General features: G+C 38.7%; 46 protein-coding genes, 1 pseudogene and 1 riboswitch (2 of these 48 cut by a window edge). Of the genes and pseudogenes, 36 read left to right on the top strand and 11 right to left on the bottom strand.

Translation table 11 applies throughout. The annotated features are described in order from the left end of the window. A protein-coding gene (locus tag BAOM_RS21985; RefSeq protein WP_127762125.1) for an accessory Sec system S-layer assembly protein crosses the window boundary here: on the top strand, positions 1–299 show its 3' portion. The gene continues 592 nt to the left of window position 1, outside the view; the window shows 299 of its 891 coding nt (coding positions 593–891); its start codon lies off the left edge, out of view; it ends in the stop codon at positions 297–299. 70 nt (positions 300–369) lie between these two features. Here the strand turns inward: BAOM_RS21985 and BAOM_RS21980 are convergent, their stop codons facing one another. After that, the gene (locus BAOM_RS21980) at positions 370–777 is read right to left on the bottom strand and encodes a hypothetical protein (protein WP_127762124.1); all 408 of its coding nucleotides are present in this window, start codon (positions 775–777) and stop codon (positions 370–372) included. 324 nt (positions 778–1,101) lie between these two features. Here BAOM_RS21980 and BAOM_RS21975 point away from each other — a divergent pair, with 324 nt between their 5' ends. Together BAOM_RS21975 and BAOM_RS21970 are read left to right on the top strand one after the other, a co-directional pair. Further along, positions 1,102–1,392, top strand: a complete 291-nt coding sequence (locus BAOM_RS21975) for a helix-turn-helix domain-containing protein (RefSeq protein ID WP_127759245.1) — start codon at positions 1,102–1,104, stop codon at positions 1,390–1,392. 8 nt (positions 1,393–1,400) lie between these two features. Then, complete coding sequence (locus BAOM_RS21970; RefSeq protein ID WP_127759246.1) at positions 1,401–2,279, top strand: IS3 family transposase; 879 nt, start codon at positions 1,401–1,403, stop codon at positions 2,277–2,279. Positions 2,280–2,313: 34 nt separating this feature from the next. Here BAOM_RS21970 and BAOM_RS21965 read toward each other — a convergent pair whose 3' ends face one another. The 4 genes from BAOM_RS21965 to BAOM_RS21950 all read right to left on the bottom strand — a co-directional run bounded on the left by BAOM_RS21965 (position 2,314) and on the right by BAOM_RS21950 (position 7,819). After that, entirely contained in the window at positions 2,314–3,246 is a 933-nt protein-coding gene (locus BAOM_RS21965) for an LCP family glycopolymer transferase (protein WP_127762123.1), read from the bottom strand. Positions 3,247–3,338: 92 nt separating this feature from the next. After that, a complete protein-coding gene (locus BAOM_RS21960) occupies positions 3,339–5,096 on the bottom strand; it encodes a M14 family zinc carboxypeptidase (protein ID WP_127762122.1) in 1,758 nt (585 codons plus the stop codon). Between the two features lie 71 nt (positions 5,097–5,167). After that, positions 5,168–6,025 (bottom strand): C40 family peptidase, encoded by an 858-nt coding sequence (locus tag BAOM_RS21955; RefSeq protein WP_127762121.1) that lies wholly within the window; start codon positions 6,023–6,025, stop codon positions 5,168–5,170. 336 nt (positions 6,026–6,361) lie between these two features. Further along, entirely contained in the window at positions 6,362–7,819 is a 1,458-nt protein-coding gene (locus tag BAOM_RS21950) for a S8 family serine peptidase (RefSeq protein ID WP_164853309.1), read from the bottom strand. 197 nt (positions 7,820–8,016) lie between these two features. On the opposite strand from BAOM_RS21950, the gene BAOM_RS21945 reads away from it, so the two are divergent. After that, positions 8,017–10,242: a PA14 domain-containing protein gene (locus BAOM_RS21945; protein ID WP_127762119.1), complete on the top strand. Its 2,226-nt coding sequence runs from the start codon at positions 8,017–8,019 to the stop codon at positions 10,240–10,242. 21 nt (positions 10,243–10,263) lie between these two features. Here the strand turns inward: BAOM_RS21945 and BAOM_RS21940 are convergent, their stop codons facing one another. The 3 genes from BAOM_RS21940 to BAOM_RS21930 all read right to left on the bottom strand — a co-directional run bounded on the left by BAOM_RS21940 (position 10,264) and on the right by BAOM_RS21930 (position 13,800). Beyond that, positions 10,264–11,454 carry a CDP-glycerol glycerophosphotransferase family protein gene (locus tag BAOM_RS21940; RefSeq protein WP_127762118.1) on the bottom strand — a complete coding sequence of 397 codons (1,191 nt, stop codon included), beginning with the start codon at positions 11,452–11,454 and terminating at the stop codon, positions 10,264–10,266. Beyond that, entirely contained in the window at positions 11,454–11,846 is a 393-nt protein-coding gene (tagD, locus tag BAOM_RS21935; protein WP_127762117.1) for a glycerol-3-phosphate cytidylyltransferase, read from the bottom strand. Before tagD ends, BAOM_RS21940 begins: the two co-directional genes overlap by 1 nt. A gap of 292 nt (positions 11,847–12,138) precedes the next feature. Continuing rightward, on the bottom strand, positions 12,139–13,800 hold the full coding sequence (locus tag BAOM_RS21930; RefSeq protein WP_127762116.1) for a glucosaminidase domain-containing protein: 1,662 nt from the start codon (positions 13,798–13,800) through the stop codon (positions 12,139–12,141). 371 nt (positions 13,801–14,171) lie between these two features. Here BAOM_RS21930 and BAOM_RS21925 point away from each other — a divergent pair, with 371 nt between their 5' ends. The 6 genes and pseudogenes from BAOM_RS21925 (at position 14,172) to BAOM_RS21900 (ending at position 22,720) form a co-directional block, all read left to right on the top strand. Next, on the top strand, positions 14,172–17,501 hold the full coding sequence (locus BAOM_RS21925; protein WP_127762115.1) for a CDP-glycerol glycerophosphotransferase family protein: 3,330 nt from the start codon (positions 14,172–14,174) through the stop codon (positions 17,499–17,501). A 117-nt stretch (positions 17,502–17,618) separates the two neighbouring features. After that, positions 17,619–18,797: pseudogene (locus BAOM_RS21920) on the top strand (CDP-glycerol glycerophosphotransferase family protein); the annotation flags it as partial. 7 nt (positions 18,798–18,804) lie between these two features. After that, entirely contained in the window at positions 18,805–19,614 is an 810-nt protein-coding gene (locus BAOM_RS21915) for an ABC transporter permease (RefSeq protein WP_127762113.1), read from the top strand. Between the two features lie 16 nt (positions 19,615–19,630). Further along, positions 19,631–20,428, top strand: coding sequence for a teichoic acids export ABC transporter ATP-binding subunit TagH (gene tagH / locus BAOM_RS21910; protein ID WP_127762112.1), 798 nt, complete (start codon positions 19,631–19,633; stop codon positions 20,426–20,428). Positions 20,429–20,753: 325 nt separating this feature from the next. After that, positions 20,754–21,482 carry a WecB/TagA/CpsF family glycosyltransferase gene (locus BAOM_RS21905; RefSeq protein ID WP_127762111.1) on the top strand — a complete coding sequence of 243 codons (729 nt, stop codon included), beginning with the start codon at positions 20,754–20,756 and terminating at the stop codon, positions 21,480–21,482. A gap of 182 nt (positions 21,483–21,664) precedes the next feature. After that, positions 21,665–22,720 (top strand): glycosyltransferase family 4 protein, encoded by a 1,056-nt coding sequence (locus BAOM_RS21900; protein ID WP_127762110.1) that lies wholly within the window; start codon positions 21,665–21,667, stop codon positions 22,718–22,720. A 177-nt stretch (positions 22,721–22,897) separates the two neighbouring features. Here BAOM_RS21900 and BAOM_RS21895 read toward each other — a convergent pair whose 3' ends face one another. Together BAOM_RS21895 and BAOM_RS21890 are read right to left on the bottom strand one after the other, a co-directional pair. Then, a complete protein-coding gene (locus BAOM_RS21895; RefSeq protein ID WP_127762109.1) occupies positions 22,898–23,917 on the bottom strand; it encodes an LCP family protein in 1,020 nt (339 codons plus the stop codon). 168 nt (positions 23,918–24,085) lie between these two features. Continuing rightward, positions 24,086–24,727, bottom strand: a complete 642-nt coding sequence (locus tag BAOM_RS21890; RefSeq protein ID WP_127762108.1) for a YigZ family protein — start codon at positions 24,725–24,727, stop codon at positions 24,086–24,088. Positions 24,728–25,093: 366 nt separating this feature from the next. Here BAOM_RS21890 and BAOM_RS21885 point away from each other — a divergent pair, with 366 nt between their 5' ends. The 3 genes from BAOM_RS21885 to BAOM_RS21875 all read left to right on the top strand — a co-directional run bounded on the left by BAOM_RS21885 (position 25,094) and on the right by BAOM_RS21875 (position 27,942). Then, a complete protein-coding gene (locus BAOM_RS21885; RefSeq protein ID WP_127762107.1) occupies positions 25,094–26,236 on the top strand; it encodes a sensor histidine kinase in 1,143 nt (380 codons plus the stop codon). Between the two features lie 50 nt (positions 26,237–26,286). Continuing rightward, positions 26,287–26,970 carry a response regulator gene (locus tag BAOM_RS21880; protein WP_127762106.1) on the top strand — a complete coding sequence of 228 codons (684 nt, stop codon included), beginning with the start codon at positions 26,287–26,289 and terminating at the stop codon, positions 26,968–26,970. A gap of 129 nt (positions 26,971–27,099) precedes the next feature. Continuing rightward, on the top strand, positions 27,100–27,942 hold the full coding sequence (locus BAOM_RS21875; protein ID WP_127762105.1) for a DegV family protein: 843 nt from the start codon (positions 27,100–27,102) through the stop codon (positions 27,940–27,942). 108 nt (positions 27,943–28,050) lie between these two features. Here the strand turns inward: BAOM_RS21875 and BAOM_RS21870 are convergent, their stop codons facing one another. Further along, positions 28,051–29,040: a nuclease-related domain-containing protein gene (locus BAOM_RS21870; protein WP_127762104.1), complete on the bottom strand. Its 990-nt coding sequence runs from the start codon at positions 29,038–29,040 to the stop codon at positions 28,051–28,053. A 111-nt stretch (positions 29,041–29,151) separates the two neighbouring features. Here BAOM_RS21870 and BAOM_RS21865 point away from each other — a divergent pair, with 111 nt between their 5' ends. The 23 genes from BAOM_RS21865 to BAOM_RS21760 form a co-directional block, all read left to right on the top strand. After that, the gene (locus BAOM_RS21865; RefSeq protein WP_127762103.1) at positions 29,152–30,546 is read left to right on the top strand and encodes an ATP-dependent helicase ComFA; all 1,395 of its coding nucleotides are present in this window, start codon (positions 29,152–29,154) and stop codon (positions 30,544–30,546) included. 34 nt (positions 30,547–30,580) lie between these two features. After that, positions 30,581–31,231, top strand: a complete 651-nt coding sequence (locus BAOM_RS21860) for a ComF family protein (RefSeq protein ID WP_257467482.1) — start codon at positions 30,581–30,583, stop codon at positions 31,229–31,231. A gap of 99 nt (positions 31,232–31,330) precedes the next feature. Continuing rightward, entirely contained in the window at positions 31,331–31,741 is a 411-nt protein-coding gene (locus BAOM_RS21855) for a TIGR03826 family flagellar region protein (protein WP_373995351.1), read from the top strand. A 360-nt stretch (positions 31,742–32,101) separates the two neighbouring features. Beyond that, positions 32,102–32,365, top strand: a complete 264-nt coding sequence (gene flgM, locus BAOM_RS21850; protein ID WP_127762100.1) for a flagellar biosynthesis anti-sigma factor FlgM — start codon at positions 32,102–32,104, stop codon at positions 32,363–32,365. A gap of 76 nt (positions 32,366–32,441) precedes the next feature. Then, positions 32,442–32,912 (top strand): flagellar protein FlgN, encoded by a 471-nt coding sequence (locus BAOM_RS21845; protein WP_164853308.1) that lies wholly within the window; start codon positions 32,442–32,444, stop codon positions 32,910–32,912. 24 nt (positions 32,913–32,936) lie between these two features. Beyond that, positions 32,937–34,490, top strand: coding sequence for a flagellar hook-associated protein FlgK (flgK, locus tag BAOM_RS21840; protein ID WP_127762098.1), 1,554 nt, complete (start codon positions 32,937–32,939; stop codon positions 34,488–34,490). 18 nt (positions 34,491–34,508) lie between these two features. Further along, on the top strand, positions 34,509–35,390 hold the full coding sequence (flgL, locus tag BAOM_RS21835; protein ID WP_127762097.1) for a flagellar hook-associated protein FlgL: 882 nt from the start codon (positions 34,509–34,511) through the stop codon (positions 35,388–35,390). Between the two features lie 45 nt (positions 35,391–35,435). Beyond that, positions 35,436–35,987, top strand: coding sequence for a DUF6470 family protein (locus tag BAOM_RS21830; protein ID WP_127762096.1), 552 nt, complete (start codon positions 35,436–35,438; stop codon positions 35,985–35,987). A 16-nt stretch (positions 35,988–36,003) separates the two neighbouring features. Further along, positions 36,004–36,447, top strand: coding sequence for a flagellar assembly protein FliW (fliW, locus tag BAOM_RS21825; RefSeq protein ID WP_127762095.1), 444 nt, complete (start codon positions 36,004–36,006; stop codon positions 36,445–36,447). Further along, positions 36,447–36,677, top strand: coding sequence for a carbon storage regulator CsrA (gene csrA, locus BAOM_RS21820; RefSeq protein ID WP_127762094.1), 231 nt, complete (start codon positions 36,447–36,449; stop codon positions 36,675–36,677). The genes fliW and csrA overlap by 1 nt, the downstream gene beginning before the upstream one ends. A gap of 142 nt (positions 36,678–36,819) precedes the next feature. Then, entirely contained in the window at positions 36,820–37,989 is a 1,170-nt protein-coding gene (locus BAOM_RS21815) for a flagellin N-terminal helical domain-containing protein (protein WP_127762093.1), read from the top strand. Positions 37,990–38,110: 121 nt separating this feature from the next. Then, a riboswitch (cyclic di-GMP riboswitch) is annotated at positions 38,111–38,200 on the top strand. Between the two features lie 55 nt (positions 38,201–38,255). Further along, positions 38,256–41,474 (top strand): OmpL47-type beta-barrel domain-containing protein, encoded by a 3,219-nt coding sequence (locus BAOM_RS21810; RefSeq protein WP_127762092.1) that lies wholly within the window; start codon positions 38,256–38,258, stop codon positions 41,472–41,474. Positions 41,475–41,698: 224 nt separating this feature from the next. Continuing rightward, positions 41,699–45,418, top strand: coding sequence for an Ig-like domain-containing protein (locus BAOM_RS21805; protein WP_127762091.1), 3,720 nt, complete (start codon positions 41,699–41,701; stop codon positions 45,416–45,418). Positions 45,419–46,004: 586 nt separating this feature from the next. Continuing rightward, positions 46,005–46,121, top strand: a complete 117-nt coding sequence (locus BAOM_RS21800) for a putative motility protein (protein ID WP_257467481.1) — start codon at positions 46,005–46,007, stop codon at positions 46,119–46,121. A gap of 77 nt (positions 46,122–46,198) precedes the next feature. After that, the gene (locus tag BAOM_RS24770; RefSeq protein ID WP_218973847.1) at positions 46,199–46,345 is read left to right on the top strand and encodes a plasmid pRiA4b ORF-3 family protein; all 147 of its coding nucleotides are present in this window, start codon (positions 46,199–46,201) and stop codon (positions 46,343–46,345) included. A gap of 34 nt (positions 46,346–46,379) precedes the next feature. Continuing rightward, a complete protein-coding gene (locus BAOM_RS21795) occupies positions 46,380–46,859 on the top strand; it encodes a plasmid pRiA4b ORF-3 family protein (RefSeq protein WP_257467480.1) in 480 nt (159 codons plus the stop codon). A 189-nt stretch (positions 46,860–47,048) separates the two neighbouring features. Then, the gene (locus BAOM_RS21790) at positions 47,049–52,367 is read left to right on the top strand and encodes a hypothetical protein (protein ID WP_127762090.1); all 5,319 of its coding nucleotides are present in this window, start codon (positions 47,049–47,051) and stop codon (positions 52,365–52,367) included. Next, positions 52,364–52,663 carry an EscU/YscU/HrcU family type III secretion system export apparatus switch protein gene (locus BAOM_RS21785; protein WP_127762089.1) on the top strand — a complete coding sequence of 100 codons (300 nt, stop codon included), beginning with the start codon at positions 52,364–52,366 and terminating at the stop codon, positions 52,661–52,663. Before BAOM_RS21790 ends, BAOM_RS21785 begins: the two co-directional genes overlap by 4 nt. Positions 52,664–52,722: 59 nt before the next feature. Then, positions 52,723–53,145 (top strand): flagellar export chaperone FliS, encoded by a 423-nt coding sequence (gene fliS, locus BAOM_RS21780; protein WP_127762088.1) that lies wholly within the window; start codon positions 52,723–52,725, stop codon positions 53,143–53,145. Positions 53,146–53,167: 22 nt separating this feature from the next. Beyond that, positions 53,168–55,390, top strand: coding sequence for a flagellin N-terminal helical domain-containing protein (locus tag BAOM_RS25405; protein ID WP_127762087.1), 2,223 nt, complete (start codon positions 53,168–53,170; stop codon positions 55,388–55,390). 70 nt (positions 55,391–55,460) lie between these two features. Continuing rightward, complete coding sequence (locus BAOM_RS21770; RefSeq protein WP_127762086.1) at positions 55,461–55,898, top strand: YaaR family protein; 438 nt, start codon at positions 55,461–55,463, stop codon at positions 55,896–55,898. A gap of 88 nt (positions 55,899–55,986) precedes the next feature. Beyond that, entirely contained in the window at positions 55,987–56,340 is a 354-nt protein-coding gene (gene flaG, locus BAOM_RS21765) for a flagellar protein FlaG (RefSeq protein ID WP_373995350.1), read from the top strand. A 12-nt stretch (positions 56,341–56,352) separates the two neighbouring features. Then, on the top strand, positions 56,353–57,671 hold the 5' portion of the coding sequence (locus BAOM_RS21760; protein ID WP_127762084.1) for a flagellar hook-associated protein 2. It continues 226 nt past the right edge of the window; 1,319 of the gene's 1,545 nt are visible here — the first part of the coding sequence; it begins with the start codon at positions 56,353–56,355; its stop codon lies off the right edge, out of view.

Raw genomic sequence — 57,671 nt, 5'->3', positions numbered from 1 at the left:
AGTTGAAGGAAGACGAGGTTAATTTTATGGGGCTGGAAGCTGTGTTGAAGGAAGATGCTAGCTTCGCTGTTACTGTGTTCATTCGTAATGGAAGTTCGAAGGCTATTAGCATTGAACAGCTGCCATTAATTGTGGAAGATGCAGATGGCGATCAAGTTTGTCAAGGCGGCTTTGCGCTTAATGACTTTGCCGTACAGCCGAATACGACAAAGCCATGGACGTTTATTTTCCCTGAGCCGCTTGTTCAAAAGAAAAATCCGAATTTATCAAGCTGGAAAGTCTACGTACCGAATGCTTGATAAGCTCAAATCTAAAGACTCCTCATCGATGGATGAGGAGTCTTTTTATCATTAATTTTAAATGGAGGAATTAAGAAAAATCGGGCCAGTTTGTTTGAACTTGATCTCCAGTAATCTTTTCGAGCGTACGATATGTAAAGGGGATAAGTTCAGTTTCTGATTTATCTGTAAATGGTTGAGCTAGTTCATAAGGAATTAACTCAAACTGTTCCTCTTCTTCAGAGATAAAATAAACACCAACAACTTGGCCGTTATTTGTCATATCTAAAGTTACAAAGGCAGGATAATACGTTTCGTCCTTAGCTTTAAGAACAGCCTTTGCTGTAATCAAATTGTTTTCTTCCTCTTCAACAGCAGGATTGCTGATTTTCTCTAATGCTTTTATAGCCCATCCTTGCTTTTTATAACCTCCGATAATTTTAGGAGGGTTCTCCTTTAATTTCTCTAAAAGGTCATTCATTTGTTCCTGAGTAGTCATGTATACCGTATTCCCTCCAATAAAATTAAGTGTTCGAGCGGCGTTAGTTGATGAATTATTATTTATTATACACGCTATATTTTAGATAATACACTTTCTTTCGCTCTATTTCCTTTGCTCTATTTATATAATACACTTTCCTTCATTTACAGGTAAAACAGCACATGAATTTTTGCCAGAACTTAATAATTGTAACATTGTTGTTATTAATCAAACGATTGATTAAAAGGGAAAAAGCGCAATCATTGAATTGGTATGCTCCCCTTATAGTAGACACGTTTTAAAAAGCGCATTAATCTGTCTATTATTAAGGGGGTATTTTTTATGGAGAAAAAAGCAGAGACTTATGATATATCATTCAAGAAAAAAGCAGTGGATTTATTTCATCAAAAGAAGAATTATGCAGCCGTTTCCAGAGAATTAAACACTCATCGAAAAAACATACAACGATGGGTTAAACAGTTTAGTGAAGATGGGATGGTTGGTCTTAGAGAAAAACGTGGCAGAAAAAGTGGGTCTAGTAGAGTCTCTTCATCTACCTTTGAAAATACCCAACAGAAAATAAAGCGATTAGAAGCTGAGAATGAACTATTAAAAAAGCTTTTAAAGATGTGAAAGGAGGAATGAATCTAAAACCTAGTATTCTATTTCCAATCATTAATGATTTATCTAAACAAGCTCACTCTATACAGCTACTTTGTCATCTAGCTAAAGTATCAAGAAGTGGATACTACAAGTGGATAAAGCGTAAAGCATTACCTTCGGAAAAGCAGATAGAGGATGAGAAGCTAAAGCAGAAAATAATAGAATGTCATCAGAAATATAAGGGCATCTATGGCTATAGAAGAATACAAATTTGGTTAAAGAGGACCTATGATATTCATATTAATCACAAAAAAGTTCAACGGTTACTAAGTGAGCTAGGTATTAAAGCAATTATCAGGAAGAAACGAATTTATTACGGTAAGAAAGAACCTTATCTTATCTCGAATAATTATTTAAATAGATCCTTTTACGCTTCTCGCCCTAATGAAAAGTGGGTAACGGATATTACGTACCTCATTTTCAATGGACAGAAACTATACTTGTCTGCCATCAAAGACCTATATAATAACGAAGTTGTTGCGTACCAAATTAGTAGACGTAATGATTATAAACTAGTCTTGGATACTCTTAAAAAAGCCATAAAAGGAAGGAATGTAAAGGGACTCCTTCTCCATAGTGATCAAGGATACCAATACACTTCCCATAACTATAATCAGCTACTCACAAGAAATAAAATGAAAGCTAGTATGTCTAGAAAGGGCAACTGTTGGGATAACGCTAGTATGGAAAATTTCTTTAGTCATTTAAAAACAGAATGTTTTAACCTGCATACTTTTAAAACTTCACAAGAGGTTAGAAGGGCTATTAAAGACTACATTCACTTTTATAACCACGAAAGGTTTCAAACCAAGCTAAACAACCTGACTCCTATCGAATATAGAAGTCAGGCTTCTTAACTGCGCTTATTTTTTTATGTCTACTTGACAGGGGTCAGATCAGAATATCAAGATGCGCTTTTAATTGATTTTGTACCCTTAATCGTTCTTCTTCTGGAACAATTAAGTACCAGATTCCATTAATTCGTTGTCCATTTCCTTCAATAGTCGACTGGTTAATGGATCCTAGAGCTTTTTTGTAATGATTTTGGATGCTCATCATTTCATCGAAGGTTAAATTCGTTTCCACATTTTTACCGAGAGCTTTAAAAATGCCGCGATAGTTTGTTAATGATGATAAGCTGGCTCCTTTCTCGACAATCGCTTCAATCACTTGGCGTTGGCGCATTTGGCGGCCAAAATCACCTCGTGGGTCTTCTTTACGAATTCTTGAATACACGAGTGCTTCTTTTCCGTTTAACGTAATCGTACCTTTTGGAAAACTGTAGCCGCCATGAGAAAGGTTCATATCATTTTTAACCGTAATTCCGCCGACTGCTTCGACAATATCCTGAAAGCCTTCCATATTCATCTTGATATAATAATCAATCGGGACATCTAGAAAAGCTTCAACCGTCTTAATGGCCATTGGAATACCGCCGTATGCATAAGCATGATTCATTTTATCGGTTGTCCCATGTCCTACAATCTCTGTTCGTATATCACGGGGAAGGCTAAGCATTTCCATTGATTGCTTTTTTGGATTGACTGTAACAACAATCATTGTATCCGAGCGTCCAACATCATTTGCTCGTTCATCCACACCTAATATGAGCACAGAAAAAGGATCTTTATTTTTGAATTTAATATCTTCTAGTCGTTTTTCACTTTTATGTTCGGTTCCTTGCATACTGTTGACGGCCCCTTTTAGTGATTGGTAAACCATCGCACCATATACAGCGCCGCCAATTAGGAACAGAAGTAATAGAATGCCGAAAAATTTCAGCCATTTATTTTTTCTCTTCTTCTTTTTACGTTCTTGTCTCATTGCAACACCTCCTAATTTGTTACTATGAAAAGGGATGATTTAAGGAAAAAGCGAAGGGAGTTCTACCTTCGCTTTTTTTATTATTAGCTTTGTTAAGCCGCTATTTCATCTTCATTCGTTTCTTGCGGTTCAGTCGTTTCTGCAGGCGGCTCTTCAACTGGGAGAGCTTGTTCAATCTCAGACTGCCACTGCTCTAAGAAGGCTTCTGCTTGTTTAAACCTTTCTTTTGCTGCAGCTTGTTGATTCAGCTGCTCAAGCTTCACTAACTGTTCCTTAACGGCTTCATATTCTTTATTATCTGCTTGTTTATCAATTGTAGTCAGTAAAGTATAGCGGGCCATTAAGTTTGTAATAGCTGGTAAGTCTTTTTCTACAGGTGCGATATATTTCTTTTGAGCGAGTGTACGTACTTTTTTACTATACATATTCGAAATCTTTGTTTCTGTCGTATTTGTTGCCTTTTCCCATGTTATAAACAAACTGTTTGTCTTTGTATTAAGAGTTCCTTTTGTAAGAGCACTGATCAGCTCTTCATGGGTATCTGCTAGGCTTTCACCAGCCTTCACTGCTGTTTGATAAGTCAGATAGCGATCGCGATATAGTTTAGTTATTCGTAAAGATGCATTCGCTGATGTTTGGTAAGCTTTAGGCAGTTTAGCAATGGCTTTTTCTTGCTTCGTAATTTCTTGCTTTGTTTTATTATAAAGGGTTGTCTGTGCATTTGTAATGCGCAAATCACTTGTTTTGTTTACAGAAGTGAAATAATACGCTGAAAGTTTCTTTGCTGTTTTGTTAAAGGTTTGAATGTCTGTTGTTAGAGCTTTGCTTTTGGCAAGCTGTTCTGTGTTATATAGTTTGGCTCCTTCTTGGGCAGTATATAAACCAATAGCTGCGTTTTCTTGCCAAATCTTTTTAAAGTACTTAATTGGTACATGTGTTTCTCCTGCATATGGTGCTACTTCAATTGTGTAAGCAGGCTTCTTTTCGGCAGTGGAGAACCAGTCACTAAACCCGCCGCCGCCTGTATAGCTAGAAGGGGAGATTAAGCGATAACCTGTCATACTGCTGATTTTTCGAGCATGTGTACGATCTCTTGTATAACGGCTGCCTGTTTGACCGTATTTCCAGAAAAGGATTTGCCCGCTTGAATGATAGGAAATGGCCATTTCCGGGTCCGTATCTTTAACGAAATCGAGGACAACCTTTGTTTCTTTTGCTGATTCGGGGCTTTTGCCTTTGTAATTTTTGAATTTTGGTACAGAGCCGCCGCTGATATATTTCCAGCGAGCATCATATTGTCGGTTTAAGTCAATGCCTTTTCCGTTTGCTTTCCAACGCTGAAAGTTTTTGCTTCCGTCATTCATTTTAATCAACTTAGCATGATCTTGCTTAGGGAAGTATGTAAGCCCTGTTTGTTGCAACGTTACGCCATCTGGATTAACCATTGGGATAAACCAGATCGTTGTACTGTTTAAAATTTTCTTGGCATCATACCCATTTATTTTGCTTCCTTCTTCATAAGCATAGGCATATTTATCAATCATGTTCATATTAACAGTTGTTGTAATCCATTCACGAGCGTGATGGGAGCCGTTGATGAAGACAGTCGCATCTCCTTTTCCAAGAGCGACAGCATAAATATTCCGTCCATATTCAGAGGTCCCAATCACTTTGGCCTCTACTAAATCGGGATAGGCTTGTTCTAATTTTTTTATATCTTTGACCATTTTAGAATACGTATACGTTTGATTTGGATTGACAATGTACGATTGTGCGGAAGCAATTTCTGAGAACAGAAAAGATATTCCGAAACAAATCAATACGGATAGGAGTAGCTTTAATTTGTTCATACGAGTCACCTTTTGAATAGAATATTGAGTTATTTCATAAAAAAAACGAGCTTGGTAATAAGCTCGGTGGTTTAAAAGTCTAATTTTTTATAGCCTATTAATCTACTTTTATAGTAAGAGCTGTTGACAGAGCTAATCATGACACCTTTGCTTGAGCTTGCATGAATAAATTGATTATCGCCTAAATAAATGCCAAGGTGGTTAACGACCGATCTGTTTGAGCCTGTAGCGAAAAAGACTAAGTCGCCTCGCTGTGGTGAGGATACTTTTTTGCCAAGAGCGTAATAAGTAGAAGAAGAATGTCTAGAAATGCTATATCCGGCTTGTTTAAATGCATAATAAACAAAACCGCTGCAATCAAAGCCTGCAGGAGTTGAACCAGCCCATGAATAAGGTGTACCGATTACCTTTTTGGCTTCTGCGATGACTTTGTCGATGTTTGGACCATTTTCTTTCTCATATGTATTAGCTGATGGCTTTGTTTCTTCTGGTAAGTCGATAATGGTTTCCGTTGATGAGCTGGATACAATTAATGTGTCCCCGACTTTAATGACATTAGAAGACAATTTATTTAGTTGTTTCAACTCACCTAATGTTAAATTATGTTTGTTTGCAATCTTGGTTAATGTATCGCCAGCTACTACTTTGTAAGTAGTCGTTTTTTCATTTTTGATAGAAACAGTTGCTTTTGCTGCTGTCGTTTCTTTTTTTGCTTTAGAAGCAGATGTCACTAATTTTTGGTTCGCATAGATTGTATTAGACTTTAAGTTATTTAATTCTTTTAACTTGTTAACAGTCAAATTATACTTTTTGGCGATTTTTGTAAGTGTGTCGCCTTTTTTGACAGTATAAGTACTGGCTGAAGCAGATGAAACAAATAGACCTGATAGCAGAGCTGCTGCTGAAAAAGCGACAATACTTTTTTTCACGAACGTTTACCTCCCATGAATCTCTCATATATCTTTGTTCCTATTCTATCAAACAAAAGAGTGGGAATTATATTACAGTTATATTACAAAGTGGTTTAATAGGTATATATAACTGATTTTATTGAAAAAAATATTACAAATTTCTAAAAAAAACTTCCCATGAATATGGAAAGTTTTTAGAGTAAAGTATTTTTTTGGTTGGTAATTAGTTTAATGGTCATGGTTACTTTTTTGTTTATTTGAGTCGGTTACTGTCGTGTTTACGGTATATATGCCATTTTGTACTTGTATATTGTTTGAATTTGTCTCATTTTAGATAAATTTGTGATTACTTGTTTACGTATTTCGAACGGTGACATAAGCGACTCTGTAAACGGAATGTTTTCCGTTGCTCATTTTAGCTGTGACTTTTATTTGACCAGATGGTGCAAAGGAGCCGCTATCTGTTTTTCCATCCCATCTCCTTGTGTACGTGCCGCCTGTCCAGGCTTTATTTGTAGCTAGTCTTCGAATAACCTGACCCTTTGAATTTTTAATATATAAAGAGATTTTTGTTCCTTTTTTAGCGCTAAAGGATATAGGTAGATTATTTGTTCCATTGAAAGCAATCGTACGACTAGATAGTTTAAGCTTTGACATCGGTAGTGCAGGTGTTTGTTTTAAGGCTGCATAGGCATTGATTCTTCCGTAGCCGTAATATTTGTCCCGTCCTTTAGCTCCTAAATCAACGCTTGATTTTTTTAAAATATTCTCGACTTCTGTTGGGGTAAGGAACGGATTCTTCGATAAGATTAAAGCACAAGCTCCGCTGACGGTTGGTGCAGCCATGGATGTTCCGCTGTCTTTCGCGTAGCGGCCCTTTGGAACCGTCGAGTAGATGTCGACACCAGGAGCGGCTAGGTCAATATAGGAACCGAAATTAGAAAATGCAGCTCGCGTATCCTTTTGTGTCGTCGCACTCACTGCAATGACGTGCTTATGTGATGCAGGATACTGAAGGCGACTTGTGTTATCGTTTCCGGCAGCGGCGACAACGATTACGCCTTTTTTATAGGCTTCTTGAACAGCATAGTCCAGTACATCGGTGTAATCTTCTGTTGTTAAGCTTAAATTGATAATATCAGCGCCTGCTTGAACCGCATAATCGATGCCATCAACGACTGTATAAATATCGGCTTCTTCACCTTCGAATACATTAATAGGAATAATCTTTACTTTCGGTGCAATGCCGGTAATACCTGTTTTATTCATTGAGGCAGCGATAATTCCAGCAACATGGGTTCCATGAGCGCTAGCTGGTATCGACTTTCCGCCGGTAAGCGCATTGTAAGGTGCAATGATATGTGCTTTTAAGTCTGGATGACTCGTTTGAACCCCGGCATCAATCACGGCTACTTTAATATCGGGACTTCCAAATGTGACATTCCACGCTTTTGGCATATTGATTTTTTTTAGATGCCATTGCTTTGAATAGTAAGGATCAGATGGCGTATGATTCGGCGTCACTTCATAGTTTCGATCGACTAATTCTACTTGTTGGAATGCTGAAAGCGTAGCAGCGACCGTATTTAAATCGCTTCCTTCCGGGAGTGATATAAGTGAAAAGTTCCCATTTTCAATCGTTGAAAGCTCATTGGCGTGAACGGTTTGAAAAATCGTTTGCTTTTGAGTAGAACTTGTTGAATCGTTAAATTTAATAATTAATTGATTAGCTGAAGGATCGGTCGCTGCTGCTAACGATCCATTGATTAAATAAAGAGTGAAAATAAGTAAAAAGGAAAGTAAAGTTCTCATGATAAATCTCCTCGTACTAGTCATTTATATATATTTGTATAATAACTAGTTTGATAATAGTTAATTTTAGCATGATGTATAGTGGAATCCTATGATTAATACAAATTATCCAAAAATCTACAAAACTTGTTCACAAAGTCCTCTTATTCTCCGATAATTATAGAAAGGGTAAAATAAAAAGAATTAGAGGTGAAGGTGTGATTAGGGCAAAATGGTTAGTTGCTAGTGTGCTTGCTTTGTTTATGTGTCTATTTACTAGCAGTGAATATGCGATTTCAAAAGCGGAGGCAAGCGAAAGTAAGTGGACGGTGACGTATTATTCAAAGTTGAACTTTACAGGTTCAACGGTACAGAAGCAAGCAGACCGTATAAACTACTCATGGGGAACTTCAAATCCTGTTAAAGGAATCCCGCAAAATCGTTTTTCTGCAAAAATGACGAAAACGATTTCCGTTTCAAGCGGGGGAGCTTACCGAATTTCCGGTAAAGCAAATGATGGCGTGAGAGTATATGTGGATGGGAAGAAACAAGTGGATGATTGGAAGTCTGGCTCACATATATTTAGCAAAGATGTGATGCTTTCAAAAGGCGAGCATAAGATTGAAGTCCACTATTATGATCAAACAGGGACGGCCTATATTACAGTAGATGTCAATAAAGTGGCTGTGAAACTATCAACAGAGCAGTGGACGGGATTACTTTTCCCAAGTAAAAACTTCACTGGAACACCAGTTAGTACGTCCGTTAAGTCGTTGAATGCTTCTTGGGGCTCTAAAGCGCCGCATACAAAGATTCCAGCAGGAACGTATTCTGCCGTGTATCAAAAGAAAGTAGTTGTGGCAAAAGACACGAAGTACATATTGATGGGCAAAGCCAATGATGGCATCAGAATTTATGTAGACGGTAAGAAACAAGTGGATGGGTGGAAGCCTGGTACGAGAAACTTTGAGAAAAACCTGACCTTGAAGAAGGGAACGCATACAATCAAAGTGCAGTACTACAATGAGAGTGGCAGTGCAAGATTGCAGGTTGATTTAAAAGAGGCCTCCACTGTGACACCTCTAGGAAAATGGGATGTTACGTTTTATGATCAAAAAGAATTAAAAGGAAGTCGAGTGAAACAAACAGCTAGTAAGTTGAATTATAAGTGGGGCACAACATCTCCTGCTTCTGGCATTCCAAGCAATGGGTTTTCAGCAAAGTTTGTGAAGCGAACTAATCTAAGCGGTGGTACTTATATTATCTCTGGTGGAGCGAATGACGGTATCCGCGTATATGTAAACGGCAAAAAACAGATTGATTATTGGAAAAACGGAACGTATACGTTTAACCAAGAAATCAAGCTAGATCCTGGTATTGCAATTATTGAAGTACGCTATTATGACCATACAGGGGATGCACGCATTCAAGTGAATGTAACGAAGAAATCAAAAAAGAAGTCGGTTGCCTACAGTAGCCATAACATTACACTGGATACAGCTTTAACGAAGCAAATGACGACTTCACCACAAACCGATAAGAAATATGGCGCATATGTTCCAAAAAGCAGTGTGAAACTAGCTTCTACAGGAACGAGCGGAAAAACGGTCGATAAAGTTGAGATTATTACGACTTCATCCCGCTTATTAGGAAATCTAAAAGCGAATACGAACGTGACGATTCAAGGTGAAAAGTCATTTAATGATACGGACTATTATAAAATTTTAACCAGCTGGGTGAATGCTTCAAAAACTGATACGAAGTATTACTTGAATCCAGACAGCTTTACGAATCAAAACGAGAAGGAATATTATCAATATGTGAAGCTTTCTGCGTTCTCTGCTTTAAATGAAGATGAGTTGAATAACAAAATTCTATACAATAAAGGGATTTTAAAAAATCGAGCCAATGCTTATTTAAAAGCTGGGTTTAAGTACGATGTGAATGAAATTTACTTAATCTCTCATTCATCTCTTGAAACGGGGAACGGTACATCCCGATTAGCAACAGGGGTGAAAGTGCAAACGAAAAAAGATAGTAAAGGTAAAATTGTTTATAACGAAAATGGTGAGAAAGAAATTGTTGTGCTAGATAATGATGCCAAGTCGTATGAAGCAAAAGTGTATAATATGTACGGTATTGGCGCTTATGATAACTGTGCGCTTGAATGTGGAGCAAGACGTGCGTTCAATGAAGGTTGGACAACGGCAGATAAAGCGATTATTGAAGGAGCAAAATTTGCCGCTGAAAATTATATTTATGCCGGACAAGATACGCTCTATGAAATGAGATGGAATCCAGAGGCTCTTGTGACAAAAGGAGTTCCGTATCATCAATATGCAACAGATATCGGTTGGGCCGTTAAACAAACACGCTCTTTTGAGCAGTTATATTCACTGCTCGATAGCTATACAGCGGAATATGATGTACCACGTTATAACTAGCATACGAAAAATGCCCATGCATTATGCACGGGCATTTTTTTTCATTTCTGCTGAAAGTAAAAGGTCTATAAGCTGTTTACTCGATTGTCCATTGGAATAGGTGTTCCATTTCTCGTTAAATGGTGCCACTTTTTCAAGCATGAAATCATGTGAGTGGATTTTTTCGACAATTTCTTCAGTATTATACACAATAGGACCGGGCATACTTTCTGTATAATCTTCCCAAAAACCGCGACGCTCAGCATATTGTTCTAAATCATAAGCAAAAAAGAGCATGGGCTTTTGGAAGAAAGAAAATTCAAAAGGAATCGAAGAATAGTCCGTAATTAATAAATCGGTTATAACTAATAGCTCGTTTATCTGCAATCCACGTTTTATTTGATACACAAAGCCAGGAAATTGCTGCGTCATATTTTGATTCATTGTTACAGCAGGATGAAGCTTTAATAAAACAACATAATCCTTCTCATGCAGCTCTTTATACAGCAAATCTAAATCTAACGCAATGGTGTCGGCATGTAACTCTTCATCGCGAAAGGTTGGGGCATAGAGAATAATTCGTTTAGTTTTTAGCTCTGGGAACGCTTGGTAAAAAGCGCGGCGTGAGCGCTCTTTTGCCTGTTCATCAAAAAAGAAATCCGTTCTCGGTACACCTGTCCGTAAAATTTGGCGATCTTCTACTTGGAAGCTTTCTTTATAGATATCAGCCATAATCTCTGAGCCGGTTGTCACGTAATGAAAGCGGCGGTACACCTCTAAAAAACGTTTTTGAGCTCGTGCTGAACGATATTGAACAGATGGATCGCGCAGACCAAACTGTTTAACCGCTCCTGCTGCGTGCCATACTTGTACACAGGTTACTTCTTGTTTGAAGGTAACGGCAGCAAGAAAGCCAAAGTAATTATCGATGACAACCCATTTCGACGTAGCAAGATGATAAAAAGCCCGTAACATATGAAAGATATTCTTCGTTTCAAACGGAAGGACGATGGTATGTCCATCGCCCTTTGCATCAAGATTGCTGCCTGATTTTGTTAACAATACTTTTTGAATGGGAATGCTTTGTTGATTGATTTCATCCAAAAGAAATTGGCAATTATCACCGAACGAAGAGACAAAGGCAATCTTATTTCGTACAGGGAAGAGTTTACAGATAGAGAATAGTACTTTAATGAAAAGTAAATATCCTTCTATAAAAAGTTCCCTAGTCATTATTTAACTTGCAAAAGATCATCTTTAATTTGGGAAGTAGAGATACCGATTGTTCTTGGCAAGTATACGACTTCACATACTTCTGATAACTCATCGAATTTGCCTTTCCAATCGTCTCCCATAACAAAGATGTCAATGCCTTCGCGAATAATATCTTCTTTCTTTTGTTCCCAGTTGTTTTCTGGAATGACTTTATCAACGTAACGAATGGATTCTAAAATCATTTTTCGGTTTTCGAAGCTATGGTACGCTTTTTTATCTTTTAATGCATTGAATTCATCTGTTGAAATCGCAACGATTAAATAATCGCCTAATTCTCTAGCGCGCTTTAATAAATTAATATGTCCCCAATGAAGTAAATCAAAGGTTCCATATGTGATTACTTTTTTCATGTTTTATTTCCTCCCGTAGGTCGTTTCAATCTATAATCAATAGAATATTTATGAACGAAAAAGTCCATCATAGTGGAGAAGAGATAAGATAAGCCTACTTTATTATAACCTATTATATTTACAATGAAACAACAAAATTTTAACATCAATTGTTCAAATATTACAATGCGTTCGGATTTATCCTCCATTTTATAATGTATCTAGTGGATATTCAATATAAATCACCTTTTAACATAGAAAACCCCGAATAGGGAGAGTGTCCTATTCGGGGCAATCTTGCGTTTTTCATAGTTTAATAAGTTGGTAGATACGTTGTTACATCTAATTGAAGATTGTATGTAGAAAGGGCATCATACATCTTAGCAATTCGATCGGTTTGTTTAACAGCCCAGCCAATATCTGTTGCATATTGGTGTGTCGCATATCCGTATTTCTCCATACCTGCTGGATTCCAGCGCATTTTATATAGTGTATCTTGGCCAGCATTTACATAACCATTTCCGATGAACTGTGCACCGCCGATAATCGCTTTTTCAGGAGTTGTCCAGCCAGCTTTATAGGCGTATTCAGAACCGCACTGCAGGGCACAAGCATCTTTAGCACCGATTCCGAACATATTATAAACGACTTTTGGTGTAACCGCTTCGCCGTCTACTTCGCTTACTTTTACACCATTTGAAAGAGTAGAGTAGCCATTTCCTGTTTCAAGCAAGGCATGGCTAATTAAATAAATTTCATTTACACCATGTGTTTTAGCCGCTGTAATGAAGGCTTCTCCTTGATTAGCTAGAATGCCTTTTCCACTTAATAAAGCATTATTAAGTTCTGTGGCCTTTGTGCCTGCGAGGTCTGATAGAACTAAGAACTGATAGGAAGATGTGTCATTCGCTAAGAAGTTCGTTGGATCTACGTAATGTTTAACTTGTGTTGCATTGGCTGCTTTCCAAGAGCCGGACTCATCTGTCATAGGATTCACTTTGACTTGCATTGCTGTCGCTTCATCTACTGTTAAGTTATAGTAAGATAAACCTTTGACATCGTCTTTATGTATGTAACCAGTTGTTGATGTTCCTGATATGTATATGGTTGCCGTATACCAATTCTCAGAAAATGTTCGGTATTTTAACACTTTACTTTGCGTATAGCTTCTTAATACAGAAGCATTGGTAGATGCTTTACTATATACGTTGGTTGGATTTTTTAAAGCTGCACCTTCCAAAAGTTGTTGCTTGGAAGTCCAAATTTTCTCAATATCATTGACGTGAATATAGCCTGTTTTCTTTTCGCCATTCACATATACGGTTGCAGCATACCATTTAGATGTGAAAGTTTGCATTTTGAGAATCGTTCCTTGTGCATAAGACTTTAACTTAGTAGCACTTGTAGAAGCTTTCGCATAGACGTTTGTTGGCTGCTTTAAACCGATTCCAGAAACAGGTTCTGGAGATGTAATGATCTTTTCAACATCGCCTTTATAAATATAGCCTGTTTTCTTTTCGCCATTCACATATACAGTTGCAGCATACCATTTAGATGTGAAGGTTTGCATTTTAAGAATCGTTCCTTGAGCGTATGATTTTACTGTAGCAGAGCTTGTTGAAGCTTTAGTGTATACGTTCGTTGGTTGATCTAAACCGATTACAGAGACAGACACAGGGGATGTCGTCGCCGTTTCAACATCGTCTTGATGGATGTAACCAGTAACGGCTTTGCCACTTACATAGACCGACGCCTTATACCAATTGTCACTATATGCTTGGTAACGAAGAATCGTTCCTTGACTATAGCTTTTTAAAACTGTTGAACTTGTGTTTGTTTGCTCGTACACCTTCGTGGAACCATCTAACGCTACACCTTGCAAAGTAGTAGCAGCGGAAGCGATAGAAGTTGAAAGAGGCAGCAGAGCGAGTACAAATAGCAGCGTGAAAAAATAGTTGCGAATCTTTTGCAGCATACATTCTCCTCATTTCGTTAAAATTGCTAGAGTATCCATAATAATCTATTAACCTATTAATTCTAGCATGTGATGTAAAGGAAATGAGGGATGTTTAATTTTGTAACGTATTTGTAATGAGCTTGTAAAATAGGATGAATAGAGGCGAAGTAGTTCGCGTCTAAATGGACATATTATAGAAGAAAAACGAGAATTTTTTGAATAAGTAGAGCGCCTCCTGCCCTTTCTCAGGACGGTACAAACTAATAAAATGAAACAAATGGCACAAAAGTATAGCACTATTGAGAAAAAATAAAAAAACGTATATGATTTTAAAGGTACTAAACAGCCGTAAAAAGCCTAACTTAAACTAAGAATTATGGGTGATTTCTATGAGATGGAGTTCTTTTCGAAATTTACTATATAAGAAAAGACCTAAAGTGAAATTGAAGCACAATATATCGATTGTGCAAGATAAAGAAAACGTTACAATCCAAGGAGAGTTTTCTAAAGAGTATTACTGTGCCAAGGAACTGTGGTTTAGATCTAGAAGAGAGGAAGAAGATGTAATAAAGGTTGCAGAAATTGCTCCGACTCCTAACTTTCTATTTCAGGTTAATTTGGAAGAGTTGCTGAACAAGTTTCAAGATCTTGAACCAACGATATACGATTGTTATCTCAAAGTACAGGTTCCTGTTGAAGAATTAGCAGAAAAAACGTTAGAACGAATTGAAGAGCAAGCGGAGTTTTTCGAGGAAAATGGAGTGAAAGTAGCCGAATACTTCATTCGTTTTGGACGCTTTCAAAATACAGTTATTCAACAGACACAGGCGCATCAATCGGGAGAGAAACAAGGCGGATTTATTATAACGAAAAAAGGGAATATATCCTTTGCTTATAATGTCATTCTATCTCCTTCTATTAAGTTACAGATTGATAAAATTCAAAATCAAGCAAATAAGATGGTTATCGAAGGAAAAATGTTTACGAAGAACTCTAGAATTGTATCTGGAGAAGGGGTTGTTAGAGGAAGAAATAATAAGAAGGAATATTCTGCACATGTTTCTTTTCTTCATAAAGAAGAGGCCACGATAAAGAAGTATGGCCTAAATCGTTATGAATATGTATTGGAGTTTGACCGTGAACATTTAGTGAGTGATCAATGGGAAGATGACATATACGATTTTTATTTAAATTTAGAGCTGCATGATCAAGAAGAAGAGAAATTAGTGCGGATTGGCCGTCCGACGACAAGAGTGAAGTTATTTATTAAGGAAGATTCTGTACAAAAAAATGATGCAGTAGCGGTCATTAATCCTTATTTTACCTTTAAAGCCTCCAATCTTTCGTTAGAAGTGTACAACTTTCCTGTGGAAACGTATCGTTTCTTAAAAAAGAAAATGCGTTGGTCGAAGCTTCTGCGAGCCGCTCATAAGAAAGATGATGTGTGGATCGTTGGAGAACGAACTTATAAAGCACAGGATACGGGATATCATTTCTTTAAGCATATGAGACAGAACTACCCTGACAAAGAAGTCTACTATGTGATTGAAAAAGAATCTCCAGAAGCAAAAAATGTGGAACCGTTAGGCAATGTTTTATATTTCAAATCAAAAGAACATATTATGAAGACACTTATTTCAACGAGAGTCATTTCATCGCATCATCCGGATTATTTATATCCAATCCGTACAGGTTCTTTTAAAAGAAAAGTGAAGGCGTTAAAAGTATTTCTTCAGCATGGGGTTATGGGGACGAAGAATATGGTCGCCAATTATGGGAAAAATTCGTCTTCAGGTTTTAATACGGATATTTTCCTCGTGAGCTCTGATTTTGAAAAAGATATGATTGTCACGGACTTTGGCTATGATGAAAATGAAGTGTTTGTCACGGGGCTTTCGCGTTTTGATAAGCTGTTTGAAAAAGATGTCGCTGTGAAAAAGCAGCTATTAGTTATTCCGACTTGGAGAGACTGGATTACATCGGACGAGGCGTTTTTGGAAAGTGAATATTTCGAGCGCTATCAACAGCTGATTCATCATCCTGATTTGCATTCACTTGCGAAAACACATCAGTTTGAAATTATCTTTTGCTTGCATCCGAATATGCAAAAGTTTACGCATTATTTCCAAGATGCTCCTGTTAAAGTCATTAGTCAAGGGGAAGTGGATGTACAGCGTTTGATTAAAGAAAGTGCGATTATGATTACGGACTATTCAAGTGTCGCCTTTGACTTTAGTTTTCTACACAAACCTGTCATCTATTATCAATTTGATAGAAGCCGGTTTATTGGGAAACGCCCGTCACATTTGAATTTAGATAAAGATCTTCCGGGAGATATCGTCAATGAGCTTGAGGACTTGCTCGTGAAGCTTGAAGAGTCTGCTAACAGTGATTTCATCATGAAGGAAGAGTATATTGAAAGAGCCAATCGTTTTATTAAATATCGAGATTTAAATTCAAGTGAGCGTATATATGAAGCGGTTCAGGAAGCTGAAAAAGAAGAGGGCTTAGTCGCGAAAGCTGTTCATCACCCTGTTTCCAATGTGTTGAAAAATCGCTTTAGAAAGAGCAAGCATTATTTCCCGATTATGAAAAAAGCTTATAAAGTGATGTCAAAGGTTATTCCGGTTGATAAAAATTTAATCCTGTTTGAAAGTGGACTTGGAAAACAGTTTTCTGATAGTCCAAAATATATTTATGAAGAGCTGTTAAAAAGGGACGCTCCTTATAAAAAAGTATGGGTTTATAATAAGAATCTACCAGTTAAGGATAAGCAGACGAAGCGGATTCAGCGATTGAGCCCCGAATATTATTATTATTTAGCAAAAGCGGGCTATTGGGTGAACAATCAAAACTTCCCAACTTACTTAAGTAAGCGGAAGGAAACGACGTATCTTCAAACGTGGCATGGAACGCCGCTGAAGAAAATGCAATTTGATATTGAAAATATTCAAGGAAGAGACGATGAATATTTAAATAGAGTGCATCATGCGACGAAAACATGGGATTACTTAATTTCACCTAGCCCATATGCGTCAAAAGCATTTAGAAGCGCCTTTCGTTATGAGAAAGAAATGCTTGAAGTGGGTTATCCGAGAAATGATTTGTTTTACCGAGATGACGTCGATGGATTATCGAAGGAGATTGTTCGTAAATTAAAATTACCGAGCGACAAGAAAGTGATTTTATATGCGCCAACGTTCCGCGACAATCAAACATCGAAAAACAATAAATTTGTGTTTGAACTTAATTTTGATTTAGAAGCGATGAAACAAGCGCTTGGGGATGAATATATTCTATTGTTACGTATGCACGTCGTTATTAGCAATAATTTAACGATTCCAGAAGAGTATCGAGACTTTGTGATGAATGTATCGAAATATCCTGATATACAAGAGCTTTACTTAATTAGTGATATATTAATGACCGATTATTCTTCTGTTATGTTTGATTTTGCTAATACGAATAGACCAATCCTGTATTATACGTATGATTTAGATGATTACCGAGATAATCTGAGAGGGTTCTATATCGACTTTGAAGATGAGGCCCCAGGTCCATTATTGAAAACAACAGAAGACATTATCGATGCAGTGCTGCATTTAGATGAGATAAATAAGAAATATGAGACAAAGTATCGTGCTTTTAGGTCCAAATATTGCGGCCTAGAAGATGGAAAAGCAAGTGAAAGAGCAGTAGATTTGGTTTTTAAGGATTAATATATTGTTCTGGAATTTCAGCACGTTTTGTTTGTCTGGCTGCAGGCGCCTTGCTTCGGAAGGGAAAGGCGCCCTACGCTTTTCTTAGGAAGGAGAAGTATATAGTATATGGCATCATTGACGCATAAACTAAAGACGATGCTTACGAATGCATATAAAGTCGCTTTCGGCATTGCAGGGAAAGTGTTGCCTGTTGATAGAAAGCTTGTGATGTTTGAAAGCTTTCTTGGCAAGCAGTATAGCTGCAATCCGCGAGCGATTTATGAGTATTTGCAAAACCATCATCCGGAATATAAGATGTATTGGAGTGTGGATAAACGGTATACCAAAACCTTTGAGGATGCAGGTATTCCTTATGTGGCCCGTTTTACGATTCCTTGGCTTTTGAAAATGACACGTGCCCGCTTTTGGGTATCGAATAGTCGTTTGCCGCTTTGGATTCCAAAGCCCAAGCACACTACTTATTTACAAACATGGCATGGAACACCTTTGAAGAAATTAGCAGCAGATATGAAAGAAGTACATATGCCTGGCACGGATACGGAAAAATATAAGAAGAATTTTCATGAGGAATCGAGTAAGTGGGATTATTTAATTTCACCGAATGCGTACTCGACGGAAATTTTTGCTCGTGCATTCAATGTCAGCCCGTCTAAAATTATTGAAACTGGCTATCCACGCAATGATATACTGTACAATGGGAACAATCGTGATACAATCGATTCATTGAAGCAAAAAATGGGGATTCCATTAGATAAAAAGGTGATTCTTTATGCACCAACGTGGAGAGATGATGAGTTTTATGGCAAAGGCAAATATAAATTTGATTTGCAGCTGGATCTTCATAAAATGCGCGAAGAATTAGGACAAGAGTATGTAATTCTTTTGCGTTTGCATTATTTGATTGCCGAAAACTTAGATTTATCTTCCTACGAAGGATTTGCTTATAATTTTTCAAACTATGGCGATATCAGTCATTTGTATTTAATTTCTGATTTAATTTTAACCGACTATTCATCGGTGTTCTTTGATTATGCCAATTTAAAGCGGCCGATGCTGTTTTATGTATATGATATTGACAAGTATCGAGACAAGCTTCGCGGATTTTATTTTGACTTTGAAGCGACAGCACCAGGTCCGTTAGTGAAAACGACAGATGAAGTGATTGCAAGCATTCGCTCTTTAGCTGATGCAGATGCAAAGAACGACTCCTTCTACGATAGATTTTGTTCGTTAGAAGATGGTGAAGCTTCTCGCCGTGTCGTAGAAAAAGTGTTTTTAGGAAGGTCTGGGTAAATAACTTATGAGTGCAGCGTGGACTGTTTTAAAAGAACAAATTAATCATTTCTATTTAGTGAGGCGCTTGTCGGCTTATGAGATGAAAAGTGCCAATAGCGGCAACTATTTAGGGGTTTTATGGGAAATTATTAACCCAATGATTCAAATTGCGATTTTTTGGTTTGTATTTGGGTTTGGTATTTTTAATCGTGAAAAAGTGGATGGTCATGATTTTCTTCCTTGGTTAATGGCAGGGATTGTTGTGTGGTTTTTTGTGAATCCAGCAACGACACAAGCCTCGAAATCCATTTATTCGCGTTTAACAATGGTTTCGAAGATGAGCTTTCCAATGAGCGTTATACCGACTTATGTTATTGTTGCGAAGCTGTATCAACATTTTATGCTATTAGGTGTCATTATCGTTCTTCTAGCTACAACAGGCTATCTTCCTACAGTGTATATTGTTCAGCTTCCTTATTATATATTGGCTACGATTATTTTACTCGTTTCATTCGGGTTAATTACGTCAACGTTATCGACAATTATCCGTGACGTAAACAATATGGTAGCAGCTTTAATGCGAATTTTGTTTTATTTAACGCCAATTCTATGGGTATTGGATGCGAAAGACCATCCATTGATTGTTCAGATTATGAAGTTGAATCCGTTATATTATATCGTAGAAGGCTATCGCGCTTCACTGCTTGGAGAATCGTGGTATTTCATTGGAAACTGGGAATATACGCTTTATTTCTGGTTTGTTGTGATTGTTTTCTTCCTCATCGGTTCTTCATTACATGTGAAATTTAGAGATCGCTTTGTGGACTTCAAGTAAACGGGACGTGATAAGGATGGAAAAATCAGTTATCGTTAAAAATGTAACGAAAAAATATAAATTATATAAAAAGAACTCCGACAAGCTTTTGGATTTATTGCTGCCAAAAGAGTATGGGGAAGAGTATTTTGCGCTTAGAAATGTTAGTTTTGAGGCGGAAAAAGGCGATGTCATTGGGTTTGTCGGCATCAATGGTTCGGGTAAATCAACGCTTTCTAATATTATCGCGGGGATTGTCCCGCCCACAGAAGGTACGGTGCAGGTAGAAGGGAAATCGGCATTAATCGCAGTATCATCTGGGCTGAATAATAAATTGACAGGTCGCGATAATATTGAGTTAAAAATGCTCATGCTCGGCTTTGATAAAAAACAAATTCAAGAGCTGGAGCCAGAAATTATTGAGTTTTCAGAGCTTGGAAAATTCATCGACCAGCCGGTTAAATCCTATTCAAGCGGGATGAAGTCACGCCTAGGTTTTTCGATTTCAGTTCATATTGATCCAGATGTATTAATTATTGATGAAGCGTTGTCTGTTGGAGACAAGAACTTTGCTGAGAAGTGTTTAGATAAAATGAACGAGTTCAAAGCGAAAGGGAAGACGATGTTTTTCATTAGTCATTCACTTGGGCAAATGAAGAAATTTTGTCAAAAAGCGGTTTGGCTTGAATATGGTGAGCTAAAGGCATATGGAACGATTGAAGAAGTAATGCCGCAATACGAACAGTTTTTGAAAGACTATAAAGCCATGTCCAAAAAGGAACAAAAGAAATTCCGCGAAGATAAAATGAAACAACGTAGTCAAGCGACTGTTTAAATCGTGCATGGGTGACATTCTTTATTTCAAAAAAACGAGGCTGCACCAAAGTTGCATACTTTTGGGACAGCCTTGTTTTTTATAAAGTTCAACTAACCATCAGCGGGGCTCCGCCGATGGTTAGTTGAACTAATCGGACCTTTACGGGCAGTTGTCTCCCGCCTATCTTCTTTGTTTCCTCATAAGTTTGAGGTGGGAGTCTTACTGCCGGTTAAGAGTGGGATAAAATTTTCAAGGTGTTTTAGTGTCTAGCTCAAGGCCAGCAGCTCGTCTTATAGGTGCCTGGAGCTTTTAAAACTAGTGGACAGAAGAAAGGCTGGCAGACATGACAGAGAAGTTTGTAGAGATTTTAACGATTCCTTTTATTCGAACGACAAAAGATGTATTTGTTAATCGAATCATCTATCCTCGGCTTATGAACGAACAAAAAACCTTTGTAGTTACAGCAAATCCTGAAATTGTGGAATATGCGAATAAACATGAAGAATATAAGCAAATTATTTTGTCAGCAGATTATATTACACCGGATGGAATTGGAATTATTTATGCTTCGAAGTGGTTAAAGCAGCCGCTGGAAGAACGAATTACAGGCTACGATATGATGCATGATTTATTTGAACTGGCTAATCTGCATGAATTGAAAGTGTATATGCTTGGTGCTGAGGAAAGGGTCATTGAAGCGGCTGTAGAAAAGGTCAAACAGCAGTATCCACATTTAAGGATTGTTGGGCACCATCATGGTTATATTAATATTGAGGATCAGGAATTGGCCAAGTCGATTGCTGATCTGAAGCCAGACATTATTTTAACAGCACTCGGTTTTCCAAAACAGGAACAATGGGTGAATATGCATAAGCATCTATTTGAAAAAGGGCTGTTTATGGGAGTCGGCGGCAGTTTTGATGTGCTGGCTGAAAAAGTACAACGTGCACCTGTTATTTGGCAGAAAGTGAACCTAGAATGGCTATACCGTCTTATTCAACAGCCAACTCGATGGCAGCGTATGATGGTGTTACCAAAGTTTATGTTAAACGTCTTAAAAGAAAAAGGATAATCCAGAACATAAATTGACAAAAAACTCTTGTTCTTGCAAAATAATTCCATAAAGTAATTTTTTTATAGAGATTTTCGTTGAAAACATATATACTGGGTAAGTGAGTATGAAATCAATAAAACAACGAATGTGAATTTTTTTTGCAAGTACGTGTGTTTTATGTCGAAAAAGAGGTGGGGCTTATGCTATTAGGGGCCTTGTTGATCGCTTTTTTACTATCTATGTTCTTAACTCCTTACGTTGGGAAGTTAGCATTTAAACTAGGCGCAACAGATAAACCAAATGCACGAAAGGTACACAGTAAAATTATGCCGCGTATGGGCGGTTTAGCGATATTTTTAAGCTTTCTCTTTACTTTCTTAATCTTTAGTGACCAAGTGATGCAGCAGCTGCCATTAATCATTGGTGCTATTTTGATTATTATCATTGGAATTGCCGATGATATGGTTGAGTTGCGAGCAGCTCCTAAGTTTCTTGGACAAATTGGTGCAGCCTTGATTATTGTACTTTGGGGCGGTTTGGAAGTAGAGTTTATTAATCTACCATTTGGTGAGCCATTACAGTTCGGAGTATTGAGTATCCCTATTACTATTTTGTGGATTGTTGGGATTATTAATGCCATTAATTTAATTGACGGGTTAGATGGACTGGCTGGCGGTGTCTCAACGATTGCTTTAATTACGATTGCGATTATGGCGGTCATTAAACAAGATATTTTCGTAGCGACGGTTGCTGTAACTGTAATAGGAGCAACAGTTGGCTTCTTGAAATATAATTTTCATCCAGCGAAAATCTTTATGGGTGATACAGGAGCCATGTTTTTAGGGTACGTCATTGCCGTACTGTCTTTACAAGGGTTCAAAAACGTAACGATGGTTTCGTTAATTATTCCAATTATCATTCTAGGTGTGCCGATTTCGGATACGTTCTTTGCGATTATTCGCAGGGTCGTGAACAAAAAACCGATTTCTGCTCCGGATAAATCTCATTTACACCATTGTCTATTAAATGTAGGATTTACGCATAAACAAACGGTTATTCTTATTTATGCATTAGCTGCATCGTTCGGTTTAGCTGCGATTATTTTCTCCTATGCAACGTTATGGGGAGCTTTGTTAATCATAGCTATTTTACTAATTACGATTGAGATTATCGTAGAGAAGATTGGGCTTGTTAGCTCGAATTATCAACCATTATTGAAGATTCTTAATCTGAAGAATGTGAAGGATAAATCATAGATTTATAGAAAACCTCCATATATTGCATATGGAGGTTTTCTAATGGCATGATTTTAAGGTGAGTCCGCATGATTTTTCTTAGAATCGGCATGATTTCTTACAAATTCGGCATGATTTGCCCCGGAATTCGCATGATTCACTTTTGAAAAAAAGCCCTCCGGCAATGGAGGGCTTTTTTCATTGTACAGGTGATTGTACAGCTTCTGTTGGGGTAGACGTTGGTGCAAGGTTTAAATGCGATTGTAGAACATAACGCACTTCTTCAACAGATGTTTCGTCTAATTGATAATAATACGTTCCGTTTAAATATAAATCATTTCCTTTAAGCTTTACAGATTCAAGGTCGATGCCTTGATCAGCTGTAACATAGTTTATGAATCCTTTAATTTGTGAGAATTGAAGGTTCGTTGACATATTGTCGCCAACTGCTTCTATCACATTCGTATATTTCGTCACGCCGTTAACAGACATTGCTTTCGCCATAATGGCTTTTAGAATTTCTTGTTGACGCTCCCCGCGCTGAATATCGCTATCTTGGTGTCGTGTACGAGCAAGTGCTAAAGCTTCTTCACCTGTTACTGTTTGTAAGCCAGGTTGTAATTGAATAGCTCCTTGTTTATCATTTGAATCCATTTCACTAAGCGCATATGGAACATCTACTTCAATTCCATCGAGTGCATCGACCACTTCGATAAATGCATTAAAGTTCATGCGGACGTAATAATCGACAGGAATATCTAATAATTCCTCAATCGTATCCATCGTTGCTTTTGGACCGCCTGCTGCATGAGCTGCGTTAATTTTCGTTGTTGTGTTTTTAGCTGGTATATATACATAGGAATCACGTGGAATGCTTAATAGTTTAACAGACTTTTGATCTTTATTAAACGTAGCAAGTATAAGCGCATCTGAACGAGAGTTTCCTTTAAAATCACGTTCATCACTATCGTCAATTCCAATAAAAAGTATCGAGAAATTGTCTTCAAGCGGATTGACGGCTTCCCCATCACGTTTGGAAGAAACCTCGACAGGATTGTAGGCTTCCTGAAACACATTTTGCGCTTTTAATACTAATTTTGCTCCGTAAGCGGATGTGCCTAATATAAGAACGAGCAGAGGGATAAGGAATAGAAAAACTCTTTTACGCCGCCTCTTTTTTGTTTTTTTGATTTTATAAACACGTCTAGTAGTAGACATCTGTTCTTCTCCTTTTAAAAATAGCCTAATGCATAGATGCTATTTTTCGAGTGTATTTGATAATTTTCTTGAAAAGATAGGCCGAACTTAATTTTACATGGATTTTAGATATTCGTAAAATAAAAATTTCTTTTCAAAAAAATTACACGTAGAAGAGAGCAAGGTGTACTAGGATTTGCTGATTTTTTGTTCCAAATATAGGATATCTCCTTCTTGAATAATCGCTTGTCCATTAGTGAGTTCGGTCATCCAGTCGATGTAGTCCTGCTTCTTTTCTTCTTCCGCGAAAATGTGAATGATGACTTGATCGAGGTATTCGATTTCTTTAATCGTATAGATGGAAGCACGTAATTCATTTTCGAGCTTACCGAGCCACGTGTAGTCGACTTTTGTAGAAACCACACGCATAAGCTTTCGTTCGACAATCCCGGTTGCTTCAATGCCTTCAGAGGTGGATTTACTATAAGCGCGAATAAGACCGCCAGCTCCAAGCTTAATGCCGCCAAAATAACGTGTGACGACAACGGTTGTATCTTTTAAGTTTTTCTTTTTGAGAACTTCGAGAATAGGAACGCCGGCCGTGCCGCTCGGTTCTCCATCATCGAGTGCTTTCTGAATTTCATTACGTTCCCCAATGAGATAAGCAGAGCAATTATGAGTTGCATCTTTATGCTTTTTCTTAATTTCCGCGATAAATGTTTGAGCTTCCTCTTCTGTTTCTGTACGAGCAACGTGGGCAATAAAGCGCGACCTCTCGATGACGATTTCATGCTCCCCTCGATGCTGGACAGTTAAATAATACGGTAACATTCTATTTCTCCTTCCATTAGTTGAGTAAGGGTCTTAGTACCTGTTCCTTGTCATAAAACAGTAAACAAACTTTAATGTATGACGAAAAACCTACATGCTATAATAAAAGCTGTTGGTATAGCAGTATATACTGAATGTTTAGGATGGTATTATCTTGTTGTATTAGGATAATTATTTATAGTCTATAATTAGGTAAAGATATTGTATCATATTTGATTTAGGGTAAATGTTTCAATGGAATGACAAACTCAGCGTATTTTTCATAGCTTTTTGGTACAATATGATTATCATACTATAGTGTCTAAGTCATATTCTACTGAAATGCTAATGCTGCGCTATACCTATGATGTAAGTGGAGGAGTCGATATGTCCATAAAAAATATCAAGACTCAATCTTTGGACATCATCCTGGAAACGATGATTAGCACGGTTGGTGAGAGCAAAGATGAAGTTTTTGAGATTGAAGAGCAGTGCCGCCGTGATTTTGAAGCATTAACGAAAGAGCTTGAAGATATTCGAGTCCGTGTAGCCTTTGTGATTACTGAGAATGACCTTCTAGATAAGAAGGCTCGATTTGCCAGAAAACGGCTTTCAGAGGTTAGCAGGAATTTTAGTAAATTTTCGGAACAACAAGTGCGTGAAGCCTATGAAAAGGCCCATCAGCTTCAAGTTGATTTAGAAATGAATCGACAGTTGGAGAAGCAATTGCGCCATCGTCGTGATGATTTAGAATTTCGATTAAGAAATGTACAGCAAACGATTGATCGAGCTTCTCACCTTGTTTCACAAATAACGGTTGTGATGAATTATTTAACACAAGATTTTAGATTTGTTGGCGAAGCTTTGGAAGAGGCTAGACGCAAGCAAGATTTTGGTTTAAAAATCATTGAAGCACAAGAGCAGGAACGGAAGAAGCTATCTAGGGAAATTCATGATGGTCCAGCGCAAATGCTTGCAAACGTGATGATGCGTTCAGATTTAATTGAGCGTGTGCAGCGTGAAAATGGTCCGGACGCTGCACTAGTTGAAATTAAAAGCTTAAAGGGTATGGTTCGCAGTGCTTTATATGAAGTACGTCGCATTATTTATGACCTGCGTCCTATGGCACTTGATGATTTAGGTTTAGTACCTACCCTCAGAAAATACTTGCAAACGATCGAAGAATATAACAAAGGTGCCAAATTAAGTTTTATTAATTTAGGACAAGAGAAGCGACTGCCTTCTAACATGGAGGTTGCCTTATTCCGGCTTGTGCAGGAAGCTGTTCAAAATGCTTTAAAACATGCAGAACCGACTCTTATTCAAGTGAAGTTATCAATCAGTAAAGAAATGGTGAGTGTTTCTGCGAAAGATAATGGAAAAGGGTTCGATGTGGCGGTTCAAAAGGAAAACTCATTTGGTTTAATTGGTATGAAGGAAAGAGTCGATTTATTAGAAGGAGAACTCACTATTCATTCATCTCCTAAAGAAGGTACACTTGTTCTTATTCAAATACCTTTTATAGATTAAACAGAAGAAACAGCATATAACAAATAGAATGTAGGGAGATGTAGAAGCCGATGAAAACGAATATTGTTATTATTGATGACCATCAGCTTTTCCGTGAAGGTGTTAAGCGTATTTTAGATTTTGAAGCGTCTTTTGATGTGGTAGCAGAAGGCGACGACGGCAGCGATGCGGTGAATTTGGTTGAAAACTATCATCCGGATGTTGTCATTATGGACATTAATATGCCAAACGTAAATGGGATAGAAGCAACACAGCAGTTGATTCAGCAGTATCCAGAGACAAAAGTAATCATCTTATCGATTCACGATGATGAAAACTATGTACAGCATGCACTTAAAACAGGTGCTCAAGGCTATTTATTAAAAGAAATGGATGCGGATGCTCTTATTGAAGCTGTACGTGTTGTAGCGGATGGAGGTTCTTATTTACATCCGAAGGTGACGCATAATCTAGTGAAAGAGTATCGCCGTCTAGTTTCAGATGAAAATGCTAACCAGGATACAATCCACGCACCAGAGATTAGAAGACCGCTTCATTTATTAACAAGACGTGAATGTGAAGTTCTTCAGCTTTTAGCTGACGGACAAAGCAACCGCGCAATCGGTGAAACATTGTATATTAGTGAAAAAACAGTGAAAAACCACGTAAGTAATATTTTACAAAAAATGAACGTAAACGACCGTACACAAGCTGTTGTCTTAGCGATTAAAAACGGTTGGGTAGAAGTAAAGTAAATACGGTCTATTTGATAAACCTGGCTCATCCTGTGAATGGGCCAGGCTTTTTACTATGCAAACTATTATGATTTCCTTTACAATATGAACTACTAAATAGAAAACTTTTGATAAGGATGGTTTTAATTTATGAAAACGGCAGTCGTAACTGACAGCACGGCCTATATCCCGAAGGAAGTACGAGAGCGCTTGCATATCCATATGATTCCTCTGCAGGTCATTATGGGGGGAGAGGTATATGAGGAAGAAGTGAATCTAGATACGGATGATTTTTATGACAAGGTTAAACGAGAAGAGAAGCTTCCAACAACCTCACAGCCGTCAATTGGACAATTTGTAGAGAAGTTTGAACGCTTAGCAAGCGAGTATGACGCGGTCGTTTCGATTCATTTATCTAGTGGCATTAGCGGTACGTACCAAGGAGCAATTTCCGCAGGTGAAATGGTCGATGGCATCGATGTTTTTGCGTTTGATTCGGAAGTGAGCTGTCATGTTCAAGGTTTTTACGTATTAGAAGCTGCACAAATGGCTTTAGACGGTAAAGGACCAGACGAGATTGTCGCAAGACTTAATGAAATGAAGCAATCAATGCGAGCATATTTCATGGTGGATAACTTATCTCACCTGCAACGCGGCGGCCGTCTAAGCAGTGCTCAAGCTTTAATTGGCAGCTTACTGCAAGTAAAGCCATTGCTGCATTTTGAAGACAAAGTGATTGTTCCTTTTGAAAAAATCCGCACCCGCAAAAAAGCGATGAAACGAATCGCGGATTTATTAGGAGAAGCAGTAGCCAGCGGAGAACCTTACAAAGCCGTGATTATTCACGCCAAACGTGAGGAAGAAGCAAGAGCATGGAAAGCAGAACTAGAATCGCAGCTTCCAAATGTAGAATTTGCCCTAAGCTACTTCGGCCCCGTCATCGGCACGCACCTCGGCGAAGGATCATTAGGATTAGGCTGGTATAAAGTGTGAAAAAGAAACGTCTTGTGTGGAGACGTTTCTTTTTTTGGTGTGGCGGGGGCGGGAATCGTGCGGAAATCATTCAGAATCATGCCAATTTCGGTAAAAATCATGCGGAATTTACGAATAATCATGCCAATCCGCTGCAAAATCATGCCAATTAAGATGATACACTCGATCTCTTGTTGAACCGGTAGAGGGTAGGTTCATAGAATGAAGCCATTTTGCAGCAATAGATGCAGAATCCAACCTCAAAAAATCCCGCAATTCACGATTCGTAATCGTCGGCTTAATTAAGAGGGCGTAATCACGAATGGCAGCTAGATGTGCATCACTTGAGCAATATGAACAGCTCTGGCAGTGCCACTTGCCCCATTTTCTTTTCATTGGCAATGCTCTGCAATTAGGGCATTGCACACCGGTTAACAGCTCAGTTGCTGAAATTTTATAAGTTGTAAGCAGTTTTGGAATATATGGAGTGTGCGCTTTTAACAGTAAATTCGTTAGTTTTTTCAACTCTTTTTTAGATAAAATGTCTTCTTGATACTTTTCGGCAAGTGAATGAATTTTCAATGCTAAGCTATTTCTCCTTACGACTTTTTCCGTAATCTCTTTACTTTTCGCACGCACAATTGTTAGTGAATTGGCGCTGACCACTAATGTTTCAATCGGTATTGTAGGTGCTTTTTTAGAAGCGAGCCACTGCAGAAGTTCTGTGCGCTGCCGATTTACCTGTAAAATCGGATCGTCATAGGCTTGTGCTTGGTCATTTTTGGTTTGAATCAGCTGATGAAAATCATCATCGAAGTAAATTTCGCCAGCGATATTTTTTACTTCTAGAATGAGAAAAAATGATGGAGAAAGAATGAAGATGTCCAATTGGAATGGGTAAGGGGTACTGGGGATGCGGAGGTCATGAAGGAGGAGGTACTCTTTTTCGGGAAGCGCTGCTAACACGGAATCAATCGATTGCTCGCCGCGATAACCCGCCATACATTTGCTAAGTTCTGATTCTAAGATTGGGCGCTTTGGATGAGCAGCGGGTAATCGATAGAGCAACGCTTCAAGAAGCCTTGCTTTAATCGGAATTTCACACTGTTTTATAATCAAATTATCACTCCTTTCCTAAATAATTTTCAGCATTCACACCTGAAAATCCTTCTGGATGAAAAAGGAATCTGTCACAATACGTCGAACTCTTTAAAAAAGGAGGTTGAACATATGAACACGATTTCTCACTCCCCGCTTTCTATCCCTCAAAAAGCTTATTCCACTGAACTTCAGCATCATTTATTTGGCCGTCAATTGTTAGCGGCTGAAATTCCGTTTTCCCTCGATGTACTTGAGACACATATTGAACAAGGTTATGTCGCAAAAACGTTTGGCATTGAATTGGATTATTGTATTCGATGCGGTAACCAAGACAAGCAGTTATTTTATACATTTCCGTGTGCGATATGCGGGCAGCTCTGCACGTATTGTCGTTCGTGCATTATGATGGGTCGTGTGAGCGAATGTACGCCGCTGTATACGTGGACTGGCCCGGCTTATGAGTTCCATGTCCCGAAAAGCGTGATGAATTGGTCAGGTACGCTTTCCGAAGGGCAGCAAACTGCATCGGACCGAGTGAAGCAGGCGATTCTTCATCAAGAAGAGCTTCTCGTTTGGGCTGTTTGTGGAGCTGGAAAAACAGAAGTGCTGTTTGCGGGAATCGAAGCAGGACTGCTTGCTGGAAAGCGGATTTGTATTGCAACACCGCGAACAGATGTCGTACTGGAATTAGCGCCTCGGTTGAAAAAAGCATTCCCATTTATCGAAGTGGCCGCCCTTTATGGAGGCAGTGATGATCGACATAAGCTAGCACCGCTTAGCGTGGCGACGACACATCAGCTTTTTCGCTTTAAAGAAGCGTTTGATGCCATAATTATTGATGAAGTTGATGCTTTTCCATATTCGATGGATCCTTCGCTTCACTATGCTGTACAAAAAGCAAAGAAGCAGACGGCTACGACCATTTATTTAACGGCCACACCATCGAAACAAATGCAAAAGCAATATCGAAGTGGCAAACTTCAAGCGGTCACTATCCCGGCACGTTATCATCGCCAGCCGATTCCGGTCCCTGAGATGAAATGGTGCAGCAACTGGGCGAAGCAGTTTCAGCAAAAGAAAATTCCGCGTCCCGTTCAAGATTGGGTGAATGAACGAATCGAACGCCAAATTCCTATTTTATTATTCTTCTCAAGCATTGCGGTGATGGAAACCGCCCGTCCTCTTTTTCAGAATCTCCCGGCTGTTTATGCCGAGCATCCGAATCGGAAAGAACGCGTGCAGGCATTACGAGACGGTGAACTGCAAGGTTTATTAACAACGACGATTTTAGAACGAGGCGTGACGATTGAGCGTTTAGAGGTTGCGGTTATTGGAGCGGAGCACGAAGTTTTTACCGAAAGCGCCCTTGTCCAAATTGCCGGCCGCGTTGGACGCAGTTTCGCTTACCCAACAGGGAACATTACTTTTTTTCATTATGGAAAAAGCAAGGCAATGGTAGAAGCGATTAAACATATTACATCGATGAATGAAGAAGCGAGAAAGCATGGGCTTCTCGATGGCTAATTGTTATATATGCTATGAAAAAATAAGAAAGCCGATGACATGGACCAGTTTATTTTTAAGACAGCCTAAAAGTTGTATATGTTCAAATTGTGAGGCGAAATTTGCTTGGATTTCTGGAGAAACATGCGCGATTTGTTCGCGTGAGCTCGATGAATCATTTCGGCGTGAGCAACTTTGTTTAGATTGCGTAAGATGGGAGAACAACCCTGAATGGGCGGGGTATTTAACGAAAAATGTCTCGCTGTTTCACTATAATGATTTTTTAAAAGAGTTGATTGCGAAATATAAGTATCGCGGTGACTATGCTTTAGCGGAAGTGTTGGCGCCGTTTATGAAGGAATGCCTTCAGCAGGCAGAGTACAACCTCATTACGGTTATTCCATTAAGTAAGGATCGTCTGCAAGAGCGCGGCTTCAATCAAGCTCAAGCTTTACTTGATGTGCTGCAGATAAACAGTACAGAGCTGTTAATGCGTATTCATACGGAAAAGCAATCAAAGAAATCGCGTCAAGAACGAATCAATTTACCGCAAATTTTTAAAGTGAAAAACCGAAAGGCTATACAAGGGAAAAACATTGTCATCGTGGATGATATATACACAACGGGCTCTACTGTTCGGCATGCAGCTAAAGCATTGAAGCTTGCCGGAGCAGAAAAAATTGAAACAATGACCATTGCTAGATAATATTTTTGCCGAATGTCTAAAGCATTCGGTATTTTATTCGATATAAATAGTACAAATGTACCGTTTTTGGTGGTTGAGGGGGGAAAGAACGTGGATTTGATGAATTGCCCAAACTGTAGGGCACTTTTTGTGAAATCGAAATTTAGAGATGTATGTGACGCTTGTTATAATGAAGAAGAAGAAAAGTTTGATGAAGTATATCAATTTATTCGTAAGCGCAGCAATCGAACAGCGACGATGGCGCAAGTAGTAGAAGCGACTGACGTTGAAGAAGGCTTAATCCTTAAATTTATTAAAACAGGGAGATTACGAATATCGCAATTTCCTAATCTAGGTTACCCTTGTGAGCAATGCGGGACGTTAATCCGTGATGGACGAATATGTGAGGCATGTACAAAGAAATTACGAACGGAATTGGAGAATCTTGAAAAAGAAGAGCAGCGTCAACGTGAAATGACCGAGCAGGAAAAGAGAGTTACTTATTTTGTGAAAGAGAATTTACGAGAATAGAGATTTGCGGTTTTTTTATGTAAAGGATAAGCATCTAAAGTTTTCGATGTGCTTTGGTGTCTAGCTTCAGGCGCCATCGGCTCGAGGTCATAAGCTAATCGCTTCGGAAGGCAAAGAACGCCTTCTGTCAGCGCTTATCTTATGCTTGTCGCCGATAAACAGGCACCTTCCGCTTTTCTTATTAGGTATTTCTCCTTACCATAAAAATGGTAAAATGTATCGATGGAAAGATGCTTTGAAACAATAAAAAAAATGAAGATGCAGTCGATAATAGAGGTAGGGAGAATCAACAAACGATGATGAACGCAAGGTACATTGTTTGCTAAAAAACGAGTTAACCAAAGGGGGAGGCTTTGAGAAATGAAAATTCATTCTTTTGGTGTATCGAGGGTAAATCCTTATAATCTGCAAGCGAACAAAATGGACAACCAGAAGCTTTCTCATAAGAAAGCAGTCGATAAATTAGAGATTTCTTCGGAGGCTAAAGTGATGCAGGAAGGCTCCAGTATTCAAGCTGAAAGACAGGCAAAAATCGAACAGCTGAAGCGCCAAGTAGAGAATGGCACATATACGTTGGATTCAAAGGCCACAGCTAAAGGGATTATCGATTATTTTAAACGTTAATCAAACGTTTGATTAAAAAGGGCGGGTGGCCGTAATGTTCATCCGTCCATCATCTGTGTACAGAGGAGGAATGGAGATGTCCGCACAGCCAATCATCGAGGCACTCGAGCAATTAATTAAGCTTCACCAAGGCTTTAATAAACTAGCGAGTAAAAAAAAGAACATCATCATAGAAGGTGACACGGACGCCCTTACCGCTCTTTTGATGGATGAGCAGAAGTATGTGAAAGCTATCTCACAAATAGAAAACAAACGACAAGAAGCCGTTCAAACGTTCTTGAATAGTCAACAAAACGCTACGTTCGATCAGGTGATGGAAGAAGCATCTTCTTTTGAAGCAGAGATTTTACAGCGTTTAAAAATGGAACTTTTAGAAGAGGTAACACAATTAAAAGAACAAAATGAGTTCAATCAGCAATTGCTCGTTCAGTCCTTGCAGTTTGTCAATCTATCATTAGATGTATTGCGACCGCAGGACCGAAACTATAATTATGGCAACGAGCAAGCACCGAAGCAATCCATCAGCATGTTCGATTCAAAAGCATAATACATAGAAAGAGAGGGTACATACATGGTTTCGACTTTTATGGGCTTAGAAACATCAAAGCGCGCACTTAGCGTTGCTCAATCTGCCCTATATACAACAGGCCACAATGTTGCGAATGCGAATACACCTGGATATTCACGTCAGCGCGTCAATCTATCAGCAACAGAGAGTTTTCCTTCTCCAGCATTGAATAGCCCGCGAATAGCGGGACAACTAGGAACAGGTGTGGAAGCGGGTTCTATTCAGCGAATTCGCGATAGTTTTTTAGATAGCCAATATCGCAGCCAAAGCAGCAAAGTAGGCTACTATAGTTCGTTAAGTGAATCATTGACGAAAATGGAAGAGATTTTAAATGATCCGTCAGAAAGTGGTTTATTAAACACGATGAACAATTTCTGGGGTTCGTTAGAGGATTTAACAACAAATACGGATAATATCGGGGCGCGGGCTGTTGTCGCTTCATCTGGGCAAATGGTCGCTGAAACGCTGAACTACTACTATAATGCTTTAACGAGTGTGCAAGAGGATCTTCGTTATCAAATTGGCGTGGAACAAAGCGGAATCAATACGATTATCTCTAATATTCAAAGCATTAATGAGAAAATCAGCAAAGTCGAACCGCATGGCTATGTCTCAAATGATTTATATGACGAGCGAGATACGCTAGTTGATCAATTATCACAGTTCATGAATGTGAAAGTATCTACGGTGTTTCCAGAAAAATACGGCATTGTTGACAAAGCAGCCGCTGAAGGACTGTATAACATTGAATTAATTCAAGAGGACGGTTCTTCTTACATGCCGCCGATTAACTTAATTAGTGTGAATCATACTGGAATTGTTGGGGTCAATAATATTGAAGTTCAAACAGATAGTGCGACAGGCGCCATTAGCGGTGTGAAAATTGGCAGCACGACATTACAGGACTATAAATTTGCCGGTGCACTTACTGGGTTGATTGAAAGTGCTGGGTATGTAGAAGATGGTACGGTGAAAGGGGCATACCCTGACATGCTGCAAAAGCTGAACGATATGACAGAAGCTGTTGTGAAGGAGTTTAACTATGTTCATAGTCAAGGCTTCGTAGTAGGGGAGCCGCCGACTAACGGTGGAAATTTCTTTGAAATTACAGCTGGAAAAAACGCTGCTCAAACGATTAAAGTAAACGCAGACATTATTAAAGATCCATCTTTAATTGCATCCGGTGGAAAAAGTAATGCGGCTGGTGATAATGAGAACGCTCATCATTTAGCAGCTATTAAGTCAAAGGATTTCACTCAGTATGAAAGTGGAAACGTACCTGCTGGATTAAATGGAACGTTTGATACATATTACGCAGGGGTTATCGGAAATCTAGGTGTCGATTCTGCCAGCGTGCAAAAAGACCATTCGAATGCACAAATTTTAGCGACTTCAGTGGATAAAAATCGTCAATCAGTAAGTGCGGTTTCTTTAGATGAAGAAATGACTGATATGGTTAGGTACCAGCAAGCCTACAATGCAGCAGCACGAATGGTCACATTAGTGGATGAAATGCTTGATAGAATTATTAACGGTATGGGCACTGGTGGCAGATAAAAGGTGAGGTGAAGATACATGCGCGTAACGCAATCGATGCTTTCAAATAACATGATTCGCAATATTAGCAATAGCTATGAGAGATTGGCAAAACTGCAGGAACAAATTTTAACGCAAAAAAAGTTTTCTAAACCATCAGATGATCCGGTAGCAGCGATGATGGGGATGAACTATCGAACAAGCTTAAACCAAGTGGAACAATATTCACGTAATATTAGTGAAGCAACAAACTGGGTCGAGAGTACCGACTCAGCATTAGGACAAGCCATTTCTGCCCTTCAACGAATGAGGGAGCTAACGGTACAATCGAGTAATGGAACATATGAGTCAGACCAAAGGGACAGTGTCAATGAAGAAATTAAGCAATTGAAACAACATTTAGTCGATATTGGGGATACTCAACTTGGCGGGAAGTATATTTTTAACGGCTATGATACAAATAAACGACCGTCAGACACGATGGTTGACGGTGCACCAAGCTATGGAACGGATGAAATTCAAGTCGAAGTGTTTACAGGGATTAAAATTCCGATTAACACAAGCGGACAGAGCACATTTGGAGAAGCGCTTAAAACGGGCGGTACAATTGATCAATTAATGGCAAGTTTAAAGAGTACAGACGAAGCGGATATTACGAACCGATTAGCTGAGCTGGATGAGATGATTAATGTATTTATTAAAGAGCAAGCAAAAGTCGGTGCCAAGCAAAACCGAATCGACCTAATGACTGATCGTGTAGGCCAACAAGAAGTCTTCGCTCAAAAAATCCTTTCTAGCAATGAAGATGTAGACATGGAAAAAGTCATTCTCGACTTCACAACACAAGAAAGTATTCATACCGCTTCATTAAGCGTTGGTGCTAAAGTGATTCAGCCGAGTTTACTTGATTTTCTAAGGTAAAAGCTATTCTATATGGATAGCTTTTTTCTATAAGAGGTGAAAAGCATGCAGCAAATTAGAATGCAGTCTACGTTTATTCAAACAGGCTTAACCATTGCAGACCCTGTTCAACGTATGGAGCCATCAAAGGCAATTCAATCGATTGAACAGCCGCAAGCGACTCTTCATATCGAGAGAACCCCAGGGAGGCTGACAATCGATCAAACAGAAGCGTGGGAGCAGATGGATATTAAGCATATTTTTCAAAGGACCGCAGAATTAGCTCAGGAAGGGAAGCAAAGAGTATTAGAAGGAATCGCACGAAGATCGCGACAAGGCGATGAACTGATGCATATTGAAAGAGGCGGCAATGTACTAGGTGCACATGCCAAACAAAATAGCGAACGACCAACTAAACAATTCAATATCGGCTGGATTCCATCTCCATTCAGTGTCAAAACGCATTATGAACAAGCCAAACTGAATATCGAAGCGCAAACGCACAAACCGATTATTGACGTGCAAATTCAAAAGCCAATTCACGACTACACACCAGGTAGTGTGAAGACGAATGTTACCCAAGAAAATTCATTAAATATTGATGTTGTAAATGTATAAGAAAGTAGGGATAAAGATGAAGATTTCTACAAAATTTCACGGTGAAATAGAGATGAATGAAGAAGAGATTTATACATTCGAGAGCGGGATTCCGGGGTTTTTAGAGGAGAAACAATTTGGCTTACTACCACTTGAGGAAACACCATTTTTCGTACTTCAGTCTATCAAAACTCAAGAAGTCGCTTTCATTATGACGAATCCATTTGATGTGTTCCTGACGTATGAAGTGAACCTTTCTGATGAAGTACTAGCCGATTTACAAATCCAGCTCGAACAAGATGTGACGGTATTCACGATTTTATCGGTACGAGATCCATTTGAACAAACAACGGCTAACCTGCAAGCACCGATTATCCTCAACCACACGAAGAAATTAGGTAAGCAATACATTATGAAAACGGATAACTATACAACTCGCCATAAGCTTATCCCATCTTCGGTCAAACAGGAGGTCAAATAATGCTTGTACTTACTAGAAAGTTAAACGAATCGATTATGATTGGCAATGATATTGAGATTACGGTATTAGCGGTTGAAGGAGAGCAAATTAAACTTGGTATTCAAGCACCAAAGCATGTCGACATCCATCGGAAAGAAATATATTTGTCCATCCAGCAAGAAAATAACCAAGCCCTAAATACCGAAGTCAACACTTTGACAAGTTTAAGCGATTTTTTTCGAAAAAAATAAATGTATTCTCTAAATAAAACAGTAACAGCACCGATATTAAGGATGTAAGGTTGAATAGTGATATAGGCGGCCGACTTAATCACTATTCAACCGAAATAACCACATGGATGTGGGAAATGACAACTCAAGGAGGAAATATATTATGATTATCAATCACAATATCACGGCGTTAAACACACATCGCCAACTATCAAGTGCATCTAATGCACAATCTAAATCAATGGAAAAACTAGCTTCAGGTCTTCGTATTAACAAAGCTGGAGATGACGCTGCAGGTTTAGCAATCTCTGAAAAAATGCGCGGACAAATCCGTGGTCTTGAAATGGGTTCTAAAAACGCTCAAGACGGTATCTCTTTAATCCAAACAGCTGAAGGCGCATTAAATGAGACACATTCTATTCTTCAACGTATGCGGGAAATAGCGGTTCAATCTTCTAACGATTCTAACACAGATGGTGATCGCCAAGAGCTACAAAAGGAAATGGACCAGTTAATTGAAGAAATTGATCGTATTGGTAATACAACTGAATTCAATACAAAGAAACTTATTGATGGTTCTAAAAGCGGTGTAACTGAGCAACTTGGTAACGTAACATTTGATAACCAAGGTGATTCTGCACTATTCACAACAGTGGTAGCTTCAACAGCAGCTGTAGCAGGGACTCCTGGTACTGAGGCAGATGAAACAATTAATGTAAAAATTACAGACTATGATGCAACTGCAGATACGTATTCTTTTGAATGGACAACACAAGATGGTCAAACTGCTGCTGTTACTGGTGTTGCAGCTGCGGGTGGAGCTCAAACTATAGCAACTGCTGATGGTAGCTATTCATTAACTTTTGGTGCAATCGGAGTTGAAGATATTGGTAAAGAGGCAACATTCACATCACGTGCTTCAGTAGAAGAGTATGCAAATAACTCTTTAAGTTTCCAAATCGGAGCTAATTCATCCCAAACAATGAATGTTGATATTAACGATATGAGAGCGGCTGCTCTAAATGTTGATAATATTGATGTAAGCTCTGCTGCATCAGCAGAATCTTCTATTTCTGCAATTAACAAAGCGATTGAGGATGTTTCAGCTCAACGTTCAAAATTGGGTGCATTCCAAAACCGCTTAGAACACACAATTAATAACTTAGGTACATCTCAAGAAAACTTAACTGCTGCTGAGTCTCGTATCCGTGATGTAGATATGGCGAAAGAAATGATGGAGCAAACGAAAAACTCTATCCTTTCTCAAGCAGCTCAAGCAATGCTTGCCCAAGCAAATCAACAGCCACAAGGTGTACTTCAGCTTCTTCGTTAATTGATTAATAAAAATAAATTGAGAGATCTTAGCTTTGTTAAGATCTCTTAATTTGTATATATTAGGTAAAATATTCCGTGAAAATAATTTTAATGGAATAGTTTTTTTATTAGTACCTTAAAAGTGAAAAAGGCAAACCACAGGAAACTGTGAGACGCAAAACCAAGGGCCTGAACCAAAATTTATAATTGGATGGCAGCCGGATACCACAAATCAATATAATAGGAATTTCCGTTGCCTTTTTTTATAAAAAAGGAGATAAAAATATGATAAGAAAGTTATCTTTATTTACAGTATTTTTAATACTGCTTCAAGTACTGCTTCCGCTTTCAAATGTGTTTGCCACAGAAATACAAGCACCAGCAAATTTGAAAGCAAGTCAATACTATCCAGGTAACATTGTTTTAGATTGGGATAAAGTTACAGGGGTAAGCAGCTATCGAATCTATAAGATTCAAGATGGACAGCAGGAATTGGTTAAAGAGGTTTCATATGAAAATACCGATACTACTGTTTATAATGTTTCAGAAGGAAGCAGTACGTTTGCAGTTTCTTCTATTAGAAGAGATAGTGAATCTGAACTTTCCAACACAGTGATTGTTGAGGTTGTATATCCAGAGATGGAAAGTCCGTTAAATGTTGTATCAAGTATAGCCAGTGGGAATGATCTTACTATAAGCTGGGATAAAGTAACCTATGCGGCAGATTATAATATATATCAAGTCGTAGATGGTACCAGAACACTCACGGCAACTACAAAGACGAATAGCTATACATTTGTGAATCATCCGGAAGGAAAGTATAGTTATGAAATAACATCTTATAACAGCCGCTTTGGAGAATCTTTCGAGGGATCTCAGATTGAAGGGGATGTTGTTTTTCCTGAGATTAAGTCACCTATTGTAACTTATAAAATCGAGAATGGTAATGACTTAATCTTTAATTGGCAAAAAGCTAACTATGCGACGAATTACAGAGTATATGAGTTAGTAGACGGAGAGAGAAAGTTACTTACAACGACAAGATTAAACAGTCATCTTATCTCCAATGTTTCGGAGGAAAAACATGTATATGAGGTAACGACATATAGTGATCGCTTTGGAGAGTCGGAGGTCCCTTTTCGTATTGAAATAGATATGGTCTTTCCTGATATGCAAGCTCCTGAGAGTTTAACTTATACTTTATCAAATTATAATGATATTAATTTAAGATGGACACAAGCTGAATATGCAGATTCGTACAAATTATATCAAGTTATTGATGGTGAAAAGAAATTAATCTTGTCAACGTCTGCATTAAATACACCCCATAAAAATATGCCAGAAGGACATTACAAATATGAAGTAGCTTCATATAGTGACCGTTTTGGCGAGTCAGAACAGGTAGCAAACCTGGAGTTCGATTTAATTCATCCTGACATGCTGGCACCTGAAAACCCTACTATTACAGTACAAAATGGAAATGATTTAGTCCTAAGATGGGATGCATTTGAATATGCAACAGCCTATAAGGTATATCAAATTATAAATGGTGAACGAAAATTAATTGCAACAAAAGTTGGAAATGCTCATACCATGGTTAATATGCCAGAAGGAAAGTATACGTTTGAAATAACATCCTACAGTGACCGCTTTGGTGAATCTCCAACCGGCTCTCGAATTGAATATGAGTTGAATTTCCCCGAATTGCAAGCACTTGAATTAACTGGAAAGGTAGAGAATGAGAATACAATAATCTTAGATTGGACAAAAGAAGACAATGCAGCAGGTTATAACGTCTATCAAGTGATTGACGGAACAAAGAAATTCGTTGGGACTACAACAAGTCTTCAGTTTAAAGTAAGTAATCAACCAGAAGGACGGTATATCTTCGAAGTAACTTCGTATCATAGTCGTTTTGGCGAATCACCGTCATCTAATCAAGTAAAATTGTATATTGGGCCTAAATTGGAGGCTCCGAAAACTTCTGGTTCTATAGTAGAGGATGACTCTGTGACATTAAACTGGGGTTTGGTACAAAATGCAGAGTCCTATAATATATATGAGGTAGTAAATGGTGAACTTAAACTTGTCGAAAATACAACGGAAACAAGCCTTACTATTAGTGATTTGGAGCCAGGTGATTATGAATATCGTGTTGTTCCAATTTCTCCGTCTGGAGTAGAATCAGAAGCATACAGCACTATACAGATTCAAGCAGAAGAATTTGATACTACTTCTCCTGTTACAACTTCAAACATAACGGAAACTGTCTTAAAAGAAGATGCTGAAGTGCAACTAACAGCAACAGACACACAAAGTGGAGTAAACAAAACTTTCTATTCAATCAATGGATCAGAATTTACAGCAGGCACAAGCTTTACATTAGCTGAAGAGGGGACACATAAAGTATCCTTCTACAGTGTAGATAAAGCTGGCAATAAAGAAGAAGTAAAAACGGTGGAAGTGAAATTGGATAAGACAGCACCCGTTACAACTTCTAATATGACAGATAACTGGTATAAGGAAGAAGTAGAAGTCCAATTAACTGCTACAGATGATTTAAGTGAAGTGGATAAAACCCTTTATTCTATTGATGGATCAGAGTTTCAAGAAGGAACAAGCTTTACGCTAGCTGAGGAAGGGGCTTATAAAGTGTCTTTTTACAGTATAGACAAAGCTGGTAATGAAGAAGAAGCTAAAACAATTGAAGTCAAAGTTGACAAAATAGCTCCAGAGACAACGTCCAACGCAACAAATGATTGGTCGAAGGAAGATGTACCAGTTGAATTAACAGCAACAGACAATGCAAGTGGAGTGGATAAAACCTACTATTCTATAAATGGTTCTGATTATGTGGAGGGAACAAGTTTTACTATAAGTGAAGAAGGAATCCATGAAGTAAGTTTCTATAGTGTAGATAAAGCAGGAAACGTTGAAGAAGCAAAGACTGTTGAAGTAAAAGTGGACAAAAGCGCTCCAGAAGTTAGCTGGAATCTTGATGATGAGTACACGTTAGGGGCTCAGTTGCCTAGCTATAAAGCTAGTGATGCCGTTTCTGGCATTGCTTCTGAAGTGCTTACAGTGAACGGTCAAGGGGTTTCTAATATCAATCTCGATCAGCCAGGTACTTACAACGTAGTGTTAACTTTAACAGACTATGCGGGTTGGACGACAACGGTTGAGAAGACCTATGTGGTTTACATCCCGGCTACTATTAATGTAAATCCAGGCATCATCAAAGGCAACAAAGGTGTGTTTACTGTTCAAGTAACAACACCAAAGGGCTTTGATACAGCTCAATTTGATCTTAGCAGTGCTAAAGTAAACGGAGTTTCTGCTAATACAGGAACGAAAGGATTAGAGCAACAAGCGAAGAAAGGACAATTCAAATTTGAACGTGAAAACTTTCAATGGAATGAAGAGGAAGTAGAATTAGAGTTTCGAGCAATGCTGGATGGTTATCTGGTAGTGGGAAGCAAGACAGTAAAGGTATTAGCAAAATGATCAAATATAAAATTTGAGTTCTTAGAGAAGTTTGCAAAGTAGTTAGAAAAAGAAACATCAGAACTTTCTAGGTTATAACCGAATATTCTAAAAGAGAAAGGACCTTAGAAGTGGCTTTAGTCATTTCTAAGGTTTTTTTAGAAAGTTATTGGAAAAAAATATAAAGTGATAGATAATTAGTATTAGGTATTAATATCTGTTTTGTTTTGAGAGGGGAAATTAGTTTGCGCCGTTGGAAAAAAAAACTTACTTCTATTAGTTTAATTGTAATACTGTTAACTTCTTTGATATCAACTAGTTCTCCTATTAAAGGATACGCAGCCCAGCAATCATCTGGAGGGCCTATAATTCTTATGGGAATTGATGCTGAAGATGGAGGAGTAGGAGGACATGGACCAATATCCGTTTATCAAAACATTGTTAATTCGATATTGGCAAAAGTAACAAACGGGGGATCTGGTATCTTTGTTTTTGGCGCTAATAGTTATTATGTTACAAGTTTCTGGAATGCAATTGCAACCGGCACAGGGCAATCGGTTACTTTTGTAAATGAAGCAAATATTGAAACTCAATCCTTTGCGGGATATGCCATGCTTGCTGTTTCAAGCGATGCATATAATACGTCTGGTGGACTTACCCAGGCACAACATGACAAATTAGTAAAAAGACAAAATGATATTGCGTCATTTATTAATAATGGCGGCGGGTTATTAGGTTTTGCTTCAGATTTTACGAATCCTTACGCCTATTTAGGCGCTGTAGGGAATATTTCTGCCAATATTAATTTAAGCTATAGTGATGTTTCACCAAATATAGAAGGACAAGCTATTGGTGTCACCAATGATTTAGACATCTGTTGCTGGCATGACGAGTACACTAGTTATCCAGATTTCTTAAAGGTGCTAGCAACTTTTCCTTCTGGAAAGGCAGCTGTTATTGGTGGCCTTGATGTTTCTGTTCCTTCAAAATTAGTGGTGACTCCGAGCAATGTCTCTATTGCACAAGGTCAACACATCCCTTTAAAAGTAACCTTAGATGATGGAACAATACAAAAAGATGTAACGGCAGTTTCAACAGGGACCATTTACAGCAGTAATTCCCCAAATGTAGTTGTCGATGATCAAGGTTTTATTTCTTTGTTACCAGAGGCTCAGATTGGTGATACTGCCCTAATCACAATCACTCATAATGGATATACGACAACAGTTGATGTTAGTGTGGATCCGCCTGTAGAAGTTGTAGAATTGGTCGAACTGAGTACAAGTAACGACGTTTTACTGGGGCCTGGGGAGAAGCAGCAGTTAAATGTAAATGCCGTTTATTCAGATGGTAGCAAGAAGGATGTTACATATGCTGTGGAGGGAACTACATATGGAAGTAGTGTGCCTGAAAGCATTTTTGTCAGTCCAAATGGGATGATTTCCATTAGCGACACAGCCCCTTTTGGAGAAACTGGAACAATCACAATTAAAAATCAAGACAAGACAAAAAATGTTCAGGTTAAAATCACTGATCCCCCAACAAAATTAACGGTTACTCCTGTAACGTTAGATTTAATGGGTGGACAAACAGCGCAGCTTAAGGTTATTGCTGATTTCCCTGATGGAACCAAAAAAGATGTAACCAAAAGTAGCGTGTATACAAGTGGAAATACCAGTTTAGCAATTGTCAATAACAGTGGCCTTGTTACGATTCCTAAAACAACTGTAGATGGAACGGTCACTATTCGCAGTACCTATGCTGGCCTCTTGAGTGAAACGGTAATCAATGTAACTCCATTTCGGGAGATAACAGATGTTCAAATTACGCCCGCTACTTTAACCATTGAACAGGGGAAAAGCCAAACGGTTAAAGTAATAGCTTCATATTCTGATGGAACAACAGAAGATGTAACGAGTAAAATATCTTTTACCAGCAGCAATAATGGGCTTGCTACTATTGACCATCATGGAGTGATTACGGTACCGCAAAATGCAGCAGGGGGAACTGTTGAGATTACTGGTACATATAGCGGCAAAACAGTTAAATCTGTTGTTACAGTACCAAGTAAACCTATATTAACATCTTTAATATTTACTCCTGATGCTGTTACATTAAAACCTAATGAAACACAGCAACTTAAGGTTTCTGCTGAATATTCAGATGGAGTAATACAAGACGTGACTTCACAAGTAGTTTATGAAAGTAGTAATGAAAATTTGGCAACCGTGAACTCTGCTGGGTTAATAAGTGTAAATAGTAACGCAACAGGCGGAACTGTTTATATCCGTGGAAGTTACGGGGGAAAAGGTGGGGCAGCCACTATTACAATCCCAAGTCCACCCGTTTTAGAAGGATTGACATTTACTGCGGATAAAACAACCGTTAAACAAGGTGAAACGACACAAGTTAAGGTAGTTGCTAACTATTCGGATGGCACGACGGAAGATGTAACAACGAAAGCTAACTTAAATAGTAGCAATATAAATCAAGCTACAGTAGATCCAGCCAAAGGGATTGCAACGATAACGGATCAAGCAACAGGCGGAACCGTCTATATTCGAGGAAGTTATGGAGGGAAAGGTGGAGCGGTCACTTTGACTATACCGAAACCACCTTCAGTTGAGAGTCTTACATTTACCCCTGATAAATTAACCTTGAAGCAAGGGGAAAATGCTCAAATTCAAGTAACAGCTACATATTCAGATGGAAGTACTGAAGATGTAACAGCCAAGGCAGGTTTAAATAGCAGTAATACAAGTCAGGCCGCGGTAGATCCAGCTACGGGTGAAATAAAGGTATTAGACAGCGCAACAGGCGGAACTGTTTATATCCGTGGAAGCTACGGGGGGAAAGGTGGAGTAATGACACTTTCTGTTCCTGCGCGACCATCAGTAGTTAGTTTGAACTTTACCCCTGCTACGAAAACAGTTAAGCCAGGGGATACAGTCCAAATGCAGGTTACAGCAAACTATTCCGATGGTACTACAAAAGATGTGACGAATCAGGCATTACTAAAAAGCTCCAACACCAGCTTGGCAACAGTAGATCCATCGACAGGTTTAGTCAAAATTCCAACTAGTGCTTCTAACGGAAATGTCAATATTCAAGGATCCTACGATGGGAAAGGCGGAGCAGCTACGATTACAGTCAGCAAACCTTATATTATAGGGATAGCCTTTACCCCGAATAAAGTGACCCTAAAAGGCGGAGACACTTTGGCAATGGAAGTAATGGCAACCTATTCGGATGGAAGCACTAAGGATGTGACAGCACAAACAGCCTTTAGCAGCAGTAATACAAGTCTTGCAACTGTTGGTGCATCAGGCGTAGTTACTATTGCTAACCCAACAAAAGGAGGTACTGTTTATATCCGGGGAACATTCAGTGGAAAAGGGGCAGCGTCGACAGTGACTGTTATGGGTCCTCCATCAGTAACGAATTTAAAGTTTACTCCTTCAACAACAACGTTAAAAGGTGGAGAGATTTTAAAAATGAATGTGGTTGCTGAATACTCCGATAGTACAACAGAGGATGTAACAGCGAAAGTTACTTACAGCAGCAGTAATAATAATATGGCTGTTGTAGACAACACAGGGCTTGTCACTGTGCCTACCAATGCTGCACCAGGTACAGTTTATATTCGCGGAAGCTACAATGGTAAGGGCGGAGCAACTACAATTACTATCCTACCTAAGCCATCCTTGGTGAATTTAACATTCAATCCAGTAAGCCTTTCATTGGACAAAGGAGATACTTACCGGATAAAAGTAACAGCAGAATATTCAGATGGTACATCGGAAGATGTAACGGACTTTACCACTTTTAGTAGTAGTAATATAAATGCTGCTATTGTTGATAATAATGGCTTGATTACTGTTCCGGTTAATTCTTCAGGTGGCACAGTATATATTAGAGGAACATATAACGGTAAAGGTGGAGCCACAACGGTTACAATAAAGTAGGGGGATTGAGAGGGTTATCCCTTTCTTATATATACATTTTAAAATTAAGCAGTTTCTGTAACTCACACTATTTAACTATTCTGATTTATGTCTATATTGCTTTACAGGATACACGTGTTAGGGCTTTTTCATATAGTTAAAGGGATACTGCCTATTAGCAGTGCCCTTTCATTATGCTTTAGCTGTATAAGTGGAAAGCTTAGCTAAGCAAATTTGTCCTAGCTAGTAATGACTAGAGATTAGTATTCATTATCGGATGAATTGATGGAAAACCCTAATAGTTTTTTTAGCACAACGTAGTTGGAAACGACAGGCGTGAAGGCTTAAGAAAAGAAAAGATTTGGGCAATCAGCAGCTAAGCTCCTGTGAGGAAACTCTGGAGAAGGTTCAACGACTAGGATAGACCATCTAAGGCGAAAGCTATGATGATGAAATCCGTAGGTGAAACAATGGTCATCAGTATTTTGAATCCGAAGTGCCCCTGCCCGGCTAAAGTGAATTGCGTCACATTGACATTTTGGATTTTGGTTCTTAAGGAGATGTCCCTATAGCATTAAGCTAAGGACAAGTTTAACAACAAGTTTCAATGTCAGTCATAAAAAAAGCAATGGACCAAGCAGAAACAAGTGCAAATGGTCTAATAAAAATGATGGATTCAGTTGAGGTTGTAGCGATTCAGCACGCAGCTTGGCGGAAACATTGATTTAAAATTATAGAAGTAGTTTTGTAAAGTATCCAGAAGAGGCTGTTCTTTATTCTTTTAAATGAGGATGAACGAATATGAAAGCCTATCAATTACTGATTACATTAAATCACGTGGAGCCGGCAGTTTGGAGAAGAGTCATAATCCCGGCAGAAACGCATTTCAAACGCCTTCATGATACGATTCAATTCGCGATGGGCTTGGCAGGATTATCATCTTTATGAGTTTGAAATTGATTATGTCTATAGGGAGTGTAAGTTGCAGATTATTGGTTTTGGTGAAACATATGAAGAGCATCTTTTTATGCAGCGGCAATATTTATTGGATCCTCCTGTAGAAGAAGGTGATGTTTCTTGTATAGAACGAATTATGAGAATCGAAATGCGAAAGGCGAGGGCGACGCGTTTACCTAAATATTTGGAAACGTATCCTGAGTTTCTCTATCTCTATAATTATGGTGATAATTTGGAGCATTTGATAAAGGTGGAGAAAGTAATAGAAGATTATTCATTCGGGCACCCGACGCTGCTCGAAGAAGAAGGAGCTTGTCCTTCAGAAGATGTCGGAGGCTCAAGAGGTTATGAAGAGTTTCTAGAAGCATGGAATAATCCCTTACATCCTGAACATGAGCGGATGTGTGAATGGGGTACAAGCCAAAGATACCGAGAATTAAATATACCTCAAATTAATAAAGTGATGGAAAGTATGTTGAAGTTGAAGAAGATTATGTCACAGTGACTTTTTGAATTGTGGATATTCTGTATATAACTTTGTGGGAAAACCATAAATCCTATGTGTTGTTTAGGGTTTATGGTTTTTCTTTGTTTTTGTGAAAGTTTTCCTATATTCTCCTTCAAATTACCGATGAAAATCCTTCGTTTCTAACCGATACAAAAGGTAGGTTAATTAGAACGGGGTGTAACTTGAATGCAAATTATTCAAAATAACTATAGATCAATTTCACAAACAGCAGCTCCTTCTTCACAGCCGAATGTTGGGGATTTGCTTCAAGTATCTGTGAAGGAACGAGTGAGTAATCAAGAGGCGGTTGTTTCGATGAGGGGAACGACCACAAAAGTTCAGTTTGAAGGCAATGTTCCGAAGCAGGATCAAGTATTTGTTGAAATTACAGGAAAAACAGCGGAAGGAAACTATACAGTTAAGTTGTCTGATAAAGCTCCTAGTACATCTGCTGCTCTGGCTAGTATGTCGCAGAGTACGGATTCCGAATTAAATGAGATTGTGAAAGCTTTTTCATCGGGTGGAATGTCCTTGACAAAAGATCAAATGAATGTGATGAAGGAGTTTATCGCTAAAGGATCAGGAACAACTGAACAAAAAGCAGAAACATTACGGGCAATGGCGCAAAAGCAAATTGACGTTACAAATCATACAATTAAAGCGGTACATGAAGCGTTAAATGGTAACCCATTATCAGCATCGTTAATGTCAGTGTTAGATGAATTAGGTGTACAACTTCAATCGAGAAATACTTCTATGCCAGCTAAAAGTATGGCGACAGTGCGAACAGAAGCACAACGAGAACCGAATGTAGCAAAATCTATCCAAATGGTAGAAGATTTTTTAAAAAATACGAATTTGAATGAAGCGAGCAAAAAGAAATTAGAACAAAGCGTTTCAGAAGCGAAGAAACTCTCACAAGCAGGACAAACCGTTCAGGCGAAAGTGCAGTTGATTCAACATTTAGTAGCAGTCGAGAAGCAAGTGAATGCTACGAAGACGAATACAGCTAAGGAGATACCGACTCCTAAAAGTGCTAGCAAAGCGATTCATCAGGTAAAAGAAAAAGTAGCGCAAGAATCGAATGTAGCCAGAGCACTAGAACAAGTAAGAGAAGTAGCTAAGACGGTGAATCTGTCAGAGAAAGCAGTGGAAAAGCTGGATAAAGTAATGCAGGAAGTCACGGGTCTCGCTCAAGCAGGTCGAAGCGTTCAAGCGAAAGCGCAGTTAGTGCAGTCTTTAAGTCAACTGGAGCAAGAGCTACAAATAGAAGAAGTGAAGCCAAGCGAAGCAATTCGCCAGGTAAAAGAAAAAGTCGCACAAGAGCCGAATGTAGCCAGAGCGCTGGAACAAGTAAAAGAAGTAGCCAAAAGTGTGAACCTGCCAACAAAGGCAATTGAAAAGTTAGACAAAGTGATGCAGGAAGTGACGCGGATTGCGCAAACAGGTCAAAGTGTTCAAGCGAAAGCGCAGTTAACGCAGTCTTTAAGTCAACTGGAGCAAGAGCTACGAGTAGAGGAACCGAAACCGAGCGAAGTGATTCGCCAGGTAAAAGAGAAAGTAGCGCAAGAGCCGAATGTAGCCAGAGCGCTAGAACAAGTAAGGGAAGTAGCTAAGACGGCGAATCTGCCAGCGAAAGCAGTGGAAAAGCTGGATAAAGTGATGCAGGAAGTCACACGCCTTGCTCAAACAGGTCAAAGTGTTCAAGCAAAGGTGCAGTTAACGCAGTCTTTAAGTCAACTGGAGCAAGAGCTACGAGTAGAGGAAACGAAGCCAGGCGAAGTGATTCGCCAGGTGAAAGAGAAAGTAGCGCAAGAGCCGAATGTGGCCAGGGCTCTGGAACAAGTAAGAGAAGTAGTGAAAACTCCAAATCTGCTATCGAAAGCAGTGGAAAAGCTAGATAAAGTAATGCAGGAAGCGAGTCGTCTTGTGCAAAACGGCCAAAGCACCCAAGCGAAAATGCAGTTAACACAGACATTGTCACAGCTGGAACAAGACTTACAAGTAGTTGAAATAAAACCGAGCGAAGTAATTCGGCAAGTCAAAGAAACGGTCGCTCAAGATCCGAATGTAGCCAGAGCGCTTGAACAAGTAAAAGAAGTAGCGAAAATTCCGAATCTGCCAGTAAAAGTGGTAGAAAAGCTAGATAAAGTGATGCAGGAAGTGACACGCCTTGCCCAAACAGGTCAAAATGTTCAAGCGAAAGCGCAGTTAATGCAGGCTTTAGTACAGATAGAACAAGACCTAGAAGTAGCTGAAACAAAACCAAGCGAAGTAATTCGCCAAGTAAAAGAAAAAGTCACGCAAGAACCAAATATAGCCAGATCGTTGGAACAAGTAAAAGAAGTAGCGAAAAGTGCGAACCTGCCAACACAGGCGATAGAAAAGTTGGGCAAAGTAATGCAGGAAGTAACGCGCCTTGCACAAACGGGCCAAACCGTCCAAGCTAAAGTCCAATTAACGCAATCTCTTAAACAATTGGAACAAGAACTTCAAGTGGAAGAAATGAAGCCAAGCGAAGTAATTCGTCAAGTAAAAGAAAAAGTAGCGCAAGAATCGAATATAGCTAGAGCGCTAGAACAAGTAAAAGAAGTAGTGAAGGCGGTAAACCTACCAGAACAAGTGATAGAAAAGCTAGATAAAGTAATACAGGAAGTGACACGCTTAGCCCAAACGGGTCAAAATGTTCAAGCGAAAGCGCAGTTAATGCAGGCTTTAGTACAGATTGAACAAGACCTAGAAGTAGCTGAAATAAAAACAAGCGAAGCAGTCCGTCAGGTAAAAGAAAAAGTAGCGCAAGAGCCGAATGTGGCCCGAGCACTCGAACAAGTAAAAGAACTGGTGAAAACTATGAATTTACCAGCAAAAGTAGTAGAGCGGCTAGACAAAGTGATGCAAGAAGCGAGCCGGCTCGCGCAAACAGGTCAAAGTGTCCAAGCGAAAGCGCAGTTAACACAAGCCTTATCGCAATTAGAACAAGAGTTGCAAGTGGCCAAAACAACACCAAGCGAAGCAATCCGTCAGGTAAAAGAAAAAGTAGCACAAGAACCGAATGTAGCTAGGGTACTGGAACAAGTAAAAGAAGTTGTGAAAAGTGCGAACCTGCCAACAAAGGCGATAGAAAAGCTAGATAAAGTGATGCAGGAAGTGACAAGCCTCGCTCAAACAGGTCAAAGCGTTCAAGCGAAAGCGCAGTTAACGCAGTCTCTTACCCAATTGGAACAGGATCTTCAAATAGAAGAGAAAGAGACAAACCCAAGCGAAGTAATTCGCCAAGTAAAAGAAAAAGTCATGCAGGAACCGAATATAGCCAGAGCGTTAGAACAAGTAAAAGAAGTCGCGAGAAATGTAAGCCTGCCAGCACAGGCGGTGGAAAAACTGAACAAAGTGATACAGGAAATCACAAGCCTAGCCCAAACCGGCCAAAGCGTCCAAGCGAAAGCTCAGTTAACGCAAGCTTTAAATCAACTGGAACAAGAGCTACAAATAGCCGAAACAAAACCAAGCGAAGCGATTCGTCAGGTGAAAGAAAAAATCGCGCAAGAACCGAATATAGCTCGAGCACTAGAGCAAGTAAAAGAAGTGGCAAAAACAGCGAATCTGTCAGTAAAAGCGGTTGAAAAGCTAGATAAAGTCATGCAAGAAGCCACACGCCTCGCGCAAACAGGCCAAAGCGTCCAAGTGAAAGCGCAGTTAACACAAGCGTTAAATCAACTCGAGCAAAACTTACAAGCCGAAGAATCACCAAAGCCAACTCTAGATCAATTAAAAGACAGAATTACGCAAGAGCCGAATATCTTTAAAGCGATTGAACAAACGAAAGAAGCCATAAAAACACCAGGAATGCCAATGCAAGTGATTCAGAAGCTTGAACAAGCAGTTCAGGAAGCAACGAAACTTCAATCGATTGGTCGAGACGCTCAAGCGAAAATTCAGTTAAACGGTCATCTGAATCAGTTGTTGCAATCTTTAGGAGAGGCTGAAGAGACTTCTACAACTGCAAATAGGGCAGTTCCAGAACAGCAAAACTCGCCTATGGTTTCTAAGGAACCAAATGTAGCTGAAACAATACGAAACCTAGTAAAAGATGTACAAAAAGATCCGTCATTAGCCAAAGTGCTTGATAAAACGGCAGCATTGCTCGCTGAACAGGGTGCAAATGAAGAATTGAATGAACTGAAACAGGCACATGACAAAGCGCAACAGCTTCAAGAAAATGGGCGTGAATTAGCAGCAAGACGAGAGCTTTCAAATGCTCTTTCGAAAGTCGAACAGAATCTTGGCATTCAGCAACCTGCTTCTCAAGAGAATACATTATCGCAAGCGGAACAATATGCGATTAACGAAGCGGTTCAAACGTTAAAATTAGATTCGCAAAATGTCATGGTGACTGAAATTACAAAGAAGCTGTCACAAATGGCGATTGATTTTAAAACGTTGAAACGTGAGATTACAAGAAATCTAGATAATATTTCAAAGATGCTTGAAAATCGGAATATTTTACCACAAGCCAATGTGAAGCAAATTTTAGAGTCCACGATTCATAAACTCGATAACGCGATTTTAAAGGGAGACTATTTGCTTTACACAGATATGTCGACAGAAAAGAAAATGCTTGCCGCAAGCTCTCAGTTGGCGGAAGCAAAAAAATTACTAGCTAAAGGTGAAGTTAGCGAGGCGAATAAAATTGTGAAAGAAGTAAAGGCAAATATCGAAAACATTGTCTTCAAGCCTTCTGATGTAAAGGTGAAGCATTTTGTTTTAGACAAGCTTGGTTTAGAAAACTTTTCTTCAGCGCGTCAAATGGCTAGCACAGTTGAACAAGCGGTGCAGCCTTTTACAAATAATGAGCCTTCAGCACGCCAAATGTATGACACGATTCGAAAAATCGGCTTAACGCATGAACATGATGCTGGTTTTTCACTCGTTTCTAAAAATGGAACACCAGCTGACCCTCAGCAAACAGAAAATGTAAAAGCGGCATTAATGAAAATGATGAAAAATGAAGAGATGAAGCCACAGCTTATGCAGCAGGTAGAGCAAACTGTGAATAATATTACCGGTCAACAGCTTTTGAATAAGCAAGACTCTTCAGGTATGCAAAATCTATTTTTCCAGCTGCCATATATGATGGAGAAACAAGTAGAAAACATCAAAATATATGTCAATTCACGAAAGGATGGCGAAAAGGTAGATTGGGAGAACTGCAGCATTTATTTTGTGCTAGAAACGAAGCGTTTAGGCGATATCGGAGTTCTTCTGTCTTCTTCTGAGAAAAATGTAAGTCTGACGTTCCGTAGCAATAAGGAACAGTTATCGGAGAAGCTGGAGGGCTTTACAGAAGTAACGCAGGAGCGCTTCCGTGAAATTGGATATCAGTTACAGACGATGAACGTGAAGCCTCTCAACGAACCAAAGGCAAGTGCGTCAACAGAAGAACGCGTTACGGAGAAAGCACAATTAGCTCCGACTTTTACGGAGAAAGGGTATGATTTTTCAATATGAGGAATTCATTATATGTTAACCAAAAAAATAAAAAAAGAGTGAGTGGACCGACCGCGGCTGTTATTCGATATGATGACAGCAAAGGAGCGGTGCCGACGGTCGTGGCTCACGGTTCTGGTCAAGTAGCTCAAAAAATTATGGAGTTGGCGAAGCAAAATAATATTCAAATGCAAGAAGATGAATCGTTAGTGAGTGCTTTACTAAACATTGATCTTGGGGAGTCAATTCCGCCGCAATTATATGCGGTGATGGCCGAGATTTTAATATTATTGGAAGAACTCGATCAAAGTTATTAAAAGTTAGATAGCTTTTACCGATAATTATAGTAGCTAAGTTAAAAGGTGGAGATACAAAAGTGGAATTTCTTTCGGAAGAGATGATTTATCAAAAAACACCACAAGAACTAACAGCGTTTTTGTATGAAGGTTTAATCGAAAACCTAGAACAAGCTATTACGTTAATTGAAAAGAAAGACTATATAGAGTCGAACAAAAAATTACAAAAAGCAAATGATATTCTCCATAGATTAGGTGTTGGTTTAAAGTATGAAGCAGGTCCGATTGCTGAACAATTAGATAGGCTATATAACTTTATGGCGGATGAATTAGTCGAAGCCAACCTAAAAAAAGATGCGGAAAAAATTCAAGGCGTGCTCAAAATTGTTGGAGAAATAGCAAGTGCTTGGAATATCGCATTGAAAAAGACTCCAAATCCAACGCAAAAAATAAATCGAAAAGTTGCAGCGTATGAATCTAGCGTTATGAGAATAAATCAATAAGTTATATAGAGGAGATAAATACATGAAGATTAATCATAATATTACAGCATTAAATGCTTACAGAAATTTATCAGTAAACAACTCTACTACGGCAAAAAGTCTTGAAAAGCTTTCTTCTGGATTACGTATTAACCGCGCCTCAGATGATGCAGCAGGCTTAGCGATTTCTGAAAAAATGCGTTCACAAATCCGAGGTTTGGATATGGCTGAACGTAATGCGCTAGACGGGATATCCTTTATTCAAACTGCAGAAGGTGCTTTATCTTCGACTCATGAAATTTTACAGCGTATGCGTGAACTAGCGATTCAAGCAGGTAATGACTCTAATACAGATGTAGATAGAAAAGCGATACAAGAAGAAATTAATCAACTGACAAATGAAATCAATCGAATTAGTAATACAACGGAATTTAATACGAAGAAATTATTGGATGGATCATTATCCAATGAAATTATAACTAAAATGGCGGGAGCACAATCAGTACCTTCTATTGAACCAGGACAGGTGACAGCGGAAGGATTAACATTCTCTTTTACTGGAGCAGGAGCAACGTTAAATGGCTATACAGTTGAATTTGGAACTATAGCGGACGGTACAAGTGAAACTGCAAGTATCGATACGGCTAATAAAAAGATTATTATAAATGGAGACTTTGATAATACAGATGGAAATGGAACTTATTCATCCACTGCTGATATAAAAGCTGCCATTGAGGCTGTGTTTAACGCACAAGGCGGTTCATTTGCAGGAATCACTGCAACTGTTTTGGGAGATCCAAGGGCAGTAATCGAAGGTTCTTTAGCTATAAGAGATGGTGCAGATGAAGTAGCTGCTATTCAACCGACGACGGTTACAGCGGGGACACTAACATTTGATTTCTCTGGTGCTAATGGAACTTTAAGTAACTATACAATTGAATTGGTGGATGCTGGTGTGAGTGGTACTACAACAGCAAATATTAATACAGGAACTGAAAAGATTACTATTAGTTATGATTTTAGTAACGCACCGTTAGCTTCTGATATTAACACTGAAGTAAATAATGCATTGAATAATTCATTTACTGGAATAGCGGTCGTAGTGGGAGGGACAGCTCCTACAACCGCAGCATCTTCTTCAGCTATTGGTGGTTCAAATGCAATACCTGCAGTTCAGCCAGGTCAAGTTACAGCGGAAGGCTTAACATTTGATTTTGCTGGAGCAGGAGCAACATTAAATGGCTATACAGTTGAATTCGGAACGGTAGAGGATGGCACAACTGAAACAGCAAGTATTGATACGGCTAATAAAAAGATTATTATCAATGGTGATTTTGATAATACAGATGGAAATGGAGGTTACTCATCCACTGTAGATATTAAAGCTGCTATTGAGGCTGCATTTACAGCGCAAGGCGGCTCGTTTGCAGGAATTACAGCGACTGTAGGAGGAACTCCAAGTGCAGTAATCACAGGTTCCTCAAAGATAAATGGTGGTGCTGATGGAGTACCAGCAATCGAAGGTGTATATCAATTCCAAGTTAATCCTCAGGACATTATAATTGATAGTGTTACTTTCGATTATGATGAAACAGGTTCGGCAGGATGGAAAGATGCGAATGAATTAAAAGACAAGATTAATGGTAATGCGATATTAAATGCAAAATATGAAGCTAGTGTTGTCGATGGAAAAATTCAATTAAAGCAAAAAACTGGTCAAGAATCAGCAACTGCTCCAATAGTAAATAATGGCAATAATCTAGTTACATTACAAATTGGAGCCAACCAAGGTCAAACAGTGTCACTTGAAGTTAAAAATATGCAGGCAGAAACTTTAGGTATTAGTGACACAATTAAAGGTGGAGAGCAGAAGGTTACATTATCAAATGGTCAGGAAGTAACGGTTTGGTATACAAAAGAGAAAATGTCTAATAATGGATCAACGGATACGCCGACAGAATATACATTAGATATTTCAAGTAATGAAAAAGCAGGCGCTGCTGTTACTGTTCTTGATGATGCGATTCAAAGAGTGTCCTCTGAACGTTCTCGTATGGGGGCAGTTCAAAACCGTTTAGAGTATGCGGTATCTAACTTGAAATATATGAGCGAAAACGTCACAGCTTCTGAATCTCGTATTCGTGATTTGGATATGGCATTAGAAATGTCTACTTATACAAAGAACAATATCCTTGTTCAGTCAGCTCAAGCAATGCTTGCGCAAGCGAATCAGATGCCTCAAGGTGTACTACAATTATTAAAATAATAGTATCAAGTCAAAGGAGAGGAGATCCCTCTCCTTTTTTACAATATCTTGCTAAATTAGGTGATAGATAATGGACGTTCAACGAATTAGTAAAGCGACTCTTAATAGTATACAGGGTAAAGGGGAAGTTGCTAAAGACTCGATTCAATTTCAAGCGATGATGGATAAAAAACGTCAAGATACGACGTATGACCGTTTAACAAAGAAAGTCGCTGAAATTGAACAACAAGGAAAGAAACTAGCGGATAACCATTCGGTTGAAAACTTACGTAAATATAAAAAAATGGTTAAAGAATTCATGGAAGATGCGGTGAAGAACGGCCTTGAATTAACCGAGCATCGCGGTTTTAATCAACGTGGTTCAACAAAAGTGTATAAGTTGGTTAAAGAAGTCGATAAGAAATTAATTGATTTAACGAACGAAGTGCTGGATAAAGAGAAAAAAGGATTAGATATTCTTAATATTGTTGGTGAAATTAAAGGGATGTTAATCAATATTTATACGTGACTTTGTAATTTAATCAAACGATTAATTGAAAACCATCGTACTTTTTCCGATATAAATAATAATGAGACACATATCGGAGGCGAGCATGATGTTAGAGAACCTTTCTACAAATGTTCTTTCCTCAAAACTTAGAACAGCTATCTCAGAAGGAATGAACGATTATTTTCAAAATGAAGCAAAAGTTATAAATGAAATAGCGTACAGCCCACAAAAAATAACTAAAGAACAAGTACAAGAAGCAGTAGACGGCTTAAATCAATTTTTACAACCGACGAATACGTCTATTCGTTTTGAATATCATGAACAGTTAAATGAATACTATGTCAAAGTAGTGGACGATAAAACGGAAGAAACAATAAGAGAAATACCATCAAAGAAACTATTAGATTTCTATGCAGCGATGACGGAGTTTGTTGGACTAATGGTAGATAAGAAAATATAAGCAGGTGATAGTATGGTAATGCGAGTTAGTGGGTTAGCAAGCGGAATGGACATTGATGATATTGTATCAAAACTAATGACAGCTCAACGTGTTCCTTTGGATAAGCTATATCAAAAGAAAACGTATACAGAATGGCAACGTGATGATTACCGTACGATTAATACGGCATTATCGGAATTAGATCGATTGATTAGTGACGGAATTGGACGGCAAGCCTCTTTTATTAAAAAGACGGTAAGTGTTTCGAATCCAAATGCTGTGTCTATTAAAAATGTGAATTCAACGACTGATTTTTCAGGGACGATTGAAGTGAAAGAACTTGCGACTGCGGCGACGATGGTTAGTACAGGTTCATCGAGTATAACAGACGCAACAGCAAAGTTAGATGCTAGTTTAGTTGGTCAAACTATTAAAATAAGAGCAATCAACAAAGATGGTGGCTTCGATAAGAATACAGACGGAACTGATAAGTGGTTCGAATATACGATTAAGGCAGATGATACGCTTCAAAGCGTCATTAATGAGATTAATGCAAAATCTGGAGTTACTGCTTTCTTTGATGAAAAGGAAGGCAAATTTTCGATAACAGCGAAAAATACAGGAAATGCAGGTGATACAGACGTTACAGCTGCAGTTCAATTAAAAGCCGAAAATGCAGATGGTTCAGAAGCAATAGGTGATAACTTCTTTAAAGATATCATGAAAATGAACGCAAATAGTAATCAGGAATCAGATCCTACAAACAAAGGTCAAAATGCTACAGTTATTTATAATGGTTTAGAGATTACTAGATCTTCTAACACATTCCGAATCAACGGTGCTGAATTTACGATTAAGGAACAAACGACGGGGCCTGTAACATTCTCATCCACAGCTGATGTAGACACCATTTTTGATACAGTTAAGAAGTTTGTTGATAGCTACAATGGATTAATTGCTACCATTAGTAGTAAAACAAGCGAAAAGAAAAATTCTAGTTACCCACCACTTACAGATGAGCAAAAGAAAGAAATGACGGAAGATCAAGTGAAAAAGTGGGAGGAACAGGCGCGAAAAGGAACATTGCGTCGAGATTCTACTTTAACAAGTTTACTTACAAAAATGAGAACGTCTCTTTATACACAAGTTGAAGGTACATCTTTAGGAACTTTGGATAAAATCGGTATCACCACAACGAAAAACTATCTTGAGGGTGGAAAGTTAGAGATTGATGAAGAAAAGTTGAAAGCAGCGATTGCAGAGGATCCAAATGCTATCTATGAATTGTTTATGCAGGATGGTGATCCGAAAGAAGGTAAACAAGGAATAGCTAGAAGATTAAGAGCGGAACT

Source organism: Peribacillus asahii (genome assembly GCF_004006295.1).
GTDB lineage: Bacteria > Bacillota > Bacilli > Bacillales > DSM-1321 > Peribacillus > Peribacillus asahii_A.
Note: the sequence above shows the minus strand (reverse complement) of the source record. Positions and strands in the feature narration are given on the sequence as shown.

Coding starts and splice junctions, on each gene's coding strand:
- BAOM_RS21980 (WP_127762124.1), bottom strand. CDS start 777: ATGACTACTCAGGAACAAATGAATGACCTTTTAGAGAAATTAAAGGAG.
- BAOM_RS21975 (WP_127759245.1), top strand. CDS start 1,102: ATGGAGAAAAAAGCAGAGACTTATGATATATCATTCAAGAAAAAAGCA.
- BAOM_RS21970 (WP_127759246.1), top strand. CDS start 1,401: ATGAATCTAAAACCTAGTATTCTATTTCCAATCATTAATGATTTATCT.
- BAOM_RS21965 (WP_127762123.1), bottom strand. CDS start 3,246: ATGAGACAAGAACGTAAAAAGAAGAAGAGAAAAAATAAATGGCTGAAA.
- BAOM_RS21960 (WP_127762122.1), bottom strand. CDS start 5,096: ATGAACAAATTAAAGCTACTCCTATCCGTATTGATTTGTTTCGGAATA.
- BAOM_RS21950 (WP_164853309.1), bottom strand. CDS start 7,819: ATGAGAACTTTACTTTCCTTTTTACTTATTTTCACTCTTTATTTAATC.
- BAOM_RS21940 (WP_127762118.1), bottom strand. CDS start 11,454: ATGACTAGGGAACTTTTTATAGAAGGATATTTACTTTTCATTAAAGTA.
- tagD (WP_127762117.1), bottom strand. CDS start 11,846: ATGAAAAAAGTAATCACATATGGAACCTTTGATTTACTTCATTGGGGA.
- BAOM_RS21930 (WP_127762116.1), bottom strand. CDS start 13,800: ATGCTGCAAAAGATTCGCAACTATTTTTTCACGCTGCTATTTGTACTC.
- BAOM_RS21925 (WP_127762115.1), top strand. CDS start 14,172: ATGAGATGGAGTTCTTTTCGAAATTTACTATATAAGAAAAGACCTAAA.
- BAOM_RS21915 (WP_127762113.1), top strand. CDS start 18,805: ATGAGTGCAGCGTGGACTGTTTTAAAAGAACAAATTAATCATTTCTAT.
- tagH (WP_127762112.1), top strand. CDS start 19,631: ATGGAAAAATCAGTTATCGTTAAAAATGTAACGAAAAAATATAAATTA.
- BAOM_RS21905 (WP_127762111.1), top strand. CDS start 20,754: ATGACAGAGAAGTTTGTAGAGATTTTAACGATTCCTTTTATTCGAACG.
- BAOM_RS21900 (WP_127762110.1), top strand. CDS start 21,665: ATGCTATTAGGGGCCTTGTTGATCGCTTTTTTACTATCTATGTTCTTA.
- BAOM_RS21895 (WP_127762109.1), bottom strand. CDS start 23,917: ATGTCTACTACTAGACGTGTTTATAAAATCAAAAAAACAAAAAAGAGG.
- BAOM_RS21890 (WP_127762108.1), bottom strand. CDS start 24,727: ATGTTACCGTATTATTTAACTGTCCAGCATCGAGGGGAGCATGAAATC.
- BAOM_RS21885 (WP_127762107.1), top strand. CDS start 25,094: ATGTCCATAAAAAATATCAAGACTCAATCTTTGGACATCATCCTGGAA.
- BAOM_RS21880 (WP_127762106.1), top strand. CDS start 26,287: ATGAAAACGAATATTGTTATTATTGATGACCATCAGCTTTTCCGTGAA.
- BAOM_RS21875 (WP_127762105.1), top strand. CDS start 27,100: ATGAAAACGGCAGTCGTAACTGACAGCACGGCCTATATCCCGAAGGAA.
- BAOM_RS21865 (WP_127762103.1), top strand. CDS start 29,152: ATGAACACGATTTCTCACTCCCCGCTTTCTATCCCTCAAAAAGCTTAT.
- BAOM_RS21860 (WP_257467482.1), top strand. CDS start 30,581: ATGACATGGACCAGTTTATTTTTAAGACAGCCTAAAAGTTGTATATGT.
- BAOM_RS21855 (WP_373995351.1), top strand. CDS start 31,331: ATGAATTGCCCAAACTGTAGGGCACTTTTTGTGAAATCGAAATTTAGA.
- flgM (WP_127762100.1), top strand. CDS start 32,102: ATGAAAATTCATTCTTTTGGTGTATCGAGGGTAAATCCTTATAATCTG.
- BAOM_RS21845 (WP_164853308.1), top strand. CDS start 32,442: ATGTCCGCACAGCCAATCATCGAGGCACTCGAGCAATTAATTAAGCTT.
- flgK (WP_127762098.1), top strand. CDS start 32,937: ATGGTTTCGACTTTTATGGGCTTAGAAACATCAAAGCGCGCACTTAGC.
- flgL (WP_127762097.1), top strand. CDS start 34,509: ATGCGCGTAACGCAATCGATGCTTTCAAATAACATGATTCGCAATATT.
- BAOM_RS21830 (WP_127762096.1), top strand. CDS start 35,436: ATGCAGCAAATTAGAATGCAGTCTACGTTTATTCAAACAGGCTTAACC.
- fliW (WP_127762095.1), top strand. CDS start 36,004: ATGAAGATTTCTACAAAATTTCACGGTGAAATAGAGATGAATGAAGAA.
- csrA (WP_127762094.1), top strand. CDS start 36,447: ATGCTTGTACTTACTAGAAAGTTAAACGAATCGATTATGATTGGCAAT.
- BAOM_RS21815 (WP_127762093.1), top strand. CDS start 36,820: ATGATTATCAATCACAATATCACGGCGTTAAACACACATCGCCAACTA.
- BAOM_RS21810 (WP_127762092.1), top strand. CDS start 38,256: ATGATAAGAAAGTTATCTTTATTTACAGTATTTTTAATACTGCTTCAA.
- BAOM_RS21800 (WP_257467481.1), top strand. CDS start 46,005: ATGTCAGTCATAAAAAAAGCAATGGACCAAGCAGAAACAAGTGCAAAT.
- BAOM_RS24770 (WP_218973847.1), top strand. CDS start 46,199: ATGAAAGCCTATCAATTACTGATTACATTAAATCACGTGGAGCCGGCA.
- BAOM_RS21790 (WP_127762090.1), top strand. CDS start 47,049: ATGCAAATTATTCAAAATAACTATAGATCAATTTCACAAACAGCAGCT.
- BAOM_RS21785 (WP_127762089.1), top strand. CDS start 52,364: ATGAGGAATTCATTATATGTTAACCAAAAAAATAAAAAAAGAGTGAGT.
- BAOM_RS25405 (WP_127762087.1), top strand. CDS start 53,168: ATGAAGATTAATCATAATATTACAGCATTAAATGCTTACAGAAATTTA.
- BAOM_RS21770 (WP_127762086.1), top strand. CDS start 55,461: ATGGACGTTCAACGAATTAGTAAAGCGACTCTTAATAGTATACAGGGT.
- flaG (WP_373995350.1), top strand. CDS start 55,987: ATGTTAGAGAACCTTTCTACAAATGTTCTTTCCTCAAAACTTAGAACA.